General features: G+C 50.2%; 39 protein-coding genes and 14 pseudogenes (2 of these 53 running past the window's edge). 26 read left to right on the top strand and 27 right to left on the bottom strand.

From position 1 onward, the window contains the following. From argH to argC, 4 genes and pseudogenes are all read right to left on the bottom strand, one after another. A pseudogene (gene argH / locus ATN88_RS05965) lies at positions 1-1,135 on the bottom strand (argininosuccinate lyase); its annotated part reaches 285 nt to the left of the window's first position; the annotation flags it as partial. A gap of 41 nt (positions 1,136-1,176) precedes the next feature. Then, positions 1,177-2,388 carry an argininosuccinate synthase gene (locus ATN88_RS05960; protein ID WP_067412803.1) on the bottom strand — a complete coding sequence of 404 codons (1,212 nt, stop codon included), beginning with the start codon at positions 2,386-2,388 and terminating at the stop codon, positions 1,177-1,179. Positions 2,389-2,452: 64 nt separating this feature from the next. Beyond that, entirely contained in the window at positions 2,453-3,232 is a 780-nt protein-coding gene (gene argB, locus ATN88_RS05955; RefSeq protein WP_067412800.1) for an acetylglutamate kinase, read from the bottom strand. Between the two features lie 10 nt (positions 3,233-3,242). After that, positions 3,243-4,250 (bottom strand): N-acetyl-gamma-glutamyl-phosphate reductase, encoded by a 1,008-nt coding sequence (argC, locus tag ATN88_RS05950; RefSeq protein ID WP_067412795.1) that lies wholly within the window; start codon positions 4,248-4,250, stop codon positions 3,243-3,245. Between the two features lie 471 nt (positions 4,251-4,721). On the opposite strand from argC, the pseudogene ppc reads away from it, so the two are divergent. Continuing rightward, positions 4,722-7,350, top strand: a pseudogene (gene ppc / locus ATN88_RS05945) (phosphoenolpyruvate carboxylase). A 13-nt stretch (positions 7,351-7,363) separates the two neighbouring features. On the opposite strand, the gene ATN88_RS05940 reads toward ppc, so the two are convergent. After that, entirely contained in the window at positions 7,364-7,576 is a 213-nt protein-coding gene (locus ATN88_RS05940; protein ID WP_157490662.1) for a hypothetical protein, read from the bottom strand. A gap of 114 nt (positions 7,577-7,690) precedes the next feature. On the opposite strand from ATN88_RS05940, the pseudogene ATN88_RS05935 reads away from it, so the two are divergent. Continuing rightward, positions 7,691-8,265, top strand: a pseudogene (locus tag ATN88_RS05935) (PadR family transcriptional regulator). 61 nt (positions 8,266-8,326) lie between these two features. Here ATN88_RS05935 and metF read toward each other — a convergent pair. The 3 genes and pseudogenes from metF to ATN88_RS05920 form a co-directional block, all read right to left on the bottom strand. Continuing rightward, positions 8,327-9,217 carry a methylenetetrahydrofolate reductase gene (gene metF, locus ATN88_RS05930; RefSeq protein ID WP_067412789.1) on the bottom strand — a complete coding sequence of 297 codons (891 nt, stop codon included), beginning with the start codon at positions 9,215-9,217 and terminating at the stop codon, positions 8,327-8,329. A 213-nt stretch (positions 9,218-9,430) separates the two neighbouring features. Then, a pseudogene (locus tag ATN88_RS05925) lies at positions 9,431-11,877 on the bottom strand (bifunctional aspartate kinase/homoserine dehydrogenase II). Further along, positions 11,874-13,039: pseudogene (locus ATN88_RS05920) on the bottom strand (O-succinylhomoserine (thiol)-lyase). Before ATN88_RS05920 ends, ATN88_RS05925 begins: the two co-directional pseudogenes overlap by 4 nt. Before the next feature lie 209 nt (positions 13,040-13,248). Between ATN88_RS05920 and metJ the strand changes: the two are divergent. Beyond that, positions 13,249-13,566 carry a met regulon transcriptional regulator MetJ gene (gene metJ, locus ATN88_RS05915; protein ID WP_067412787.1) on the top strand — a complete coding sequence of 106 codons (318 nt, stop codon included), beginning with the start codon at positions 13,249-13,251 and terminating at the stop codon, positions 13,564-13,566. 80 nt (positions 13,567-13,646) lie between these two features. On the opposite strand, the gene ATN88_RS05910 is transcribed toward metJ, so the two are convergent. Both ATN88_RS05910 and rpmE read right to left on the bottom strand, forming a co-directional pair. Beyond that, on the bottom strand, positions 13,647-14,897 hold the full coding sequence (locus ATN88_RS05910; protein WP_067412783.1) for a malic enzyme-like NAD(P)-binding protein: 1,251 nt from the start codon (positions 14,895-14,897) through the stop codon (positions 13,647-13,649). Positions 14,898-15,411: 514 nt separating this feature from the next. Further along, complete coding sequence (gene rpmE / locus ATN88_RS05905; protein ID WP_067412779.1) at positions 15,412-15,624, bottom strand: 50S ribosomal protein L31; 213 nt, start codon at positions 15,622-15,624, stop codon at positions 15,412-15,414. Between the two features lie 279 nt (positions 15,625-15,903). On the opposite strand from rpmE, the gene priA reads away from it, so the two are divergent. From priA to rraA, 7 genes and pseudogenes are all read left to right on the top strand, one after another. Next, the gene (priA, locus tag ATN88_RS05900; RefSeq protein WP_067412776.1) at positions 15,904-18,099 is read left to right on the top strand and encodes a primosomal protein N'; all 2,196 of its coding nucleotides are present in this window, start codon (positions 15,904-15,906) and stop codon (positions 18,097-18,099) included. A 153-nt stretch (positions 18,100-18,252) separates the two neighbouring features. Then, the gene (gene cytR / locus ATN88_RS05895) at positions 18,253-19,284 is read left to right on the top strand and encodes a DNA-binding transcriptional regulator CytR (RefSeq protein ID WP_269748104.1); all 1,032 of its coding nucleotides are present in this window, start codon (positions 18,253-18,255) and stop codon (positions 19,282-19,284) included. Between the two features lie 139 nt (positions 19,285-19,423). Next, positions 19,424-19,984 (top strand): SPOR domain-containing protein, encoded by a 561-nt coding sequence (locus ATN88_RS05890; RefSeq protein ID WP_067412841.1) that lies wholly within the window; start codon positions 19,424-19,426, stop codon positions 19,982-19,984. A gap of 142 nt (positions 19,985-20,126) precedes the next feature. After that, a complete protein-coding gene (gene hslV / locus ATN88_RS05885) occupies positions 20,127-20,651 on the top strand; it encodes an ATP-dependent protease subunit HslV (protein WP_067412770.1) in 525 nt (174 codons plus the stop codon). Between the two features lie 15 nt (positions 20,652-20,666). Beyond that, positions 20,667-22,000 (top strand): annotated as a pseudogene (gene hslU / locus ATN88_RS05880) (HslU--HslV peptidase ATPase subunit). 175 nt (positions 22,001-22,175) lie between these two features. Continuing rightward, on the top strand, positions 22,176-23,081 hold the full coding sequence (locus ATN88_RS05875) for a 1,4-dihydroxy-2-naphthoate polyprenyltransferase (protein ID WP_067412839.1): 906 nt from the start codon (positions 22,176-22,178) through the stop codon (positions 23,079-23,081). 150 nt (positions 23,082-23,231) lie between these two features. Further along, positions 23,232-23,717: a ribonuclease E activity regulator RraA gene (gene rraA, locus ATN88_RS05870; protein ID WP_067412767.1), complete on the top strand. Its 486-nt coding sequence runs from the start codon at positions 23,232-23,234 to the stop codon at positions 23,715-23,717. A gap of 56 nt (positions 23,718-23,773) precedes the next feature. Here rraA and zapB read toward each other — a convergent pair whose 3' ends face one another. Beyond that, entirely contained in the window at positions 23,774-24,016 is a 243-nt protein-coding gene (zapB, locus tag ATN88_RS05865) for a cell division protein ZapB (RefSeq protein ID WP_067412831.1), read from the bottom strand. A 613-nt stretch (positions 24,017-24,629) separates the two neighbouring features. Between zapB and glpK the strand changes: the two genes are divergently transcribed. Together glpK and glpX are read left to right on the top strand one after the other, a co-directional pair. After that, positions 24,630-26,135, top strand: coding sequence for a glycerol kinase GlpK (gene glpK, locus ATN88_RS05860; RefSeq protein WP_067412764.1), 1,506 nt, complete (start codon positions 24,630-24,632; stop codon positions 26,133-26,135). Positions 26,136-26,318: 183 nt separating this feature from the next. Then, a complete protein-coding gene (gene glpX / locus ATN88_RS05855; RefSeq protein ID WP_067412760.1) occupies positions 26,319-27,326 on the top strand; it encodes a class II fructose-bisphosphatase in 1,008 nt (335 codons plus the stop codon). Positions 27,327-27,388: 62 nt separating this feature from the next. On the opposite strand, the gene ATN88_RS05850 is transcribed toward glpX, so the two are convergent. Beyond that, entirely contained in the window at positions 27,389-28,873 is a 1,485-nt protein-coding gene (locus ATN88_RS05850) for a DHA2 family efflux MFS transporter permease subunit (RefSeq protein ID WP_157490665.1), read from the bottom strand. A 46-nt stretch (positions 28,874-28,919) separates the two neighbouring features. Then, a pseudogene (locus ATN88_RS05845) lies at positions 28,920-29,943 on the bottom strand (HlyD family secretion protein). Between the two features lie 377 nt (positions 29,944-30,320). Between ATN88_RS05845 and ATN88_RS05840 the strand changes: the two are divergent. The 3 genes and pseudogenes from ATN88_RS05840 (at position 30,321) to ATN88_RS05825 (ending at position 32,322) form a co-directional block, all read left to right on the top strand. Then, positions 30,321-30,940 (top strand): annotated as a pseudogene (locus ATN88_RS05840) (helix-turn-helix transcriptional regulator). Between the two features lie 19 nt (positions 30,941-30,959). Next, a complete protein-coding gene (locus tag ATN88_RS05835) occupies positions 30,960-31,703 on the top strand; it encodes a ferredoxin--NADP reductase (RefSeq protein WP_067412753.1) in 744 nt (247 codons plus the stop codon). Between the two features lie 340 nt (positions 31,704-32,043). After that, positions 32,044-32,322 carry a DUF3135 domain-containing protein gene (locus tag ATN88_RS05825; RefSeq protein ID WP_067412746.1) on the top strand — a complete coding sequence of 93 codons (279 nt, stop codon included), beginning with the start codon at positions 32,044-32,046 and terminating at the stop codon, positions 32,320-32,322. A gap of 38 nt (positions 32,323-32,360) precedes the next feature. Here ATN88_RS05825 and ATN88_RS05820 read toward each other — a convergent pair whose 3' ends face one another. Continuing rightward, positions 32,361-32,714, bottom strand: coding sequence for a 5-carboxymethyl-2-hydroxymuconate Delta-isomerase (locus ATN88_RS05820; protein ID WP_067412743.1), 354 nt, complete (start codon positions 32,712-32,714; stop codon positions 32,361-32,363). Positions 32,715-32,993: 279 nt separating this feature from the next. Here ATN88_RS05820 and tpiA point away from each other — a divergent pair, with 279 nt between their 5' ends. Further along, entirely contained in the window at positions 32,994-33,764 is a 771-nt protein-coding gene (gene tpiA / locus ATN88_RS05815; protein WP_067412740.1) for a triose-phosphate isomerase, read from the top strand. Between the two features lie 130 nt (positions 33,765-33,894). Continuing rightward, positions 33,895-34,359 carry a tRNA (cytidine(34)-2'-O)-methyltransferase gene (locus ATN88_RS05810; RefSeq protein ID WP_067412736.1) on the top strand — a complete coding sequence of 155 codons (465 nt, stop codon included), beginning with the start codon at positions 33,895-33,897 and terminating at the stop codon, positions 34,357-34,359. A 54-nt stretch (positions 34,360-34,413) separates the two neighbouring features. On the opposite strand, the gene ATN88_RS05805 is transcribed toward ATN88_RS05810, so the two are convergent. The 3 genes and pseudogenes from ATN88_RS05805 to ATN88_RS05795 form a co-directional block, all read right to left on the bottom strand. Further along, entirely contained in the window at positions 34,414-36,084 is a 1,671-nt protein-coding gene (locus ATN88_RS05805; RefSeq protein WP_232312844.1) for a methyl-accepting chemotaxis protein, read from the bottom strand. Between the two features lie 151 nt (positions 36,085-36,235). After that, a pseudogene (gene cpxA, locus ATN88_RS05800) lies at positions 36,236-37,616 on the bottom strand (envelope stress sensor histidine kinase CpxA). After that, entirely contained in the window at positions 37,616-38,311 is a 696-nt protein-coding gene (locus tag ATN88_RS05795; RefSeq protein ID WP_067412733.1) for a response regulator, read from the bottom strand. Before ATN88_RS05795 ends, cpxA begins: the two are co-directional and overlap by 1 nt. Before the next feature lie 182 nt (positions 38,312-38,493). On the opposite strand from ATN88_RS05795, the gene ATN88_RS05790 reads away from it, so the two are divergent. The 3 genes from ATN88_RS05790 (at position 38,494) to pfkA (ending at position 41,227) form a co-directional block, all read left to right on the top strand. After that, a complete protein-coding gene (locus tag ATN88_RS05790; protein ID WP_067412728.1) occupies positions 38,494-38,961 on the top strand; it encodes a Spy/CpxP family protein refolding chaperone in 468 nt (155 codons plus the stop codon). 143 nt (positions 38,962-39,104) lie between these two features. Further along, positions 39,105-40,001, top strand: a complete 897-nt coding sequence (fieF, locus tag ATN88_RS05785; RefSeq protein ID WP_067412724.1) for a CDF family cation-efflux transporter FieF — start codon at positions 39,105-39,107, stop codon at positions 39,999-40,001. 263 nt (positions 40,002-40,264) lie between these two features. Further along, positions 40,265-41,227, top strand: coding sequence for a 6-phosphofructokinase (gene pfkA, locus ATN88_RS05780; protein WP_067412721.1), 963 nt, complete (start codon positions 40,265-40,267; stop codon positions 41,225-41,227). A gap of 65 nt (positions 41,228-41,292) precedes the next feature. Here pfkA and cysE read toward each other — a convergent pair. The 4 genes and pseudogenes from cysE to ATN88_RS05760 all read right to left on the bottom strand — a co-directional run bounded on the left by cysE (position 41,293) and on the right by ATN88_RS05760 (position 44,428). Beyond that, a pseudogene (cysE, locus tag ATN88_RS05775) lies at positions 41,293-42,137 on the bottom strand (serine O-acetyltransferase). 241 nt (positions 42,138-42,378) lie between these two features. Next, on the bottom strand, positions 42,379-43,395 hold the full coding sequence (gpsA, locus tag ATN88_RS05770; RefSeq protein ID WP_067412716.1) for an NAD(P)H-dependent glycerol-3-phosphate dehydrogenase: 1,017 nt from the start codon (positions 43,393-43,395) through the stop codon (positions 42,379-42,381). A 24-nt stretch (positions 43,396-43,419) separates the two neighbouring features. Next, positions 43,420-43,890: a protein-export chaperone SecB gene (secB, locus tag ATN88_RS05765; protein WP_067412712.1), complete on the bottom strand. Its 471-nt coding sequence runs from the start codon at positions 43,888-43,890 to the stop codon at positions 43,420-43,422. Between the two features lie 97 nt (positions 43,891-43,987). Next, positions 43,988-44,428 (bottom strand): rhodanese-like domain-containing protein, encoded by a 441-nt coding sequence (locus tag ATN88_RS05760; RefSeq protein ID WP_067412707.1) that lies wholly within the window; start codon positions 44,426-44,428, stop codon positions 43,988-43,990. Positions 44,429-44,860: 432 nt separating this feature from the next. On the opposite strand from ATN88_RS05760, the gene gpmM reads away from it, so the two are divergent. From gpmM to ATN88_RS05745, 3 genes and pseudogenes are all read left to right on the top strand, one after another. Further along, positions 44,861-46,399, top strand: coding sequence for a 2,3-bisphosphoglycerate-independent phosphoglycerate mutase (gpmM, locus tag ATN88_RS05755; protein WP_067412702.1), 1,539 nt, complete (start codon positions 44,861-44,863; stop codon positions 46,397-46,399). A gap of 202 nt (positions 46,400-46,601) precedes the next feature. Beyond that, positions 46,602-47,741, top strand: coding sequence for a peptidoglycan DD-metalloendopeptidase family protein (locus ATN88_RS05750; RefSeq protein WP_157490664.1), 1,140 nt, complete (start codon positions 46,602-46,604; stop codon positions 47,739-47,741). Between the two features lie 16 nt (positions 47,742-47,757). Further along, positions 47,758-48,473: pseudogene (locus tag ATN88_RS05745) on the top strand (divergent polysaccharide deacetylase family protein). 72 nt (positions 48,474-48,545) lie between these two features. Here ATN88_RS05745 and tdh read toward each other — a convergent pair. From tdh to ATN88_RS05730, 3 genes and pseudogenes are all read right to left on the bottom strand, one after another. Continuing rightward, positions 48,546-49,586 carry an L-threonine 3-dehydrogenase gene (gene tdh / locus ATN88_RS05740; RefSeq protein WP_067412693.1) on the bottom strand — a complete coding sequence of 347 codons (1,041 nt, stop codon included), beginning with the start codon at positions 49,584-49,586 and terminating at the stop codon, positions 48,546-48,548. A gap of 8 nt (positions 49,587-49,594) precedes the next feature. After that, complete coding sequence (locus ATN88_RS05735) at positions 49,595-50,791, bottom strand: glycine C-acetyltransferase (protein ID WP_067412689.1); 1,197 nt, start codon at positions 50,789-50,791, stop codon at positions 49,595-49,597. Positions 50,792-50,993: 202 nt separating this feature from the next. Beyond that, a pseudogene (locus tag ATN88_RS05730) lies at positions 50,994-51,640 on the bottom strand (TetR/AcrR family transcriptional regulator). Positions 51,641-51,792: 152 nt separating this feature from the next. Between ATN88_RS05730 and rfaD the strand changes: the two are divergent. The 3 genes and pseudogenes from rfaD (at position 51,793) to ATN88_RS05715 (ending at position 54,865) form a co-directional block, all read left to right on the top strand. Then, positions 51,793-52,734, top strand: a pseudogene (gene rfaD, locus ATN88_RS05725) (ADP-glyceromanno-heptose 6-epimerase). Between the two features lie 67 nt (positions 52,735-52,801). After that, entirely contained in the window at positions 52,802-53,746 is a 945-nt protein-coding gene (lpxM, locus tag ATN88_RS05720; protein ID WP_067412685.1) for a lauroyl-Kdo(2)-lipid IV(A) myristoyltransferase, read from the top strand. Between the two features lie 216 nt (positions 53,747-53,962). Then, on the top strand, positions 53,963-54,865 hold the full coding sequence (locus ATN88_RS05715) for a hypothetical protein (protein WP_157490661.1): 903 nt from the start codon (positions 53,963-53,965) through the stop codon (positions 54,863-54,865). 35 nt (positions 54,866-54,900) lie between these two features. Here the strand turns inward: ATN88_RS05715 and ATN88_RS05710 are convergent. The 3 genes and pseudogenes from ATN88_RS05710 to ATN88_RS05700 form a co-directional block, all read right to left on the bottom strand. Then, a pseudogene (locus tag ATN88_RS05710) lies at positions 54,901-55,928 on the bottom strand (glycosyltransferase family 9 protein). Further along, positions 55,909-57,213, bottom strand: a complete 1,305-nt coding sequence (locus ATN88_RS05705; protein ID WP_067412675.1) for an O-antigen ligase family protein — start codon at positions 57,211-57,213, stop codon at positions 55,909-55,911. The pseudogene ATN88_RS05710 and the gene ATN88_RS05705 overlap by 20 nt, the downstream one beginning before the upstream one ends. Beyond that, positions 57,206-57,671, bottom strand: the final stretch of a protein-coding gene (locus ATN88_RS05700; RefSeq protein ID WP_198158335.1) for a glycosyltransferase family 4 protein. It continues 536 nt past the right edge of the window; the window shows 466 of its 1,002 coding nt (coding positions 537-1,002); its start codon lies beyond the right edge, outside the window; its stop codon occupies positions 57,206-57,208. Before ATN88_RS05700 ends, ATN88_RS05705 begins: the two co-directional genes overlap by 8 nt.

Raw genomic sequence — 57,671 nt, 5'->3', positions numbered from 1 at the left:
TGCCTTTGGCAACCAGATAATCCGCCAGCTCAGTCGCGTTCGAGTAGCCTTGCATTGCCGCTTCCAGCGTACGCTCTTTGTTGATTTTGATGCCGTCGAAACAAAGCGCAGCCATCTCGATACAGTCAAACCAAGTATCCAGCGCGTCAAACAGACCTTCTTTGTCTTCCTGCATGTCCTTGTTGTAGGCAAGCGGAAGGGCTTTTACCGTCATCATCATCGCAGACATGGCACCGTAGACACGGCCAGTCTTACCACGAATTAGTTCTAGCGCATCGGGATTTTTCTTCTGCGGCATGAGAGAAGAACCCGAAGTCACGGTATCTGCCAGCTCAACAAAACCGGACTCACCGGAGTTGTAGAAAATCAGATCTTCGGCCATACGAGAAAGGTGAAGCATGGACACGGATGCAACAGACATCAGCTCCATCACATGGTCACGGTCAGACACCGAATCCAAGCTGTTACGGGTTGCGCGGCGGAAACCCAAGCTGTGCGCCAAGGCTTCACGGTCAATCGGGTACGCGGTTCCCGCCAAGGCACCTGAGCCCAACGGGCAGGTATCAAGGCGATTTAATGCATCGCTCAAGCGTGAGTAATCACGCTCAAACATTTCTACATAAGCCAGACACCAGTGCGCAAAGGTCACTGGCTGTGCGCGTTGCAGGTGGGTGTATCCTGGCAGCACCGTGGTTTGGTTTTCTGCCGCCACCTGCACCATCTGGTTTTGCAGCTTGTCGAGTGCAAGTAGAAGTTGTTGGCCTTGCTGACGACACCAGAGCTTGAGGTCCGTCGCGACCTGATCGTTACGCGAACGGCCTGTGTGCAGCTTTTTACCCAAATCGCCGACTTTGGCGATCAGTTGCTGCTCCACCCAGCTATGAATGTCTTCGGCATCGGAGCGCAGGATCTGCTCTGGATCTTCCATCACAGCCAGCTTGATTTCGTTGAGCGCAAGCTCCAAACGTTGTTGCTCTTGCTCACTCAGCACACCGACAGAACGCAGGGCCTTCGACCATGCAATTGAACCGACGATGTCCTGCTCCGCGAGGCGATAGTCAAAACGCAGCGAATCATTGAACTGCTTAAAACGTGTATCAGCTGCCTGACTAAACCTTCCGCCCCATAACGCCATATGTACTTCTCCTTAAAACTCTATTGCTTCCAAGCTGCTGTCTATTTTTGTTTTTTCTCGTTCAGCGCACGAATACGGCTCGACAGCGAGTAGAGGCGGATGAAGCCACCAGCATGGCTGTGGTCATACACGTCATCTTCACCGAAGGTAGCAAACTCTTCTGAGTACAGGCTGTTGAGCGAGCGCTTCTGCACTACTGTAGCGTGTCCTTTGTACAGTTTCACTACCACTTCACCGGTAACGGCTTCTGCGATTGTGTCCGCAGCCGCAAGAATCGATTTACACAGTGGTGTGAACCAACGGCCATCATAGATAAGGTGCGATGCTTTCAGGCCCAGTTCTTCACGGAACTCAAAGCAATCTTTGTCCAGCACCAACTGCTCAACGCCGCGCAGTGCTTCCATCATGATGGTGCCCCCTGGAGTTTCGTAACAGCCACGAGACTTCATACCCACCAGACGGTTTTCAACGATATCGATACGGCCAACACCGTGACGCGCGCCTTTTTCATTCAGCGTGGTCAATACTTGGTATGGCGTCATGCGCTCGCCGTCAACGGCAACCACTTCCCCTTTTTCTACAAGCAGAGAAACGGTTTCTGATTGATCCGGTGCTTGCTCTGGGTCAACAGTCCATACCCAGCAAAGTTCGTTCGGTGCATTCCACGTGTCTTCCAGTACGCCGCCTTCGGTTGAGATGTGCCATGCATTTGCATCACGGCTGTAGATTTTCTCAAGGCTTGCCGTACATGGGATGTTGCGCTCTGCCAGATAGTCCAGCAGGGCTTCACGTGAACGCAGGTCCCACTCACGCCAAGGTGCAATCACTTTCAGTTGTGGTGCCAGTGCTGCGAATGCGCTTTCGAAACGGATTTGGTCGTTACCTTTACCGGTACAGCCGTGACACAGTGCGTCTGCGCCGACTTCCAGTGCACACTCCACTTGTGCTTTTGCGATGATTGGACGCGCCATTGACGTACCCAACAGGTATTTGCCTTCGTACACGGCACCGGTTTTCAGGCTTGGGTAGATGTAATCAGCAACCAGCTCGTCTTTCAGATCAGCGATGTAACACGCTGATGCACCTGATGCGATCGCTTTTTCCTCGATGCCCACCAGCTCTTCTTCGCCCTGACCCACATCTGCCACAAACGCCACAACTTCACAGTCATAGTTTTCTTTCAGCCATGGAATGATCGCCGACGTATCCAGACCGCCAGAGTATGCAAGTACTACCTTTTTGATATCGCTCATGTCACTTCTCCTTGTTAAACCGCTCTGACGGTCAGTACAGGCGGTAAACGACTAAAAATTCGGTTTAAACGGTAAAACGTGTGCCAATGTTGCTGCCGCCGAAAAGCTCTGCCAGCTTTTCCGGGTAGCGCCACGTTGCCACTTCAATCGGTCTTCCTAGGGCTTTCGCCGCATCAAACGCCGCACGCACTTTGACAATCATGCCGTCAGTGATCACGCCGCTTTCAATCAATTCGTTGGCCAGTTTCTCATCCAGCGTTGGCATCAACTTGCCTTTGCCGTTTAGCACGCCGCTGACATCAGACAGCAGCACCAGCTCCGCATCCAGCGCGGCAGCCACTGCGACCGCGGCTTGGTCTGCATTCACGTTCATCAACTCACCGTCACCATCGATACCGATAGAGCTGATGATTGGCACTGCGCCTGTTGCCAAAATGGCTTGCAGTACCGAAGAGTTGCCCGGCGACGCTTTGCCCACATTGCCAAGCTCAGGGTCGAGTTGTTCAATCTGGCAAAGGCCGCCGTCAGCAAGGCTTAGGCCGATGGCATTGATACCGCTTTTAATGGCTTCACCTTGTAGCAGCTTGTTCGCTGTACCTGCCAGCGCACCCGCCACCACGTTGATTTGGTCTTTCGGCGTAACACGCAGACCCTGCTTTTTCTCTACTTTCAGGTTCAGCGCTTTCATCAGGTCGTCCACCAAGTAGCCGCCGCCGTGAACAATCACCAGATCGCGATGCGCAGACTCTTTGTATTGGCTGATGGTGCTGAAAAGCTTTTCCAGTGTTTCTGTGCAAGAAAGGGCTGCACCACCCAGCTTGACGACTAAAGGACGTAGACTCATGAACGCACTCCTACACAATCGCAGTTAATACAGGGAAACCGAAACGAATATTCACACACTGCATGGCTTGGCTCGCCGCGCCTTTCAGCAGGTTGTCGATAGCTGACGTCAGAATGATGTGCTGACCTTTCACGGCCCAGCCAATGTCGCAAAAGCCCGTGTTTTGCACAGATTGCAACTTGGCACTTTGGCCTGCGCCCAGTGGACGAACAAAAGGTTTGTCAGCATAGGCGGTGGTTAACGCCTCTGTGATTTGCTCAACGCTTACGCCATCTGCCAACTTGGCAGTGATGGTGGCGAGAATGCCGCGTTTGAAGTTGCCAAGGTGTGGGGTAAAAATCACATCACAGCCAAGGTGCGCAGCGATCTCTGGTTGGTGACGGTGGGTAAACACACCATAGGCATGAAGGCTGACTTCGCAAAAGCTATTGATCATAGACGCTTTGCGACCAGCACCTGATACACCGCTCACGGCGTTAATAACAGGCCACTGGTTTAAATCCAAAAGACCAGCATCGACAAGGGGTTTTAGTGCCAATTGAGAAGCCGTTGGATAGCATCCAGGAACGGCGACCAAGTCTGCTTGAGCAATAGCGGCATCATTCCATTCAGCAAGGCCGTAAACGGCTTTTTCTAACCACTCGCCGTATTGATGGGCAAAGCCGTAGTAGTGGGTGTAGAAGCTGTCAGACTGAACACGGAATGCACCCGACAAGTCGAAGACCTTACAGCCCTCTGCGAGAAACGTGGGTGCGATGTTGTGGCTGACTTCGTGGGCGGTTGCCAGCAGCACAATGTCTGCGCCTTTTGCCACAGCTGCGACGTCTTTGAGTGGTTGAAGCGGCAAATCCACCAACCCTTTCAATGTGCCGTGGAGATCGCTGATTGGCGTCAGAGCATCTGCACTGTTTTCAGACACATACAAGCCGCTCAGTTCAAGCTCTGGATGGAGGTGGACCATTTTGGTCAGCTCGGCACCGGTGTAGCCACTGGCCCCGACAATCACTGTCTTTAGCATGAAAAATCCGTTTTCTATTCGATGATGAATGGTAATGCATCCAGCTTGCTCAGCTGCGGGAGGGGCACGAAAGACCCAACGTTAGTCTTAACGTCGGCGTCGTCGCTGAAGAAGGGGTGTTGAAAACTTGTCCATCTTGATATCGTACCTGCTCTCTGCTTCCATGAGCTATTTTTAATTGTTTATTCATTTTTAATGAATTTATATGTGCTTTTTAACGTTATAAATGACTAATGTCAACATCAAAGGCAAAATAAACAGAGGTGACTCTGACACCTCGAAAAAAGTGCATGACTAACAGGTCTTATTGTAATTTTGTTACATCCCGCGCCACACTAGAGCTGCCAAGGGATGCGAGCGAAATTCAAAAACTATATCGTTAAGGATGATTGACCTAAGGGGCTGTAATTGGCTATGTTGAGCCGTTAAGATTGCAATTTGGATGTAACAAAGTTACGAAACGGACGCCATATGAATGACAAGTACGACGCTCTAAAGAGCAATGTCAGTATGCTGGGTCACCTGCTGGGCAACACGATTAAGGATGCTCATGGTGAAGAGTTACTGGCGAAAGTAGAAGAGATCCGTAAGCTCTCTAAATCTGCTTCTGCAGGCAACCAAGACGATCACGCCAAGCTGATCGATGTCCTGCAAAACCTGCCTAACGACCAGATGTTGCCTGTTGCGCGCGCATTCAGTCAGTTTTTGAACCTGACCAATATCGCCGAGCAATACCACTCTGTTTCTCGTCACTGCGAAGAATTCGTCTGCAACCCAGACTCTATCGATGATTTGTTCACCCGCCTGAAAGGCAACGATGTGTCCCCGGCTGACACTGACAAAGCGGTAGACGATCTGAAAATTGAGCTGGTGTTGACCGCGCACCCTACTGAGATTGCGCGTCGTACGACCATTCATAAACTTGTTCAAATCAACAAATGCTTGTCCAAGCTTGAGCTGAGCGACCTGTCTCACAGCGAGCGCGCGAAAGCAGAGCTGCGCCTAGAGCAGCTGATTGCACAGGCATGGCACTCTGACGTTATCCGTCAGCAACGCCCTAGCCCGCTTGATGAAGCGAAATGGGGTTATGCCGTTATCGAAAACAGCCTGTGGCAAGCCGTACCAGAATTCCTGCGCCAGTTTGACCAGAAGCTGAAAAACCACTTGGGTCGCGGCCTGGCGATCGAAGCGTCACCGATTCAGATCTCAAGCTGGATGGGCGGTGACCGCGACGGTAACCCATTCGTGACCTCAGAAGTCACCCGTGAAGTGCTGCTGCTGTCTCGCTGGAAAGCGGCTGACCTTTACTTGGGCGACCTGCAAGAGCTGATCAGCGAACTGTCAATGACACGCTGTAATGACATGGTCCGCGCCCTTGCTGGTGACGAGCACGAACCGTACCGTGCCATCTTGAAGTCACTGCGCAAAACCTTGAACAACACGCTGGATTACCTGGATGCGAAAATCAAAGGCCAGCGCGCTGACAACAAAGACATTCTGACCCATGCAGACCAACTGTGGACACCGCTGCACGCGTGTTACCAGTCTCTGCATGAGTGCGGTATGGGCATCATCGCTGATGGCCTGCTGCTTGATACGCTGCGCCGTATCCGCACCTTTGGTGTGAACCTGATTAAGCTGGATATCCGCCAAGAAAGCACCCGCCATGCGAACGTGCTATCTGAAGTGACCCGCACGCTGGGCATGGGCGATTACAGCCAATGGAGCGAACAAGACAAACAAGCGTTCCTGATCCGTGAGCTGAGCTCAAAACGCCCACTGTTGCCACGCGATTGGGAACCGTCGGATGAAGTTCAGGAAGTGCTGGATACCTGCCGCATCGTTGCTCAGCAGCCACGCGAAGCACTGGGTGCTTACGTTATTTCCATGGCACGCACCGCCTCTGACGTACTGGCGGTTCACCTGCTGCTGAAAGAAGCAGGCTGCCCATTCCGTATGGATGTGTGTCCGCTATTCGAAACCCTTGATGACCTCAACAACGCTGAGTCGGTTATCCGTCAGCTTCTGAACATCGACTGGTACCGTGGCTTCATTCAAAACTTCCAGATGGTCATGATTGGCTACTCTGACTCAGCAAAAGATGCCGGTGTGATGGCGGCGGGTTGGGCACAGTACCAAGCGATGGAATCTCTGGTCACGCTTTGTGAAGAACAAGGTGTGGATCTGGTGCTGTTCCATGGTCGTGGAGGTTCTATCGGTCGTGGTGGTGCGCCTGCGCACGCTGCGCTGCTGTCTCAGCCACCTCGTAGCCTGAAAGGCGGCCTGCGTGTGACCGAGCAAGGCGAAATGATCCGCTTTAAGCTGGGTCTGCCAGATGTGGCTATTCACAGCCTGAACTTGTACGCGAGCGCGATTTTGGAAGCGAACCTGCTACCACCGCCAGAGCCAAAACAAGAATGGCGCGACCTGATGGCGTCACTCAGCGAAGTGTCTTGTGAAGCCTACCGCGACATCGTGCGTGGCAATAAAGACTTCGTTCCCTACTTCCGCTCTGCCACGCCTGAGCTGGAATTGGGCAAACTGCCGCTAGGTCTCGTCCTTCTAAGCGTAACCCGAACGGCGGCGTAGAAAGCTTGCGTGCCATTCCATGGATTTTCGCATGGAGCCAGAACCGTCTGCTGCTGCCAGCTTGGTTGGGTGCAGGTCAGGCGATCCAGTTCTCTATCGACCACGGTCACCTCAAACAACTGGAAGAAATGTGTCGCGAGTGGCCTTTCTTCTCAACCCGTCTGGGTATGTTAGAGATGGTTTACACCAAGACCAACGCGTCAATCTCGAAATACTACGACGAGCAGTTGGTGGCAGAAGAGTTATGGCCACTAGGTGAGCAGCTACGCTCTCGTTTAGCACAGGATATCAAAGCCGTGCTGATGGTTGAGAACAGCGATCACCTGATGGAGCAAAACCCTTGGGGTGCCGAGCTATTCGCCTGCGTAACATCTATGTTGAGCCTCTCAACATGCTTCAAGCCGAGCTACTACAACGTACTCGCGCGACCGAAGAAGAGCACACACCGCTCGACGATGCACTCATGGTGACTATCGCAGGTATTGCAGCAGGCATGCGCAACACCGGGTAAGTGAGAAATCGGTTCAAAAATAAGAAAGGCTGCCATGTTGCAGCCTTTTTTGTTCGTTTAATGCTTTTTCGTTTGTTGTTGCATTGATAATGTTATTAATATGTTGTTCTGCAACAGCAAGCTGGCAACGCCATTTTACTGCGCAGACAGCATCAAACATAACTAACCGCTTTGTTTTCCCATCGCGTTGACCTTTTGCACCAGGGTATTCGGTGCGCGTTGGCATGGTCATCGTTGATAGGAAAGTGTGTCGATCCTCCCTAGCAATGGGAATAAAAAACTCGCCAAAGAGCGACATCCCCGGGCAACGGATCGCCTTTTACGATTTTGGATAGAAGAGATGTCACTACCACATGTAATTCTGACGGTGCTTAGTCACCGCGACGCGACGGGTTACGATATAACCAAAGAGTTTTCCAACGCTATCGGACACTTTTGGAAAGCCAGTCACCAGCAAGTCTATCGAGAACTGAATAAGCTCGCTGATCAGGGTGCTGTCAGTTGTCGACTCGAACCGCAAGATGGGAAGCCTGATCGTAAGGTTTACTCCATTACTGAAATCGGTAGGCAAAGCTCTATGAGTGGTTCTTGCTTCCGGCTAAACACCCCACCGAACGCGATGAGATTTCTGCAAAACTTCTCACCTGCAGCATTTTCGATGCCGCACCTATGATTGAGCACATGCATGCCCTGATGGACGAGGCACGCATTGAACTCAGCCAGTTCCGTGATTTGGAGCGAGGCCAGTACAGCGAAACCGCTATCCTGACCCGCGAAGGTCGTCTTGAGCGCCTGACACTGCGCCGCAATATTCTGAATAAAGAAGCCTGGTTAACCTGGGCAGAAGAAGTCTTGATGCAACTGAACATGATGGAAAGCGAAGACAGCATTCCTCGCGTCGCCGCATCACGCTAAGCACCACAATGCAAAAAGCCGTCATCATGACGGCTTTTTTTATCTTTGCTAACGGCTGGCTTTACAGCGTAGGGCGAATCCCCAAGGTATGACACAGCGCGTAGGTAAGTTCTGCGCGGTTCAGTGTGTAGAAGTGAAAGTCCTTCACGCCTTCGCGGCTAAGTACGCGCACCATATCGATCGCATTGCTCGCACCAACCATCTGGCGTGTCACTGGGTCATCTTCCAGGCCGTCGTATTGCTTGTTCATCCAGTGAGGGATGCGCACGTTGGTCATCTTGGCAAACTTAGAGGCTTGCTTAAAATTCGATACAGGCAAAATACCCGGAATGATTTCAACATCTATGCCTGCCGCCACGCAGCGGTCACGAAAACGCAGGTAGCTTTCCACATCAAAAAAGAACTGGGTAATGGCACGGTTTGCGCCCGCGTCCACCTTGCGTTTTAGGTTGATGAGATCCGCCTGCGCGCTTTTCGCTTCTGGGTGCACTTCAGGGTAAGCCGCAACGGAAATATCAAAGTCCGCCTCGCCCTTCAAAAGCTCGACCAAATCGGAGGCGTACATGTCGGGCTTTTGGCTTTTCTCCGGCAGATCGCCACGCAGCGCAACGATATGACGAATTCCACTTTCCCAGTAGTCACGGGCAATGGTTTTCAGCTCATCGCGGCTCGCATCGATACACGTTAGGTGCGGCGCGGCTTCAATGCCCGTTTCCTGCTTGATGCTTTTCACGATGGAGTGTGTACGGTCGCGCTCGCCTGAATTCGCACCGTAAGTCACGGACACAAACTTTGGCTGCAACGTTTTCAGGCGTTGAACCGAAGCCCACAGCGTTTGTTCCATCGACTCGGTGCTCGGCGGGAAGAATTCGAATGACACATTGATGTCGCCATTCAAATCAGAAAGGTTTTGATTGAGTGCGTCCAAGTGGCTCGCGTGTGAGTAACCCATAATGTCTCCCTACCCGGCATCCTCGCCGAAAAATCCTTTTCCTTGACGACACGTCTAGCCGTCTATATGTCCAAATAATGAATTGCGGACAATTTAAAGTCAACGCTGTTAACTTGAATTTTCTTCATGATCGGCATGTAACTTCTTCACATACCGCGCTTTGCATACAAAAAAACGGAGCATCAGGCTCCGCTTTTCTTCACTCGATTTGGCTTATTTCAGCAAAGACGCAATACGATTCAAATCTGACAGTAAGGCTCCTGCGGTGACATCACGGCCCGCACCCGGCCCACGAATCACCAACGGGTTCTCACGGTACCATTGGCTTTCAATCGCGAAGATGTTGTCACACGGCAACAGGTTCGCCAGTGGATGCTCTTCTTGCAGCACTTCAATACCGACACGCGCTTTGCCTTCACGGGTCAGACGCGCCACGTAGCGAAGCACACCGTGCTCTTTGTGCGCCCGTTCCAGCCACTCGGCCAGCACGTCATCCAGCTTGGCACTTTGGTCAAGGAAGGCGTCCAGCGACAGCGAGGCCAGCGCTTCCGGTACCAGTGATTGCACTTGCACTTGCTCAGGCTCCAGTGCCAGACCTGATTCACGCGCCAAGATCACCAGCTTTCGCATCACATCAGCACCGCTGAGGTCTTCGCGAGGATCCGGTTCGGTCAGGCCTTGTTGCCAGGCTTGCTCTAGTAGCTCGCTAAATGGCACATCGCCATTAAACTGCTGGAACAGCCAAGACAAAGTGCCAGAGAAAATGCCCGACAGCGCAATGATCTGATCGCCACTTTCGCGAAGGTCACGCACCGTGTGATTAATAGGTAGTCCTGCTCCTACCGTCGCGTTATACAGCCAAAAGCGCCCCGTCTTTGCAAACGCGTCCTGCACTTGATGGTAAAGCTCCGCGCTCGCGGACCCCGCGACCTTGTTGGCAGAGATGAGGTGGAAACCATGCTCGGCCAGTTCGGTGTATTGCTGCGCCAGCGGTGTACTTGCGGTGACGTCCAACACCACAATGTCATCAAATGGGTGGTTGAGTAGGTTGCTGATCCACTCTGACTCTTTGTATGGCGTGGCTTTCTCGGCAAACTTTTCCATCACAGACGCGGCGTCAATGCCGTTGAAATCTACCCACTGATCGTCACTGTCTTGGACAGAGATCAGCTCGAAATTCATGCCGTGACGTTTTTCCAGTGCCGCTTTTTGCTCGCTGAACAGAGACAACCAGCGGCTGCCGATGTTGCCTTTACCCAGCAGGACTAAGCCGATGCGTCGTTGAGCCTGAAACAGTTGGCGGTGAATATCAGCAACCAAAGAAGAGGTGTTGGCTTTACGAAGCAAGGCAGCGATGCTGAGCCCATTAGACGACTCACAGATAAACTCCATCGGCTGACCGCGAAGCTGCTGATAAAAGCCGTGGCAATGCACAGGGTTAGCCGTCACGCCTGCACCGACTGCGGCAACCATGCTAAACCCTTCACGAAGACGGATTTCCGCTGGGATACCGGCGTTTTGCAGTTGCTCCAGCACGCTGTTGACCACTTCTGCAGTGTAAGCCAGCTGAATGCGGTACTGATCGGCACTGGACGACGCAGCCAATGGCTGAATTTGTTTTTTGCTCAGCAAGCTTTCAACGTCGCGCTTAGCGGCAACAAAGTCGTGTGCACGCGGCACATCCAGTTGCAGCACGCACACATCATTCAAAGATGTAATGATTTTTGCCCCGCGGCCTGAGGCCAAGACGCGTTCGATGCGGGTTGAGCCCGATTCTGGGTCGTAGCTGCAACGCAGGTTCAAGTCGATATTGCTTTGCGCGACTGGTTGCAAGGTGCGGGTGTGCAGTACAGGTGCGGCAAGGCGTGCCAGCTCAGCAGCTTCATCGAGGCGCAGCAGAGGCAACAGGCAGCTATCTGTCACAACACGTGGGTCGGCACTGTATACGCCCGCGACATCACTCCAAATGTCACGCGTGACACGTCGGCCAATGCGCCAATGAGCGTTGCTGAGTAGTCAGAGCCGTTTCGGCCCAGCAGGACGGTCTCGCCTTCTTTGTTTTGTGCCATGAAGCCCGTGATCACCACACGACGCTGCGTGTGCTGGATCAATTGCTCTTTCAGCAACGGCCATGAGCTTGCGCGATCCACTTCAGGTTGCGCGCCACGCTCTGCACGAAGAAACGAACGGGAGTCCAGTTTCACCGCAGGCAAATTTTGTTGTGTCAGGAGAGAAGACAGCAAACGCGCCGACCAGACTTCACCGAAGCCTTGTACCCAAGCGCGCTGTGCATCAGAAAGCGGTAAGGACTCTGCGGCCTTCGCCATCTCACTGAAATCGTTGTACAGCAGGTCGACCAAATCTTGTTTCTGGTCGCCTTCAATCAGGTTCTCAATCAGATCCTGCTGGTATTTACGCAGGCTCTGCAGGCTTTCGTGGGCAAGACGCCCATCCTGACTAAGCAGAGACAGCCATTCGATCAGTCTGTTGGTGGTTTTACCTGCCGCAGACACCACAATGATGTCCGTTGCACCACTGTATTGTTCTAGGATTTTCGCGACACGGCGAAAACAATCTGGGTCGGCAAGGCTACTGCCACCGAACTTGTGTAACTGACGGGAATGCAACTGCTGAGGGGATACTACTTCAACCGCGCTCATTGCTGGCTCTCTCTTACTTTATCAAATGCATATTTTAGGTCTGCGACCAGATCAGTATGATCCTCCAGACCAATAGACAAACGCAATAGCGTTGCGGCAATACCCGCTTCCGCTTGTGCTTCGTCCGACATGGCGCGATGGGTCATCGAGCCTGGATGCGTCACGAGACTTTCCACGCCACCCAGCGATTCGGCCAAAGAGAATAGCTTAAGTGAGCCGAGGAAAAGTTTCAGCTCTTCTTCGTTGCCTTTAAGCTCAAAGCTCAACATTCCACCGAAACCTGATTGTTGTTTCTTCGCAATGTCATGGCCTGGGTGATCTGGCAGTGCCGGATGGTAAATAACCTTCACCAAAGCCTCAGTTTTCAGGTATTCAAGCACAGCCGCGCTGTTCTCTTCGTGCTGGCGCATTCTTGCACTCAAGGTACGCAAACCACGCAGCGTCATGTAGCTGTCAAACGCATTACCTGTTGCGCCGATGCAGTTGCCCCACCACTTTAGCTCATCTGCCAGCTCAGCGTCTTTTGCGACCACAACGCCACCAACGGTATCTGAGTGACCATTGATAAACTTAGTGGTCGAATGCACAACGAAATCTGCGCCAAGCGTCAGTGGCTGCTGTAGGACGGGAGACAAGAAGGTATTGTCTACGCCAACCTTTGCGCCAACGGCGTGTGCCTTCTTGCTGATTTCTGCAATATCTACCACGCGAAGCAGCGGGTTAGACGGGGTTTCAATCCATACCAGCTTTGGCTTTTTCTCAAGTGCCACATCCAGCGCATTGCTGTCCGTTTGGTCGACAAATTCAACCTTGAACGCCCCTTTCTTGGCACGTGAATCAAACAGACGGTATGTTCCGCCGTAGCAATCGTGCGGTGCGACGATAAGATCATCAGGAGAAAGCAAAGAAAGAAGAAGGTTGATGCTGACATGCCACAGTTGGTCACCACGGCACCCGCGCCGTGCTCTAGCTCAGAGAGTGCAGATTCCAACAAACTACGGGTTGGGTTACCGCCACGCGCATAGTCGTAAGTCGGCACTTCACCAAATTCTGGAAACTCGTAATTTGTTGATAGATAAATAGGTGGAACCACGGCATGATGTTGTGAGTCGGTGGTGATACCTGTACGTACTGCGATGGTTGCTGACTTCTTGTCACTCATTGCGTGCTTCCCTGTCTTAGATGTTCGTATTTCGAGCAGAATATACCCAACCTTAACCATTAAATAACGAGACGTCAATCCTTCTAGACGTCTATATGTCTTTACATATAGCGGTCGATATCGCTAGAATTTGTGGTTCATCCAACTTGGGCGCGTTGTTTCACGCCTTGACAGCAACTTGTATAGATAAACTGCTAAGAAGGTGACCAATGGCAGACTGGAATGGCGAATACATTAACCCGTACGCAGAGCACGGTAAAAAGAAAGAGCAGGTAAAGAAAATCACCGTTTCTATCCCGCTGAAAGTGCTTAAGATCCTGACCGATGAGCGTACACGCCGTCAGGTTAATAATCTACGCCACGCCACCAACAGTGAACTGCTGTGTGAAGCGTTTCTGCACGCATACACAGGTCAGCCACTGCCAACGGATGATGATATTCGCAAGGACAAAGCTGATAGCGTGCCTGTAGAAGCCAAGCGCATTATGAAAGAACTCGGCATTGAGTTTAACGAAGAAGAATATTGATTTCGTCAGCGCAAAGACAATAAACACAAAAAAACCAGCCAATTGGCTGGTTTTTTTCTTTCTACGCCTGACAAAAAGACTTATTTGTCTTCCATGTAGTTTTCAGGCATTTCAATGCGCGCAACGCCAGACTCAACCGCCGCAACCGCAACCGCTTTCGCCACGCGAGGCAGCAGACGTGGGTCCATTGGTTTTGGAATGATGTATTCTTTACCGAAAGTCAGTGCGTCAACGCGTGCCGCTTTCAACACTTCTGCGGGTACTGGCTCTTTTGCCAGAGAGCGAATCGCGTCTACTGCCGCCAGTTTCATCTCGTCATTGATGCGACTTGCACGTACGTCCAACGCACCGCGGAAGATGAATGGGAAACACAGCACGTTGTTTACTTGGTTCGGGTAATCTGAACGGCCGGTGCCCATGATCAGATCGTCACGCACTTCGTGTGCCAGTTCAGGTTTGATTTCTGGGTCTGGGTTTGAACATGCAAATACGATTGGGTTATCCGCCATCAGCTTCAGAGCTTCAGGTGGCAGCAGATCAGGGCCTGACACACCCAAGAAGATGTCCGCACCTTCAATCACGTCTTCCAGCGTGCGTTTGTCGGTATTGTTCGCAAACAGTTGCTTGTATTCGTTGATATCGTCACGGCGCGTGTGAATCACGCCTTTGCGGTCCAGCATGTAAATTTTCTCACGCTGTGCGCCACATTTGATCAGCAGTTCCATACATGCCACCGCCGCAGCACCTGCGCCCAGACATACAATCACCGCTTCGTTGATGTTCTTGCCTTGCAGCTCAAGTGCGTTCAGCATGCCCGCAGCGGTGACGATAGCCGTACCGTGTTGGTCATCGTGGAAAACAGGAACGTGGCAACGCTCAATCAGCTGCTTTTCAATCTCGAAACAATCTGGTGCCTTGATGTCTTCTAGGTTGATACCACCAAAGGTGTCAGAGATGTTCGCAACGGTATCAACAAACTCTTCAATGGTGCGGTGTTTCACTTCGATATCGATAGAGTCTAGACCCGCAAAGCGTTTGAACAGCAGTGCTTTACCTTCCATCACTGGCTTAGAGGCCAGCGGGCCAAGGTTACCCAGACCTAGGATTGCAGTGCCGTTTGAGATAACCGCGACCATGTTGCCTTTTGCTGTGTATTTGTAGACGTTATCAGCATCTTGAGCGATCTCACGGACGGGCTCAGCCACGCCTGGGCTGTAAGCCAGAGCAAGATCTTCAACGGTATCAGCGGGTTTAGTAAGTTCTACAGAGATTTTGCCTGGTACTGGGTAAGCATGATAGTCCAGTGCTTGTTGGCGTTTGTCTTCAGACATGTAGTTTTCCTGACTGTATTTGTTATTGGCGATGTAACCTTGCTGTAGGCCTGACGCGCAAGCAAAAAGGGCGAACAGCAGTAAAAAGAAATGCCAACACGAGCATTTCACAACCGCAAAACGCCTGACTGCATCTCAGTAATGCGCAGCTAATCCTTTAAGTTTAGCTGACTTAAATCACGGTAAGTGTACACACTGACTATGACGCTAAAAGGTCAAACATAGGCGGGAATAACGAGATGTTAACGCAGTGACGTTCGTTGAACCAGCCATTCACTTGGATAATACCAATTAGTATAAAAAATCGAGTGAATATGACGCTGAGTAATAAAAACGGCTCAAAGCGAAAGGAGACATTGGGGAATGTCAGAGAGTCAGTGTCGATAACTTCTTACGTCGATTGGTATAACTGCCATAATCTACCTATACTCAAAGACGTAAAAGGTCTTACAAGCTGTAACGGCATAAAAAAAGGGGTGCGTAAGCACCCCTTTTTTTCGGATTCTGGCAAGAATTACTTGCTAGACAGCATGCCGAAACGCTTGTTGAAGCGGTCAACACGGCCACCGGTGTCAACAACACGTTGAGTGCCAGTGTAGAATGGGTGACACTTGTCACATACGTCCAGGTTGATGTCTTTACCCAGAGTAGTACGGAATTCAAAAGTGTTGCCGCAAGAACATTTCGCAGTTACTGCAGCGTATTCTGGATGGATACCAGCTTTCATAGGGATAACCTCTAATAAAGGCCGTGTCGCTCTCCCGAGCCTATCGGGCACCACACGTCGTTAACAAACATTTGTAAGGCGCGAAATTCTAATCAAGGTGACCGACGATCGCAACTTTTTTGTTCAATTCATTTCCAGCATGACGTTTGCGCTAGTCTATCTACCGGTAAGCAAAGAAATTTCTCAATGCCTTAAGAGAATTTGGGTTGTGCGCTTTTCGCCTCTCTGTCTCCTAGGTACACTGTCGCCAACACACCTTAACCAGATTGTACGCACTGCATGACCCCGACCATTGCGCAGGTTGCCCTGCCCGTTCCATTACATAAAACCTTCGACTATCGCATCGCCAATGAGATGCCAGTCGTGGGCGGTCGCGTGCGTGTGCCATTTGGTAAGCAGTATAAAGTCGGCATTGTCACCGCATTGACTGATACCTCTGAGTTCCCGCTTGAGCAAATCAAACCCATCAATGCGGTCTTGGACACGGCCCCTCTTTGGCGTCCCTCCTTATATAAGGTATTAAACTGGGCGAGCCGCTATTACCAGTATCCGCTGGGCGATGCGCTTGCAACAGTCATGCCGGGACACCTTAGAAAAGGCAAACCTGCGATTCGCGAGCATGAAAAGCAGTGGTCCTTAACAGAAGCGGGTCGAGACCAACCTCTGACGGGTCTCACGCGCGCGCCCAAACAGGCACGCGTTCTTCAATTACTTCGCGCGGGCGCAATGAACCACAGCGATGTGTTAGAGCAAGAGGTCACGGCCCCCACACTGAAAACGCTGGAAGAAAAAGGCTGGATATCGGCAAGCACTGACAAGCCAACCGACCCTTGGCAGCGTCGCTATGAGGTGATTGAAGACAAACCCACTCTCAACCACGAGCAAGCCATGGCGGTGGCAACCATCAACGCCAACCCAGAATTTGGCTGCTACTTGATTGAGGGGGTAACGGGCTCGGGCAAAACCGAGGTGTATCTAAACCTGTTAGAGCCTGTGCTAAAGCGCGGGCAACAAGCCCTTATTCTGGTGCCCGAGATTGGCCTGACGCCTCAAACCATCAACCGTTTTAAACGCCGCTTTAATGTACCGGTAGAAGTACTGCACTCAGGGCTTAATGACACCGAGCGTCTTAACGCTTGGCTGGCTGCGCGAGACAATGACGCTGCGATCATCATCGGGACGCGTTCTGCCCTCTTCTCTCCGTGCAAATCGCTCGGCATTATCATCGTCGATGAAGAGCACGATGCGTCATATAAGCAGCAAGACTCGTTTCGCTATCACGCACGCGATCTGGCGGTCATGCGCGGGCACGAAGAAAACATTCCGGTGATTTTGGGCTCAGCCACACCGTCGTTGGAAAGTTTGCACAATGCCACAACCGGCAAATATCACCACCTCACGCTCACCAAGCGTGCGGGGAATGCGGTGAAAGCCAAACACGGCGTACTGGATATTCGCGGTCTCTACCTAGAAGCAGGTCTTTCCGCGCCGCTGATTGCCGAGATGCGAAAGCACCTCAATGATGGCAATCAGGTGATGCTGTTTTTGAACCGTCGCGGCTACGCGCCAGCCTTGATGTGTCACGAATGTGGATGGCTGGCCGAATGCAAACGCTGTGATGCGTATTACACCCTGCATCAGCAAAGTGGCGAGCTGCGCTGTCACCACTGCGGCTCACAGCGTCCTATCCCGCATCAATGCGGCAGCTGTGGTTCAACGCAGCTTATCAGTGTTGGCGTGGGTACAGAGCAGTTGGAATCCCAACTGACAACCTTGTTCCCAGAATACAAAACCATTCGGATCGACAGGGACAACACTCGCCGTAAAGGGGCGTTGGAAAACTACCTCAACGCCATTCACAACAAGGAATACCAAATTCTGATTGGTACCCAAATGTTGGCGAAAGGTCACCATTTTCCGGATGTTACCCTCGTGGCCTTGGTGGATGTCGACAGTGCCCTGTTCAGCAATGACTTCCGTGCACCGGAGCGATTAGCACAACTTTTTGTACAGGTTGCGGGACGGGCAGGACGCGCCAGCAAACCAGGTTACGTCTTGTTGCAAACGCACCACCCTGAGCATGCCCTGCTGCAATCTTTGACGCATCAAGGTTACGACAGCTTTGCCCGCGCCGCGCTTCAAGAGCGCAAACAGGCGCAACTGCCGCCTTACAGCTTCTTCGCACTGATCCGCGCCGAAGGGCACCAAAGTGAGATGGTCGAGCAGTTCCTTTATCAAGCGCGCACAGTGCTGGACGCAAGCCCGATTGAAAATGATGAGTGTGCGGTAATGGGGCCGGCACCGGCGCCTTTACACCGCCGTTCTGGGCGTTATCGTTGGCAACTTATTTTCCAAGCACCGAACCGTCGAATATTGCAACAGCGCTTGTCAATTGCCCTTCCGGCGATTCGACAATTGCCTTTGTCTAAGAAAGTGCGCTGGTCGCTCGATATCGAACCTCAGGACATGAGCTGAACAAATTTCATTCAACTAAACCGATCGACATCACGGTATTCTTGAAATAACTGTTAACATGACCATGTTTAATACAGCCCCATAAGATTAAGATAGAGGGTGTAGACAACAGTTGTCTCATTGCTGTAGGTCCCTCACGGGAAGCATTTGCCAATAAAAACAAGCAAGAGGAAAACTACTATGGCGACAATGAAGGATGTTGCCCATCTGGCCGGCGTCTCGACGGCGACGGTATCCCGTGCGCTGATGAACCCGGAAAAGGTGTCGGCGTCTACGCGGAAAAAAGTCGAACAAGCAGTAATGGAGGCCGGCTACAGCCCGAATTCATTGGCTCGCAACCTAAGACGCAATGAGTCTAAAACGATCGTTGCGATCGTTCCTGACATCTGTGACCCGTACTTCACCGAGATCATCCGCGGTATTGAAGAAGCGGCGATGGAGCATGGCTACTTGGTCCTGCTCGGTGACAGCGGTCAACAGGAAAGTCGCGAAAGCTCGTTCGTGAACCTCGTCTTTACCAAGCAAGCAGATGGGATGCTGCTGCTCGGCACCGATCTTCCGTTTGACGTCAGTAAACCAGAACAAAAAAACCTGCCACCGCTGGTGATGGCTTGTGAATATGCGCCAGAGTTGGAACTGCCAACCGTGCACATCGACAACCTGACAGCCGCGTTTGAAGCAGTGAACTACCTGACGCAAGTCGGACACAAACAAATTGCACAAATTACGGGTGACCCAGACGCTGCACTGACCCAGTTCCGTGTCCAAGGCTATCAACAAGCTTTGCGTCGCGGCGGCGTTATCATTAACCCTGCTTATACTGTCGCTGGTGACTTTACATTCTCAGCAGGCGCGCGTGCTATGACCACATTGCTGTCGCTGCCAACCCCTCCTACCGCAGTGTTCTGTCACTCGGATGTCATGGCTATTGGTGCAATGCAGCAAGCAAAACGCTTGGGCTTCCGTGTACCTCACGATATTTCTATCGTGGGCTTTGATGACATTCAATTCGCAGAGTACTGCGACCCAGCACTGACGACGGTTTCTCAGCCGCGCTACGACATCGGTCGCCAGGCCATGTTAATGCTGTTGAAGATCCTCAAGGGTAATGATGTTCAAGCAGGCTCAAGACTGCTCGATGCCCAACTCGTCATTCGCGAGAGCGTGGCGCCACCGTCTCGCTAATGCGCCCAGGGGCGATTGATCTGCCAGAAAATTGCATCAACGCAACACACTGGAAGATCAATCGCCCTTGAGCACTGGCTTAGATCCACTCAAGCCAGTAACATATAGCCAACGACTTGAAGAAAAGATACGCAAATCAGTGGCAACCAGAGATTATGTCAAGCGCGGAAAATCACCGCGAAAACCAACCCGAGCGACAAAAAAGCAACCTCCTAAGTCAGCATTTCCCCTCAAGTGGGCGTTGATCGCTTTAGTCTTGCTCGCAGGTTTTGGCTATGGCCTTTACTACTTGTCGACGTCTGAGCCACCAGAAACCCCTGCGGCTGAAAAAATCGTGCCTGCAAAACCGGCCAAACCGAAAAAAGAAGACACCATTCCACCTAAGCCTGTGGAAGAGTGGACGTACATTGAAGAGCTGGAAAACAAGAAAGTCACGGTCGAAGCCAACGAGCAGGAAGTCTCAAGCCGCCCTTACTTGATGCAATGCGGTGCGTACCGCAGTGCCAGCCAAGCAGATGAACGCAAAGCCATGATCGCTTTCCAAGGCCTCGAGAGTCACATCAAGACCAGCCAAGGCGAAAAAGGCATTTGGTATCGCGTAGTACTTGGTCCTTATCCGCTCAAGCGTGAAGCAGAAAGAGACCGCAACATGTTGATGCGTGCAGGCATCGAACCTTGCGCTATCTGGTATTGGAACTAATTTTCCTCCTTATCTCGCTTAAAAATAAGGCAAAGTAGTCATCTCGCACTACTTTGCCCTTGAATTGCCTTTCCTTCATCCCCACCTCCACTAGTAATGATTCATACTGGCTAAAACCAGAAAGAAAAGTAGAGGTTCTACCGTGACAACTATCGTTTCAGTTCGCCGCAACGGCAAAGTAGTGATCGCCGGTGATGGCCAAGTGTCACTGGGTAATACCGTAATGAAAGGCAATGCCCGCAAAGTACGTCGCTTGTACAACAACAAAGTACTGGCAGGTTTCGCTGGCGGCACGGCAGATGCTTTCACCCTATTCGAACGTTTTGAGCGTAAGCTTGAAATGCACCAAGGTCATTTGACCAAAGCCGCTGTTGAGCTGGCAAAAGACTGGCGTAGCGACCGCGCATTGCGCCGACTGGAAGCACTGTTGGCCGTGGCTGACGAGACCGCATCACTGGTTATCACAGGTAACGGTGACGTTGTTCAGCCTGAGCATGATCTGATTGCTATTGGTTCAGGCGGTAACTTCGCACAAGCGGCCGCAACAGCATTGCTGGAAAACACCGACCTGGATGCGCGCACTATCGCTGAGAAGTCGCTGACCATTGCAGGTGACATTTGTGTGTTCACCAACCAGTTCCACACCATCGAAGAATTAGATTACTAAGGCAGGAATCAGATCATGTCTGAAATGACCCCACGCGAAATTGTTTCCGAACTTGACCGCCACATCATTGGTCAGCACAAAGCTAAACGTGCTGTTGCTATCGCCCTGCGTAACCGCTGGCGTCGTATGCAGCTCAATGATGATCTGCGCGCCGAAGTAACACCGAAAAACATCCTGATGATTGGCCCAACGGGTGTGGGTAAAACCGAGATTGCACGTCGTCTGGCAAAACTGGCGAATGCGCCTTTCATCAAGGTAGAAGCAACCAAATTCACCGAAGTGGGTTATGTGGGTAAGGAAGTGGAGACTATCATCCGCGATCTGACCGACGTTGCTATCAAGATGACCCACCAGCAAGCGATGGAAAAAGTAAAATTCCGCGCTGAAGAACTGGCAGAAGAGCGCATTCTGGATGTGCTGCTTCCACCACCTCGCGACGCTTGGGGCCAGAATGAAGAGCCAAAGGCTGATTCTTCTGCTCGCCAAAGCTTCCGTAGAAAATCCGCGAAGGCCAGCTTGACGACAAAGAAATCGAAATCGACGTTGCTGCGCCGCAAATGAGCATGGAAATCATGGCTCCTCCTGGTATGGAAGAAATGACTAACCAGCTGCAGAGCATGTTCCAAAACCTTGGCGGCAACGGCGCATCGAAAAAGCGCAAGATGAAGCTAAAAGACGCACTAAAAGCGGTGACTGAAGAAGAAGCAGCGAAGCTGGTCAATCAGGAAGATCTGAAAGAGCAAGCAATCGCGTCGGTAGAAAACACCGGTATCGTGTTCATCGATGAGATCGACAAAATCTGTAAGCGTGGCGAAAGCTCAGGCCCAGACGTCTCTCGCGAAGGTGTTCAGCGTGACCTGCTACCACTGGTTGAAGGCAGCACAGTGTCAACCAAGCACGGTATGGTGAAAACTGACCACATCCTGTTCATTGCATCAGGTGCGTTCCAAGTAGCCGCACCATCGGATCTGATCCCAGAGCTGCAAGGTCGTCTGCCAATCCGTGTTGAACTGGAAGCACTGACGGCGTCTGACTTCCAGCGCATCCTGACTGAACCAAATGCGTCGCTGACTGCACAATATTCAGCACTGATGGGCACAGAAGACGTGAACCTGTCGTTCACTCAAGACGGTATTGAAGAGATCGCAAACGCCGCATGGCGTGTGAACGAGAAGACCGAGAACATCGGTGCACGTCGTCTGCACACTGTGATGGAACGTCTGGTTGATGAGATTTCTTACGACGCAAGTGAGCGTGGTGGTCAGTCTTTCGAAATCAATGCGGAATACGTTCGTGGTCACCTGGAAGAGCTGGTTGACGACGAAGATCTGAGCCGCTTTATCCTGTAAGGGATTCCAGAAAACGGGCAACCTTTGGGTTGCCCGTTTTTTTATCTGCCCTTTTTCTCAACGCTGCGAATATTCAGGTTTTGGGCTATTCGCATTGGGGTGATTCAGTATCGACATTGCTCAATGAGACAAAAACACCAATAATGTCGCCTGCTTTATTTTGATTTGCCAAGCTATGTCTGCATCCACTTTTAAAATTTGGCTTGAAGCCGCCCGTCCAAAAACGCTACCGCTTGCGATTGCCTGTATTTTGTCTGGCAGTGCCGTAGCGGCACAAACGTCGGCGTTCTCGCTGTCTATCACCCTGCTCGCGCTTGTGACTGCCTTGCTGCTGCAAATCCTATCGAACCTTGCGAACGATTATGGCGATGCGGTGAAAGGCACAGATAACGAAGACCGACTGGGTCCGAAACGCGCCATTCAGCAAGGGCTCGTCACACCCAAAGCGATGAAAAGCGCCATGGTGTTTAATGTCATCCTGACCATGCTTGCCGGTGCCGCACTTGTCTTTACCGCCTTTGACAAGCCGACAGACATCTTGAGTTTTATTGGTCTCGGGGCATTAGCCATCGTGGCCGCGATTTGCTACACCGTGGGTAACAAGCCGTATGGCTATCAAGGACTTGGTGATTTGTCCGTCCTGATTTTCTTCGGCTGGTTGGGTGTGGCAGGGACCTACTATCTGCAAACAGGTGGCTTAGCGACCACAGTGTTACTACCTGCGACCGCGTGCGGTTTGCTCGCCGTCGGTGTGTTGAACATCAACAACCTTCGCGATATCGATAACGATCGCGCCTGTGGCAAACACACGCTGGTTGTGCGCATGGGGCCGAAATGGGGTCGTGTCTACCATCAGGTGCTACTTGTTGGTGCTTACGCCTGCTTCACCGCGTTTGCTGTGATGCAGCAGCTCAGCCCAGTAGGCTGGATATTCCTGCTGTCTGCGCCGCTTGCAATAAAACACGGCTTGGCCGTGTGGCAATCAAACGATGGGGAAACCTTGCGCCCAATGATGGGTGACATGGTGAAAGTCGCATTACTGACTAACATCTTGTTTGCGGCGGGAATCCTACTTCAATAAGACCGCTAAGAAAGGCGGATGAATTGTGTTTTGAGTCATTGCAAAGCACTACCTTGTCGTTATACTTTTTTGCATAGGGTAGCTGCCACCTTTTAAAGGCAGCTACAATCTTGCCTCCCGGCATTTTACGTCCCAAGAAGAAGTCTGATTATGGAATACAATACCTCCGAACTGTGCGACATGTACCTGGATCAGGTTGATGTACTTGAACCAATGATGAACTCTTACGGCGGACGAAGCTCGTTTGGGGGGCAAATCACCACGGTGAAATGCTTCGAAGACAACGGTGTGATCCGTCAGGTAGCAGAGCAAGACGGCGAAGGCCGCGTGATGCTGGTCGATGGTGGTGGTTCACTGCGTCGTGCGCTGGTTGATGCTGAAATCACGGCACTGGCGACAGAAAACAACTGGGAAGGCATCGTGGTCTACGGCTGCGTGCGTGATGTGGATGCACTCGATGAGTTCGATATCGGCATTCAGGCATTGGCATCTATTCCTGTTGGCGCAGACAGCCAAGGCATTGGTGAAGTTGACGTACCGGTTAACTTTGGCGGCGTGACCTTCATTCCTGAAGATCACCTATACGCGGACACCACAGGTGTCATTCTGTCTCAAGAGCCGATTGATATCGAATAACCGCTCTTTCGACAACTGCACATAAAAAAACAGAGCCAATCGGCTCTGTTTTTTTGTTATTCAACTTCTTCGATTTTGCCCAGCAGGCTACGAATACGTTGTTGCCACGCTTCGTGGTCAGCTTTCAGACGCGCGTTCTCTTGTTCCAGCGCATCACGGTTCTCACGCACCGCGTCAGACTCACGACCCAGTGATTCGTTCTTTTCTTTTAATTCTTCGATTTCCATTTGCAGCAGAGAAATCGTGTCTACAGCCATTTGAACTTTGGCTTCAAGCTGCTCTAAAATTTCCAATGACATCAAGGCCACCTATATATTCCAACGTTGTAAGCGTAATACGCGAACCTTACCAAGGCTTGTGCCAACAGGCTTGATTGCCTCACGCGTCCCGAAGATCCTATTCTAACGGCGCTCGGCGACAGTCGCACCTTCCTAATACACTTTTAGATCACAAGCGAACAAAAAAGCAGCAAAGCTAACGTCTTCTTATCTCTCATCTTTTACGCATCTAAGCTTTCCAAACCAAGAAAGTGACTAGAAATGCGACTTTACTCAATTTCTATTCACTTTTGTCATGATAGGGTAAAGATGATCGTATCTCTCTTGGAGTATTCCAAGATTTGCCATACTTGGCGAAGGCTGACAGTTTCTGTCAGCCTTTTTTCTTTTTTGCTGCCTCAGGCTATCAGATTTCGCAAATTGTCATTTTTGGGAAAGACATTCATGCTCAAACGAGCAAAAAATAGTCAGAAAATGCGCGAACGCACATTTCGCTGTCCTACGTTTATATGAAGTTAGTTTCAACGCCGTTGAGGCTTTATATTCCGTGTGATAATCACGAAAGTGAAAGCGCAGTACACCGTTCTACACGTCCAGCACTACGCTTTAAGTAACAATATGAAGAGGATACCTTATGAGCACCGAGCAAAAATACGTCGTTGCTTTGGATCAGGGAACCACCAGCTCTCGGGCGGTGATCCTGGATCACGACGCCAACATCGTCACGGCAGCGCAACGGGAGTTTACCCAGATTTATCCTGAATCTGGCTGGGTAGAGCATGACCCGTTGGAGATTTTTGCCACTCAGAGTGCCACCTTGGTGGAAGCCTTGGGGAAAGCAGGTATCCGCTCAGATCAAGTGGCCGCCATTGGTATCACCAACCAACGCGAAACCACCGTGGTGTGGAACCGCCACACGGGCAAGCCTATCTACAATGCCATTGTTTGGCAGTGTCGTCGCACCGCCCCTATCTGTGAGCAGCTCAAATCTGACGGCTACGAGGACTACATTCTCGAAAACACTGGCCTTGTGGTTGACCCTTACTTCTCCGGCACCAAAATCAAGTGGATTCTTGACCACGTTGAGGGCGCACAGGCACTTGCCGAAAAAGGCGACCTGCTGTTTGGCACCATCGACACTTGGCTGATTTGGAAGATGACCCAAGGGCGCATTCACGTTACTGATTACACCAATGCCAGCCGTACCATGCTGTTTAACATCAACTCGCTGGAGTGGGACACGACGCTGCTTGATGCCTTAAACATTCCGGTCTCTATGATGCCGGAAGTGAAAGCCTCTTCAGCCGTGTATGGCGAAACCAACATCGGCGGCAAAGGCGGCACCCGTATTCCAATCGCAGGGATTGCAGGCGATCAACAAGCCGCTTTGTTTGGTCAAATGTGTGTAGACGCCGGACAAGCCAAGAACACCTATGGCACAGGCTGTTTCCTTTTAATGAACACAGGCAAAGAGAAAGTCACCTCACGGAACGGCCTGCTCACTACCCTCGCCTGCGGCCCGAAAGGTGAAGTTGCGTATGCGCTGGAAGGCGCGGTGTTTATGGGCGGCGCATCCATTCAATGGCTGCGAGATGAAATGAAGCTCATTCGTGATGCCAAAGACTCGGAATACTTCGCGACACAAGTTAGCACCAGCAACGGGGTGTATGTTGTGCCTGCCTTTACAGGCCTTGGTGCGCCGCACTGGGACCCGTATGCGCGTGGCACCATCGTCGGTATTACCCGTGGTGTGAATGCTAACCACATCATCCGCGCCACACTGGAGAGCATTGCGTATCAATCGCTCGATGTGTTGACGGCCATGGAAGCCGATTCAGGCATCAAGCTCGATTTCCTTAAAGTAGATGGCGGCGCGGTCGCGAATAACTTCCTGATGCAGTTCCAATCCGACGTGTTGAACACCGAAGTACAACGTCCAAAAGTCACCGAAGTCACCGCACTAGGTGCGGCCTATCTTGCCGGTCTGGCTGTCGGCTTTTGGGGCAGCATTGATGAGCTTCGTGGTAAATCTGAAATCGACCGCATCTTCAACCCGTGTGAGGATGACGGCAAGCGTGAAAGACGCCACCGTGGCTGGCAACGCGCAGTAGAATGCTCAAAAGGCTGGGAACAGCACTAATCTCGCATTCCGACATTTTCACCTTTTTCATAACGGCGTGCGATATCACGCCGTTATGCTTCTATCTCCAAAAACGCAAACGTTTACTTTCGGCTTATGGTAGAATCCGCGCCGAGTTTTTTGGTTGCCGAAAATGGTGTCGGCAACACCCCACTTTCACGTATTAAATTCTCTGGAGTTAGGATGAAACGCGATTTAGCGATGGCTTTTTCACGCGTCACAGAAGGCGCAGCACTGGCGGGTTACAAGTGGCTTGGCCGCGGTGACAAAAACGCAGCGGACGGTGCGGCTGTTGAGGTTATGCGTATTCTGCTCAACAAGACTGAGATTGAAGGTGAGATTGTTATCGGTGAAGGTGAAATCGACGAAGCACCTATGCTCTACATCGGTGAAAAAGTCGGTATGGGCGGCGACGCGGTAGACATCGCGGTTGACCCAATCGAAGGTACCCGCATGACCGCCATGGGTCAGTCAAACGCGCTGGCAGTATTGGCAGCGGGCGAAAAAGGCTCCTTCCTGAAAGCCCCAGACATGTACATGGAAAAACTGGTTGTTGGCCCTGAAGCAAAAGGCATCATCGATATCGAGCTGCCAATTCGCGACAACCTGATCAACATCGCTAAGGCACTCGGCAAGCCGTTGGACGAGCTGGTTGTTACCACGCTGGCAAAACCTCGCCATGATGAGACCATTCGTGAAATGCAGGAAATGGGCGTGAAAGTCTTCGCGATCCCAGACGGTGACGTGGCAGCGTCTATCCTGACCTGTATGCCAGACAGCGAAGTGGACGTGATGTACGGCATCGGCGGCGCACCGGAAGGTGTGGTATCGGCAGCCGTTATCCGCGCACTGGGCGGTGACATGAACGGTCGTCTGCTTCCTCGCCACGAAGTGAAGGAAGACAACGACGAAAACCGTCGCATGGGCGAGCTGGAAATTTCACGCTGTAAAGAGATGGGTATTGAAACCAATATCCGCCTGAAGATGGAAGACATGGCGAGCAGCGATAACGTAATTTTCGCTGCAACCGGCATCACCAAAGGCGATCTGCTGGAAGGCATCGCGCGCAAAGGCAACATCGCGACCACAGAAACCCTGTTGATCCGTGGTAAGTGCCGCACTATCCGTCGCATCAAATCGACCCACTACTTGGATCGTAAAGACGACGCAGTGAAAGAAATCATCCTGTAAGGATGAGGCCCATAAAAAAGCACGCCAAGGCGTGCTTTTTTCGTTTCTATGCTTTCGAGCGTTTAGGCACTTTTTGTTGCCGCTTTCTTTTTCTCCGGCCGTTTAAACAAGGCCAAAAGCGGGATCAGCACAAAGTAGGACACCATGATAAAGCCAAAGGTGTACACAAAGGCCAGCAGCGTTGATTGTTGATGCAGCATATCCGTCAAGGTCGCGATAAAGCTTGGGTCAGTCACGCCTTTGCCTTGTGACGCCGCAAACTGCTGCACCAACGGATTATCTGGTGTTAAGCCGCCGCCCAGAGCATGCCACTCTTTTTGCTGAATTTGGCTGAAGTAGGTATTCACAATCGAAATACCAAACGACCCACCAAGCGTACGACAAAGGTTAAACACCACGGCACCACCCACGGCTTGATTCGGTGCCAGTGTCGCATACGCCAGTTGGCTCAGCGGCGCAAAGACCAGCCCCATGCCTGCACCTTGGATGATGCTCGGCAACAATACCCAATAGATATCGATATCGAGCGAATACCGCATCATAAAGAAGCTACCGATGCCGTTAAGCAGCAAGCCAATCACAATGAGTTTTCTCGGATCCAGCCTGTCGATAAACCGAGAGATGGACAGCAGCACAATGGCCGACGCCAGCCCGCGCGGCGCCATCACAAAGCCCGTGGTGTCGACCGGGTAACCCAAAAGCTGCTCCAGCATCATTGGCTGCAACTGAGTAATACCAAACATGCCCATGGAGAAGCCGGTCATCACGATACACGACAGCAGAAGGTTTCTGTCTTTTAGCAGCCACATCGGCGCGATGTCGCCTTTGGTTCGAAATGAGCGGATAAGGAAAAACGCCCATGCAATCACCGCAATGATAAAGGCAAACAAAATGGTGTTGGAGGCAAACCAGTTATCCTGATTCCCTCGCTCAAGCACCATCTGCAGTAAGCCAATCCCGATTGCCATACCGAACACCAGCGGCCAATCCACCGAGTGTTTACCGCGTCCATCCAAACGCACAAAGACCGCAAGCAAGGTCAAACAGAGAATACCGACTGGCACATTCACATAGAAAATCCAGCGCCAGTCCATGTTCTCTGTGATAACGCCACCCACGGTCGGGCCCAAGATTGGCCCAAGCAGCACACCCACGGAAAACAGGGCCATGGCCTTACCGCGCTCTTCTGGCGGATAAATCTGCACCATGATGGATTGCGACAGCGGGATCACCGAGGCGCCAAACGCGCCCTGCATAATGCGGAACACAATCATCTCTGTCAGGGTATCCGCCTGACCACACAAAGCAGAGGTGGCGATAAAGCCTGCCACGGACACCAACAGAAGACGTCTGACACCGAATTTAAGGCTGAGGTAACTCGCAAGCGGAATACAAATCGCTTCCGCCATGGAGTAAGACGTCAACACCCAAGTGACTTGCTCTGAGGTCACACCCAATGCGCCCATCATGTGTGGCAAAGACACATTGGCGATGGTCATGTCGAGCAGCACCATGATCGCGGAAAGCATCACCGCGACCGTGATCATCAATCGGTTGCCACCCGCAGGCAGCGCGATGGCTCCGCCGTTATCGTTACTTGCTACCATCAGCTGCGACCTTGGTCAGCGTATCAATGGTGACGGTGGCACTGGCACCACGCGAAGCGTGGCTCACCAGACTCAGGCGTGATCGAGAGTTTCACTGGGAAACGCTGCGGCACTTTCACCCAGTTACCCGTTGCGTTTTCTGGTGGTAACAGAGAAAACGACGAGCCGCTTGCAGGTGAAATCGCTTGTACTGCGCCTTTAAACGCCGTGTCAGGATACATATCCAACACGACAGTCGCCGTCATACCGGGTTTGATGTAACCGATGTCCCCTTCTTTGTAGTTCGCTTGAACCCAAAACGAGTTGTCTTCCACCAGCGGCATCATTGATTGGCCGGTTGCGACGACACTGCCCGGACGCACATTCACGTCGCCCACCATGCCAGAAGACGGCGCAATGATTTCGGTGTAGGACAAGTTCAGCGATGCTTCAGACAACGCGGCAGCGGCTTGTTTCACTGCCGGTGCTTCGTTACCTGATGCGCCTTGCTCGCTGATAAGCTGCGACATGCGTGCACGTGCGACATCTAAGTTGTTCTTCGCAGCGGCTAACTCAGCTTTTAGATCATCACCTTGTTGACGAGACAATACGCCACGCTCAACCAGTGCCATATTGCGGCGGTATTTTTCCTGAATATCTAAAAGCTGCGCTGACGCGGACTTGATTTGCGCACTGGCACCCACAATCGCATCACTGGTGGCTTTGTTTGCCGACGTAGCGTTTTCATAAGCCGCTCTGGCTTGCTCAAATCGCGCTTGGTAAGGCGCAGGGTTAATGCGCGCAATCAACATGCCTTTGTCTACATGTTGGAAGTCCGCCACATTCACTTCAATCAGCTGGCCGCTGACTTGAGGAGCGAGGTAAAGAATGTTGCCATGAATGTATGCGTCGTCGGTGCTCGGGTACTGTTCTTGGTGGCGAACATAGAGATATCCCGCCGCTACTAGCACTGCTGCAATCGCAACTAAAATGATTAGGTTCTTAATCGGAAACGATTTTTTCTCTTCCATGCGACCTCCTGATGGCCGTCTGACGTCCTAAACCAGCAGCCTCGCTGTAGGCTTGAATAGCAACAAGTCTAGTAATCCATTTCGAATTTGTGGGGCAGCTGCTGAATTGGAGACGATTTTTTTGATGGGGCTTATCATTGTGACACCAGCAATCTTTTTGCAAACCTCTAAAACTGAAATGTATTTCTCCGTTAATGAAAAATGATGTGAGCGAACACCGGCAATAAATTAGTAAAGACATTGCTTTATTTAGCTCCCACCCTTCATAATGTGAGAAAGCCCATCTCCGTTTCTGGCACACGAACTTTTTGAATCAACACAATCTGCCGTCAGAGAATGAAAGAGAGGGAAGTATTAAAGGGAGTGACCACAGCGCGATGAAAACAGTCGATAAGATCCTGCATAAGATTAAACGTGAAGGAGCGATCAGCGCTCGCACGTTAGCGGATGAAATGGGAATGACCACCATGGGCATTCGCCAGCATTTGCAGGCTATGGAAGATGATGGACTGGTCGACTTCAGTGATATTCGCGTCAAAGTGGGTCTCCGACTCGCCACTGGTCTTTGACAGCCGAGGGCCACCGCCGCTTTGCGGACAGTCATGGCGATCTGGCCATTTCCGTCATCGACTCGGTAGAAAGCCTGTTTGGTGAGAGCGGTCTTGCCAAAGTCATTCAGCAACGGGAAGAAAGAACGTTGCACCAATACCGCGATGCGCTCAAAGATTGCCATAATTTAAAGGCTAAATTAGAAACCTTGGCGTATCTTAGAGAGAAAGAAGGTTATATGGCCGAGCTACAGGAAACAGAAGATGGGTTCCTGTTGATCGAAAACCACTGCCCCATCTGTCAGGCTGCAAAGCGTTGTCCTGCACTGTGTAAATCCGAAAAGAACATATTCAAGACCGTCCTCGGCAACGATTACAAAGTAACGAGAGACGAACACATCATTGAAGGGCAGCGCCGCTGCACATACAAGGTACAAGCTCGCGAATAAAAACGTTTAAGGAGGGTGTATGGCAACATGGATCAAAGCAGAAGTTATCGAAAACCGACGCTGGAATAAAGATCTGTTCAGCCTCGTCCTCGACGCGGATGTCGCGCCCTTTACCGCTGGGCAATTTGCCAAGCTTGGGCTCGAAATCGACGGCAAGCTGGTGCAACGCGCCTACTCCTACGTTAACGCCCCATCCAGTAAATACATTGAGATTTACGCTACCCGTGTCGCCGATGGCCTGCTCTCGCCACGCCTGCACGAATTAGAAGCTGGTGATACTGTGATGATCACCAAAGACGCCACGGGCTTTTTCACCCTTGAGGAAATCCCACAAGGCGAGCACCTTTGGATGCTATCAACTGGTACTGCATTGGGGCCGTTTCTTTCCATTCTTCAAGAAGAAGAGGTGTGGCAGCGTTTTCGCAAAGTGGTGTTAGTCCATGCGGTACGTTTTTCTGCCGACCTTAGCTACCAAGCGGAAATCAATGCGCTGAAAAAGACCTACAGCGACCAACTGATTGTCCAGCCATTTGTCAGCCGTGAGCCGAAAGCGGGTGCCCTTTCTGGCCGTATTACCCATGCCTTGGAAGACGGCATGTTAGAGCGAGTGGTTGGCTTCCCCTTCACCGCCGAACAAAGCCAAGTCATGCTGTGTGGTAATCCGCAAATGGTAAAAGACGTCAAAGCGTTACTGCTGCAAAAAGGTCTGGAAAAGAACCTTCGTAAGAAGCCAGGCAATATCACTGTTGAGCAATACTGGTAATCATCACCCAAAGAAAAAGCGAGCCTCGGGCTCGTTTTTTTGTGCCTTTTCCCCGCCATCAACAAAAATCACGAACTTTTTTACAGATTCTCTTATTTGAGACTTCGTTATACCGGACAGCATGTTTCCGTCAGCGATCAGACAATTATCTGTATCAAGGGCAAAACACACCGAATTGATTGACAGATACGGTCTCACATATGAGTCGCAAGTGTGATTGATTGCTCATTTTATAACCGTATATTCAAAGGCAAGTCATGCGCAGACAGAGGAGTAATGCCATGAAAACGTTGCTTCATTTGACGAATTAAAAGCGTTAGCGGAAAAGGATCCACAAGCACTGGAAGCACTGCGTATCGAGATGAGTGAAGAGATCATTCAGAGCGCGAGCGAAAGCATGCAGCCTAAACTGCGTGCCCAGATGAGCCACATCAACCGTGTGATTGAAACGGGTAAGAACCCAAATCATGTCAATGCGCTGTTGATGAAAGAGCTGATGCGCCAGTTTGACCGATTCTCAACCGCCATCAATAACCCATCAGCTTTAACTGAGCAAAGCGCAACCGTCACTACATTGCATCCGAAGCAAGGCAGAGACTCTCTGGCTGCTGAGGGCTAACTCAGTTTTTGAGCGGTGGTTCGCCACCGCCGCTTTTTTCAGTCCTCGCGTTTTACTTTAGCGTACCAACGCCTGTCCATATCACGCACGTCGACCGACAAGCTCGCCACTTCTGGTGCATGCTGTTGCATCACATCCAAAAAGGCATGGCTTAAGTTGTGCTTTTGCTTTTCATCCCGCCCAGACAACAACCACAAGGTGACATGAATAAAGTCTTCTTGGTTGTCCGCTTCCGCCACCAGCCACTCGTGGGATGCGTAGGCACGAGACTTCACATCACTCGGGTCAAACTCCCCACTGCCAATCGCCGTTTTATGTAAGTCTTCCAACAACTGGCCCACATTTACGCGCTCTGACACCGGGTCACTATATTCCATGACAATATGAGGCATAACTTACTCCTTGTTACGATAATGAGCCACTTTACTCCATCCATTAGAGCGAATGTTACTGGAGGGGTGATTATTTTCATCAGATCACATTGACGCATCATGGACTTAACCACGTTGTCCCGAAAATAAATAACGAAATTTTGTTACTCAAAGGTTCACATTTGACCCTAAAACGAGTACAAACGATCGCATTTATGATTTTGGACAGGGAACGCTGACAGCAGCACTGTTATCGTTGCCGAAACTGAATTTCGATAATTGGATTACGGAGGAATTCCTATGCGCCGTCCATTGGTAATGGGTAACTGGAAACTGAACGGCAGTAAAGCCATGGTAGCGGATCTGATCAAAGGTCTGGACGCAGAACTTGCTGGCGTTGAAGGTGTAGATGTTGCTATCGCGCCACCAGTAATGTACCTGGATCTGGCAGAGCAACTGCTGGGCAAAGCAGAGAGCAAAATCCTGCTGGGCTCTCAGAACGTAGACCTGAACGCGAGCGGCGCGTTCACTGGTGACATTTCTCCGGAAATGCTGAAAGATTTCGGTGCGACTCACATCATCATCGGTCACTCAGAGCGTCGTGAATACCACGCAGAGTCTGACGAGTTCGTTGCTAAGAAATTCGCATTCCTGAAAGAGCACGGTCTGGTACCTGTTCTGTGTATCGGTGAATCTGAAGCACAAAACGAAGCAGGCGAAACCGTTGCAGTATGTGCACGTCAGCTGGACGCAGTGATCGACACTCAAGGTGTTGAAGCGCTGAACGGCGCGGTAATCGCGTACGAACCAATCTGGGCTATCGGCACAGGTAAAGCAGCAACTGCAGATGACGCACAGCGCATCCACGCAGCAATCCGCGCACACATCGCAGCGAAGAGCGAAGAAGTGGCGAAGAACGTTGTTATCCAATACGGCGGTTCTGTTAAGCCAGAAAACGCAGAAGCGTACTTCGCACAGCCAGACATCGATGGTGCACTGGTTGGTGGCGCAGCACTGGTTGCTGACAGCTTCGCAGCTATCGCAAAAGCAGCAGCAAAAGCGAAAAACTAATTTCCATTAGCCTCGCTAGTGAGAACAAAGGAGAAGCCCCGGCTTCTCCTTTTTGTTTTCACTCGTCTTGATGGTGAAAACCTCTCACCGTTATACTTCCTTTTCTCTTTGTTCACGCCCACGGTAGACCATGTTTCATATCGCGTTACACGAGCCACAAATTGCGCCAAACACCGGCAACATTATTCGCCTAGCGGCAAACACCGGCTGCAAGCTGCACCTTATCGAGCCGTTAGGCTTCGATTTTGAAGAGAAAAAGCTGCGCCGCGCTGGCCTCGATTATCACGATCTGACCAATGTTACCCGCTACCCAAATTATCAAGCCTTCCTTGAAGCCATGGGTGATCGTCGCATCTTTGCGTGCACCACCAAAGGCAGCCGCCCGCATGCGGATGTCAGCTACCAAGAAGGTGATGTGTTCTTGTTTGGCTCGGAAACCTGTGGTCTACCCGATGATGTGCGAAACGCTTTCGACCCTGAGCACCGTATCCGTGTGCCTATGATGCCAAGTAGCCGCAGCCTGAACCTGTCGAACTCAGTGTCTATCATCTGTTACGAAGCATGGCGTCAACTGGGCTTCCAAGGCGGCATCTAAAAATATTCCAATAAAAAAGCAGGCCGAAGCCTGCTTTTTTAATTGTGTTGCCGGTTAGCCTGTTCGACCCACAGATTGTTGCAGGTCTCGTGCGATTTGATTCAGCTTGTTGGTCGCTTGCACTAAGCTGTCCACCTCTTGCGCACTTTGCGCCGACATCTCGCTGATCTTGTTAACGTTGATATTCACTTCTTCCACCACGCTGCTTTGCTGGTCGGCAGCACTCGCCACTTGAAGGTTCATGTCCGTCACCTGCGTGGTTGCCTCGCCTGCTTGTGACAAGTAATCGCCAGCCTGACGCGCCAACTCAATGGTTTTGTCGCCCATTTCACAGCTTTTTTGCATGGTATCGACCGCTTCTTTGGTCACCGAGCTTAGCTGGGCAATCATGGTTTCAATCTCAGAGGTCGAGTCATGAGTGCGCTGCGCAAGGCTTCGCACCTCATCTGCTACCACCGCAAAGCCACGGCCTTGCTCACCCGCACGAGCCGCCTCGATCGCCGCGTTCAATGCCAGCAAGTTAGTTTGCTCAGCGATACCTTTAATCACGTCCAGTACAGAGGTGATGTTACCACTGTTCTTCTCAAGCTCTGTCAGTGCCGCACTACTTTGTGTCAGGCTTTCAATCAGCTCTTGGGTTTGGTTCATGGCTTCGTTGTTCACGCGCATCGACTCAGACGATTGCGACGACGCGCTTTCAGTCGCGCTTTGGGTCAGGGATGCATTGTTCGCAATCTCCTGTGCCGTGGCCGACATTTCATTTACCGCTGTCGCCACTTGCATGATCTCGCCGCTTTGTGCATCACTGTTTTGTTTGACTGATTGCGAGGCCGCGTTCAGTGCGTTCACGGCTTCAGACACCTCGTTAGCCACCTTCGCAATCATGGCATTGGTACTTTTACGCGTACCTTCCATGTTCTTTTGCAGCTCACCGATAATACCCGGTTCATCAACAATACCGGCGCGACTAAAATCCCCCGCCGCTTGCACGGCAAGTGCAGCAGAGACTTTGTTAAGACCTGCATAAATACGGTTGAGAATAATCTTCGACATGATGATGGCGACAATGAGAGCCAGAACTATCGAGCCGACCACTGTGTACTCCAGAATGACGGCCCTTTTTTCGATATCAATCACAGCCGCCTCGGTGAATTTACCGACATCGGTTAGAAGGCTGTCCACCATCTTGGTGGTTGTTTCAGCTTCTTGACCCACCACCTCGTCGAGCACTTCTGCTTCATGGAAGTGTCCACCTTCGAGCTCTTTGAATACATCCTCTACATGCACCATCCATTTTTCGTGGAGTGTAACTATGTCAGTGAGTTTGGCGTCAGCCGCAGTGAAGGCTCGTTTTTCTTCTGGTGTGCCACTTGCTACACCGTCGGCAAGCAGTGTTTTGATCTGTTTTTTGTCTTTGTCGACTTTTTCACCAAGCTCGTAAAAATACGCTTTTTCCTTGGCATAGTTCGCTTCTGCATTGGGCTCTTTGCCAATTTCTAGCGCATAACGAAACGCTTTATTGTAATGCACCCGCTGCTCTACTTGATGCTCCGTTGCCTTGCTAATTGATTCAAGAACTGGAATGTCACGGTGCGCCACTCCTTGCACATGGCCTTCAATGTAGGCCAGTTTGTAGAAGATAAAAGCACCAACAACGATTTGTATACCGCACACCAATGCGACGAACATAGTGAGTCGTTGTTTGATGGTCATCTGAGAGGACATAAGCTAACCACTCCTTAAAAAACGCGGGTTTCGCGCGTCAAAGTCGAGAGTGCTGTGTCAACAAGACACAGCCGCTTCTCTAAGGTTAGCAATAACTCTCGAAAATGAGACATTACTCGAGAGTTTTTAGAGATTTATTTAATTGGGCTGGTTACTTAGCTGTATTGATGAGACCAAACACCAAGGTTACCGTTAGTCCGCCTTTGGCATTGATGCTGGCCTCGGCTTTGCCGTTGTGCTGTCGCATCGCACTGTCAGTGATGGCAAGACCAAGCCCTGTGCCGCCGCTGGCGCGGTCTCGCGCTGTCGACACGCGGTAAAACGGCCTGAAAATATCGGCCAACATTTCTTGCGGCACACCTTCGCCATCGTCACTGACCATCACTTTCAGCTCACGACCAGCAATCGAAAATGACACCTCTACCGAGTGATTGGCGTATTTGATCGCATTGCGCACCACATTCTCGAGTGCACTGCAAAGCAGTGGGCCATTACCGTCGATACTGGCAGACGGGATAGTTTGGTACGTCAACAGCTTACTGTGTTGCTCGGCTTCAAATTCCGCATCTTCCAGTAGGGTCAGCCAAAGCTCTTCAAGGGTATAGGTTTCGCGCTCCGCATGGCTATTGAGCTGCATACGAGAAAGTGACAGCAAGTCTGCAATCATCTGCTCCATGCGCTCGGCTTCAGTATCAATACGCGTCAATTCTTGGCTTTCACCTTGTTTGCGTATCGCCAGCGCATTGGCCATGCGAAGGCGCGTCAGCGGTGAGCGTAGCTCGTGAGAAATATCCGATAACAAACGTTGCTGCCCACTGATCATTTGATTCAGTGCCGTCACCATTTGGTTGAAGCTGGCTCCCGCCTGTTGGAATTCTCGCGGCCCTTTTTCAAGACTAGGGTCAATGTCCAAGCGCCCTTCCGCCACGCGCTCTGCCGCCGCTTGCATGCGTCTGGCCGGGCGACTTAATGCCCAGGCAAGCCACAAGAGCAGCGGCGTGCTGACCACCATAGTCACCAGCAAAGCTGGAACGGTTTATCCAAATCTGTGCGTAGAACGGCGGTGCCTCGCGCCACATCCTGCCGACATACATCAAGGCTTCGGAGTAGCCGTCATCGATTAAGAAAGGGCCGGCCAGCATCCAGCGTCCGTATAAACGCTGCTGCGGGTTTTCAGGATCATCAGAAATGGAGGTGAAGTTTTTCAGCGTGCGGCTGCCACCATGATGGTGCCTTTGGTTGAACACTTCGCCCTCAAGATTGGTGAAATACACCTTCATGCCACCGCGCTCTGAAAAGCTTTTCTGCACTTTTTCGAGGTTGTCCGACAACCCGCCCGGCATTTTGATTAACCTGTCGGAGATGTTGTCTGCGACCTTTTGCAGCTTCACTTTTGACGACAACGGCAGTTCATGCTGCTGGCGCGGGTCAGCTTGTTGAGCGGCCAAAACAGCAATCAGCACCAACAATAGCGTCAGCCAGAAGATGGCAAAGATACGGCCATAGAGGCTTTTGATTGTCGGCAATTTCATTACGCTTCCACCAGCAGGTAACCACGACCACGTAAGGTTTTGATACGTGGTTTGCCATCGTCACGCTCAGGCAATTTCTTACGAATGTTGGAAATGTGCATGTCGATGGCGCGATCAAAGGGTGCTAGACGCTTGCCGAGGACATTAAGGCTGATATCTGCCTTGGCAACAATGCTGCCCGGCTGTTTCACAAGGTACGTCAACAGCGCAGTTTCGGTGCCAGTCAAGTCAATCAGTTGGGATTGGCAGTAGACTTCCATTTTGCCCGGGAAGATGACGATATCTTGATACTCAAGCTTGTCCTGCGCCTCTTCTCCACGCTTTTCGTCACTGTTCTTTGCCGTTCGGCGCAAGATCGCACGCATGCGCGCCAAAAGCTCACGATCGCTAAACGGTTTAGGTAGGTAATCATCCGCACCCAGCTCTAACCCCATCACGCGGTCAATTTCTTCACCTTTGGCGGTTAGCATCAGCACTGGTGTTTCCCATTGGTCGCGCAGTCTGCGTAGGGTTTCCATCCCATTCAGGACAGGCATCATGACGTCCAGCAAAACCAAATCGACCTCGTCACTGATCTTTTCCAGCCCTTGTTGACCATTGTTGGCAATGTCTACGTTGTAGCCTTCCAGCTCAAGCAGGTCTTTTAATAAGCTCGTCAGTTCGGTGTCATCGTCGATAAGAAGAATGTGCGCCATGGGTTTTGCCTTATAGTTCGTCACTGATTCTAGTATCTGCCAATCGCCTGTGCGATTCCATGCGTAAATCACAGGTTTACCCGCCTTTACATTGCTTTACTTAGTCAGCACACCGGTTTACGTCCCAGTGGGTAAAGTTACTTCCAACAAGCGACACAACACATGAAACCGGAGAACACACCATGAAATTTTCTAAACGTATTGCTGCTACTGTTATCGCACTTCCATTGATGATGGGTTCTATGTCTGCCATGGCGTTTGGCGGCGGTCATCATGACGGCAAAGGCATGATGGGTGGTAAACACCTGCTGCGCGGTGTTGAACTGACTGAAACACAAAAAGATGAGCTGCGCACCCTGCGTGAGCAAAATCGCGAAGAAATGCGTGCAAACAAAGGCGAATTCCGCACACAAATGATGGAAGAGCGCCAACAAATGCAAGATCTGATGCTGGCTGACAACTTTGATGAAGCTGCAGTGCGAGCACTGGCAGAGAAGATGTCTCAGCAGCAGCTAGAGCGTCGCATCGAGATGGCGAAAAAACGCCACGAGATGATGAGCATTCTAACGCCTGAGCAAAAAGAGCAGGTGAAAGAAAACATGGCGAAAATGGCAGAGCGTCACCAAAAGCGCATGTCACACCACGGCTAATCGCCAATCACTGCTGAGAGCGTATCCCTTCATGCCGGCCTTTGCCGGCATGCTGCTTTTCTGTTTCAACTATTGATTCAACACAGACTCAACGAGGTAAAAAGCGTTATACTCTTTGCACTTATTTTGACCACGTTCCAAATATGACTCAGAAATACGCCCGCTTAGTGCAGATGGCGGCATGGGCAGCCACCATCACAGCCACCGTACTCCTTTTGATGAAAATTTTCACCTGGTGGTATACCGACTCCATCAGTTTGCTCGCCTCTCTCGTCGATTCTCTCATTGACCTTTTGGCATCCATCACCAACTTGGTCGTGGTGCGTTACGCGCTTCAGCCTGCCGATGACGAGCACCGATTTGGGCACGGAAAAGCCGAATCCCTTGCTGCGCTTGCGCAAGCTGCCTTTATTGTTGGCTCCGCTTTCTTCCTTATCCTGAGTGGCCTTGAGCGTTTATATAACCCCGCAGAGCTTCGTAACCCTGAAGCCGGTGTGGTGGTGAGTGCCATTGCGACGTTGCTGACGGGTGTGCTGGTTCTGTTCCAAAAATGGGTGGTGCGCAAGACAGGCAGTCAGGCCATTTCAGCCGACTCCTTGCATTACCAATCGGATTTGCTGATGAACCTTGCCATCATGGCGGCACTGGGCCTTGCGTGGTACGGCATCAAAATGGCCGATGCGGTATTTGCTATCGCTATCGGTGCGTTCATTCTCTACAGTGCGTTCAAGATGGCGCATGAAGCGGTGCAGTCTTTGCTCGACCGTCAATTGCCACCGGAAGAGCAAGAAAAAATCTTTACGCTGGCATCAAGCGTGGCGGGTGTACAGGGTGTGCATGATTTAAGAACCCGTCAGGCAGGACCGACCCGTTTTATGCAACTGCACCTTGAGCTAAATGATGAATTAAAGCTGGTAGACGCACACCGAATTGCGGAAGAGGTAGAGGATCTCCTTGAAGTCGCATTTCCGGGCGCGGATATCATCATCCATCAAGATCCCGTTTCAGTTGTGGGAAATTCACCGCGAGAACAAAATTAATCCTTGTTGTGTCGCGAAAATTTGTAACGCTTACTGATTTCTATCAACGAAAATACTTAGCAAAATTGTAATAGTCTTTCATAAGTAGGAAAGTTACAGTTTTAATGACGCTGCTTGCGATATAAACTTGCACGTCACGCATGACTGAGGCAAACCCGCGATACCCATTAAGACTTTCCTGAGGGAAGCAGGGTGTGAGGCTAGATGCCGAGACATGCGATCAATGGATTTGAAATTTCAATTCCCAAAGTCAGAGGGTAACCATGGTTAGTAAAATTGGTGTTTTGACCAGTGGCGGCGACGCCCCGGGTATGAATGCAGCGATTCGTGGCGTTGTTCGCGCTGCGTTGAGTGAAGGTCTGGAAGTGTTTGGTGTTTACGACGGCTATCAGGGTCTTCATCAGAACCGCATTGAGAAGCTGAACCGCACTAGCGTGTCAGACATTATCAACAAAGGCGGTACTTTCTTGGGCTCAGCACGTTTCCCTGAGTTCAAAGACGAGAAAGTACGTGAGCAAGCTATCCAGAACATGAAAATGCACGGCATCGAAGCACTGGTTGTGATCGGTGGTGACGGTTCATACATGGGTGCGAAGAAACTGACTGAAATGGGTTTCCCATGTATCGGTCTGCCAGGCACTATCGACAACGACATTCCAGGCACTGATTACACCATCGGTTATCTGACTGCGCTGAACACAGTCGTAGAAGCGATTGACCGCCTGCGTGATACGTCTTCTTCTCACCAGCGCATCTCTATCGTTGAAGTCATGGGTCGTCACTGTGGTGACCTGACGCTGGCTGCGTCTATCGCAGGCGGCTGTGAATACTTCATCACGCCTGAAATCGGCCTGAACAAAGAAAACCTGCTGGCGAAGATCAAAGAAGGTATCTACAAAGGCAAGAAACACGCAATCATCGCAATCACTGAGCTGATGACTGACACCAACGAGCTTGCTCGCTACATTGAAGCAGAAACTGGCCGTGAAACGCGTGCAACCATCCTAGGTCACATCCAGCGTGGTGGTCAGCCTCGCGCATTCGACCGTATTTTGGCATCTCGCATGGGTGCTTACGCGGTAGACCTTCTTATCGAAGGTCACGGTGGTCGTTGTGTGGGTATCCAGAATGAACAACTGGTACACCACGACATCATCGATGCTATCGACAACATGCGTCGTCCGTTCCGTCAGGATCTGTTCGACGTGGCAACCAAGCTGTTCTAATTCAGCGTTGTCGAAAAAAGAAAACGGAGCCTTTGGCTCCGTTTTTTGTTTGTGCGCGCATCCGTTTAGATGCCGTCACCTTCGCTAAAGCTCTGACCACATTTAAACTTTTGATCCATGTCGAGCGAAGGTTTGTCGCTGCTCGGCGCGCGACAATTTTGGCTGGCACACCTGCTGCTGTCATGTGCGGTGGGACATTAATTAGCACCACAGAACACGCGGCGACTTTCGCGCCCTCGCCCACTTCGATATTGCCGAGTATTTTTGCCCCAGCACCAATCATGACACCGGTGCGAATTTTCGGGTGACGGTCGCCTTGCTCTTTACCGGTACCGCCCAGCGTCACGTCCTGAAGGATAGAAACATCATCTTCAATCACTGCCGTTTCACCCACAACGATACCCGTAGCATGGTCAAACATGATGCCACAGCCAATGCGCGCAGCAGGGTGAACGTCCACCTGACACGCCACGGAGATTTGGTTTTGCAGGTACACCGCAAGTTCTCGGCGACCTTGTCGCCAGAGCCAATTCGCCACGCGAAACCCTTGCAGGGCATGGAAGCCTTTCAGGTACAACAGCGGCGTGGAATAAAGCTCAACAGCAGGGTCTCGTTCCACCGTCGCACAGATATCGCACGCCCCGGCATTTACAATCCCGCTGTCTCCGGCATACGCCTCTTCAATCACTTCACGCACCGCCATGGCTGGCATACTTGGCGTCGCCAGCTTGTTGGCAAGAATATAGCTCAGTGCACCCGCCAGTGAATCGTGCTTGATGATCGTCGCATGGAAGAAGCTCGCCAGCATCGGCTCGCGCTCGCTGTGCTCTTTCGCTTCACGCTTTATCGCTTTCCACACTTTCTCTTGTTGGCACTTTTTGGCGTTGCCTTCTCCGCACACCCTATACATGTTCGTACCTATTTCATTCCGTTATGACATTGCTTACTTGTCTCATCGGCAACCTCTCTGTCCTTGAGGTTTTATTGCATTTTGATGAGGCAACTTTCTAAGTGTGACATAGATAGCTAAACAACCCAATATTCTGACGATATTGCTTTAGCTGCTTGGCGATTTCAGTCGTCATGTGTCGCAAAAATAAAAAACGCGGGAGTCATTCCCGCGTTTTTTTAGACCCGATTTCTAACGAAAACTATTCAGAGGTTCGTTGACGTGCCAACAAATCTTGGGCTGCCAAACGTGCATCTTTGCCTTCGTAAAGCACTTGGTAAATCTGCTCAACGATTGGCATTTCAACGCCAGTGCGTTTCGCCAGCGCGCGAACTTCTTTGGTGTTGCGGTAGCCTTCGACCACCTGACCAATTTCATCCTGCGCTTCGTCTACGCCTTTACCTTGACCGAGAGCCAAGCCAAAGCGACGGTTGCGAGATTGGTTGTCTGTACACGTCAGTACGAGATCGCCCAGTCCTGCCATTCCCATAAAGGTCTCACGCTCTGCGCCAAGGGCAACACCCAAGCGCGTTAGCTCTGCAAGACCGCGGGTAATAAGCGCAGTACGTGCGTTCGCACCAAAGCCAATACCGTCAGACATGCCTGCGCCAATCGCAATCACGTTCTTCACTGCGCCGCCAAGCTGCATACCAATAAAATCACTGTTGCCGTAAACGCGGAACGTACGGCTGCAGTGGATTTTCTCTTGCAGGTCCGTAAGGAACTGCGCATCCGGAGACGCGACGGAAATCGCTGTTGGCATACCCGCCGCCAGCTCTTTCGCAAACGTAGGGCCAGAGAGCACCGCCAGCGGTACACCTTCCCCCAACTGCTCTTTTGCCACGTCTTGCAGCAAACGGCCCGTTTCAGGCTCAAGGCCTTTCGTCGCCCAGCAGATACGTTGATCATCACGCAGGAACGGCTTCACCTGTGACAGCACCAGACCAAATACATGGCTCGGTACGACCACAAGAATGTCACGACTGACTTGAATGGCTTCTTCAAGATCAGCACTCAGAATCAATGAGTCTGGAAAAGCGACACCCGGCAGAAACGCTTCATTTGAGCGATCAATTTCGAGTTGTGCCATATGTTCCGGCTCATGTCCCCACAGCACCACGTTCGCACCGTTGCGAGCGAGTGAGATTGCGAGAGACGTGCCGTATGAGCCTGCGCCCAATACGGTCATGGCAACATTGGCCTTGGCGTTATCTGTCATTAGTGTCGACCTTTTGTACTTCTATTACGCGTCAGCGTTTGCTTGCTCTTGAGTCTGGCTTTGCAGGTAGTTCATGAACAGCGCGTCAAAGTTAACTGGCGCCAGGTTCAGTTGTGGGAACGTACCTTTTACTACCAGGCTAGAGATAGTTTCACGTGCGTATGGGAACAGGATGTTCGGGCAGAATGCACCCAGGCAGTGTGCCAGTTGTGGTGCTTCCATACCTGCTACTGCAAAGATACCGCCCTGTTGTACTTCACACAGGAACGCATTCTCTTCACCGTTTTTCACGGTCACAGTCAGACGCAGAACAACTTCGTATACGCCTTCGCCCAGTTCACGGCTTTGGGTATCCAGGTCCAGGTTTACATCTGGCTGCCACTCTTGCTGAAACACTGCTGGAGAGTTTGGTGCTTCAAAAGACACGTCTTTCAGGAAGATGCGTTGGATAGCAAAGTTTTGCTGTGCTGGTTGGTTAGTTGCTGCTTCAGCCATGGTATTAAATCCTTGTTATGTAAAACAAATGCTTTCACGCATTTTAAAATAAGTGAGGCAGCCCACGAGGCTGCCCTTGTTGCTAATCCGTCGGCAATTACTTTTTCTTTTTGCTGCGGATCAGTGGCAAATTCGCTTCGTTCCAAGAAATCAGGCCGTCTTTCAGAACGTTCACGTTCTCAAAGCCCGCTTGCGCCAGCGCGTTTGCGCTTTCAACTGCGGTTTGACCTGTCTTGCATACCACGATGATTGGGTCAGACTTGTGTTTTTCAATCTCACCGAAGGTGTTTGCTTTGATGTCTTTAGCCAAAACGTGAAGTGCGCCAGCAATGTGGCCTGCACGGTAGTCGTCACGGCTACGAATATCAACAATGACACCGTTCTCACGGTTAACCAGTACGGTTGCGTCGTTTGGAGTCACAATTTTGTATGCGGCCGTTTTCTGTTTGATGACTGACACAATCAGCGCTACAACCAGACCCACCCAAACCAGTGACAAAATCAAGTTACTTTGAACAAATTCAATAAACTGCTGCATAGTTCGCTTCTACAAGTATGTCGGCACAAAAAATCGACCCCGAGTATAACCTTCCGCGCTATCAAATACAGCATAGCCTGAGATTTACATGCCCTCGCTCACTGTTGCAACGTCAGCAAACCTTGAAATTGATCACATTCGCCTCCATTTTAACCACATCAGAGACAGGTGTTGTCCGCGGTGATGACGCATCACCCTTGTCAACATCTCAGAGGCTGTTGACTTACTACAGGTTTTTACAGCGCATCTTCCGGTAAAGTGCGTTTCCAAGGGAAACAGGCACTCGGAGAATGCAGGCCATGACTGCGCTAACCGCTTGCCTTTGCAAGATTTGTTGAAACTTTAGCGAAAAAGTTTGCCTACTGCTTAACCAGCAAAATGTAGTAAAGTTACGCTAATCATTTTTAAGATATCGACATAAGAGGACACCGTATGTCTGCTAAGAAGCCTTTGGCACTCGTTATTCTGGACGGATGGGGTTACCGCGAAGACAACAACGACAACGCTGTTGCAAACGCGAAAACGCCTGTTCTTGATGGCTTGATGGCGGGCACCAGCACCCTGATCTCTGCATCAGGTATGGATGTTGGTCTGCCAGATGGTCAAATGGGTAACTCAGAAGTTGGCCACACCAACATCGGTGCAGGCCGCATCGTGTATCAAGACCTGACTAAAATCACCAAAGCTATCCAAGATGGTGAGTTTTTCGATAACGCAGTACTGACCAACGCTATCGACAAAGCAGCGAAAGCAGGCAAAGCGGTTCACATCATGGGTCTGATGTCTCCGGGCGGTGTTCACAGCCACGAAGACCACATTGCAGCAGCAGTAGAAATGGCTGTTCAACGTGGTGCTGAAGAGGTGTACCTGCACTGCTTCCTGGATGGTCGTGATACACCACCACGCAGCGCGAAAAACTCTCTGGCGCATTTCGATGAGCTTTTTGCGAAGCTGGGTAAAGGCCGCACAGCATCTATCGTTGGTCGTTACTACGCAATGGACCGTGACAACAACTGGGACCGCGTAGAACAAGCTTACGACCTGCTGACTGAAGCAAAAGGTGAGTTCACTTACGGCTCTGCTGTTGAAGCATTGGAAGCCGCTTACGCACGTGACGAAAACGATGAGTTCGTTAAAGCGACTGAAATCCGCGCTGAAGGCCAACCAGTTGCGTCTATCAATGACGGCGACACGCTGATTTTCATGAACTTCCGTGCAGACCGCGCGCGTCAAATCGCACGTACTTTCCTGCCAGAATTTGACGGCTTCGCACGTAAGAAAGTGGCTGCCCTGGCTGATTTCGTGATGCTGACTGAATACGCGGCAGACATCGATACGTCGTGTGCTTTCCCTTCAGACAACCTGACTAACACCCTGGGTGAGTGGCTGTCTAAGCAAGGTAAAACGCAGCTGCGTATCTCTGAAACCGAGAAATACGCACACGTAACCTTCTTCTTCAACGGTGGTGTTGAATCTGTATTTGAAGGTGAAGAGCGTGCACTGGTTGCTTCTCCAAAAGTAGCGACTTACGACCTGCAGCCAGAAATGAGCTCTGAAGAGCTGACTGACAAGCTGGTTGAAGCGATCAAGAGCGGCAAGTTCGACCAAATCATCTGTAACTACCCTAACTGTGACATGGTTGGCCACACTGGCGTATACGATGCTGCAGTTAAGGCTGTTGAAGCTATCGACCACTGCATTGGCCGTGTTGTTGAAGCAATCAAAGAAGTTGACGGCCAACTGCTGATCACTGCAGACCACGGTAACGCAGAGATGATGGTTGACCCAGAAACTGGCGGTATCCACACTGCGCACACCAACCTGCCAGTACCACTGGTTTACGTGGGCAGCAAAGACATCGACCTGGTTGAGGGCGGTAAACTGTCTGACTTGGCACCGACTATGCTGGCTCTGACGGGTGTTGAAGCACCTGCAGACATGACAGGCAAGCCTCTGTTCGTGGCGAAGTAATTTCGCAAGCGAACGAAAAAACGCGCCTTATGGCGCGTTTTTTATTGCCTTCAATCCGCTCAATACCCTTTCCTTGGTGTGAATTTCCATCAAATTGGGATCACACCTGCCACTTTCTGCCTGCTTTGCTCTACATCGGCGGGTGCAGCACACTATCCTCCTTGATATACTGCTCGCCATGTGGGAGAAAGTGTTGCGCGTTATGAATCGTTGTCAGTTCAGTGCCTTGTGCGCTGCCCTTTTGGTATGCCTGTCAATTAGCGCGCCAGTATCCGCAAGCGATGAGCAGCTTTCGGGCATGAAAAATGAAATCTCCCGCCAAGAGCAGCAGCTATCCTCTCACACCAAAAAGCTCAATGCGCTGCAAGCTGACTTGAAATCTCAAGAGCAATCTATTGCCAAGATTGCCCGTCAGATGCGTGAAACCAGAGCCGATCTCGCTACCACAGAGAAAGACATCGCAGCACTGAATGCAGAAAGTAAACGCCTGGAGCAGCTTCGTTTCGGTCAAGTTGAGCTTCTAAAAGAGCTGCTAAACAGTCAGTACCGCCAAGGGCAGCATAGCCAGCTTAACGCCATGTTAAGCGGCAAAGATACCCAAGACATCGACCGTATGACGGTGTACGCAGAAAAGCTATCCAAAGCGCGTACTGATGCCATCAATGAACTCTCCGCGACAGACACCGAGCTACAACTCAAACGTCATGCACTGAATACCCAAGTGGATAAGCAGCGGGATTTGCTATCCAAACTGAGTGCGGACAAAGCCAAACTGGAGTCTGAGCAGCGCAATCAGAAAAAGACAGCCTCTTCGATTCAGCGTCAAATCCGCAGCGACAAAGGCTATCTGGCCGAGCTTCGCGACAATGAAAAACGCCTCAAGGTTGAGCTTGAAAAAGCCGCGGAGCAGGCGCGCATTGCCGCAGAAAATGCCCGCGTGAAAATGGATGGCCTTGGCAAATACAAAGGCCGTCTGACGTGGCCAGTGAAAGGGAAAATCCTCCATCGCTTTGGTAGCACTCAATCCGGCCAGCTTAAGTGGAACGGCATTGTTATCTCCGCCAATGAAGGCAAAGAGGTCAAAGCGGCACACGACGGTACAGTGGTTCTGTCCAACTGGCTTCGCGGCTACGGTCTGATGGTGGTGGTCGACCACGGTCAAGGCGACATGAGCTTCTATGGGTATAACCAAGCACTGCTGAAAAATGTCGGCGATACGGTGAAATCCGGCGAGCCTATTGCCCTAGTCGGCAACAGTGGCGGACAGTCTGAGTCAGGCCTTTATTTCGAAATACGGCGTAAAGGCAATGCCACCAACCCCACACCTTGGTTAACGCGGTAAGCGTAGTGGGTTTCAGATGCAAAGGATTGTCGCTGTAACCGCCCTACTGTTTCTCTCTCTGGCTGAGCCTGCGCTGGCGAAGCCAAAGCTTGCGCTTATCATTGATGATCTTGGTTACGACATGATGCCAAGGGAAATCGCGGCATTACCCAGCGAAATCAGCGTCTCCGTGATTCCCTTTACCGAGTTTGATACCGCCGTCACCTTGTCGGCGTTAAGCCAACAGCGCGAAGTACTGCTTCACCTTCCCATGCAAAGCCCGGATGGCACCCCGCAAGAACCTAACTCACTCACCCTCAACATGAGTAAAGAAGAAATGCAGGCAAGGGTGAAAGAAGCCCTGTATCGCGTGCCCCAAGTTGTCGCGGTCAACAACCACATGGGCAGCCTGCTCACCCAACACCAAGAGCCCATGCATTGGCTGATGGAGCTGCTAGAATCACGAGAGATAGGCTTTATCGATAGCCGCACGACCCAAGTACCGTGGCGCAACGCGTGGCGAAAGAACACGGCCTTGCCAACAATCGTCGTCATGTGTTTCTCGATCATTTCCCCAATGAAGCGTTTATCCTCAGCCAACTCGAGCTTGCGATTCAACAAGCGAAGAAACGTGGCACAGCCGTGGTGATTGCACACCCTCTCCCCGTCACGTTAGACACCCTGAAAGCTGTGCTGCCAAAAATCCAAGAACAGGTTGAACTGGTCCCCATTTCCGCCGCACTGCGCCAATAATTGGAAATACCACGCAATAAAAAACCCGCCGAAGCGGGTTTCAAATAACTATCTCAACGGCAAAGCGAGAGATTACTTAGTCCAATCAAGGATAACCTTACCAGACTGACCAGAGCGCATCACATCGAAGCCCTCTTGGAACTCATCCACACTGTAGTGGTGCGTGATGATTGGGCTCAGATCCAGACCTGATTGAATAAGGCTCGCCATCTTGTACCAGGTTTCGAACATCTCGCGACCGTAGATACCTTTGATAACCAGACCTTTAAAGATCACTTGGTTCCAGTCGATACCCATGTCTGACGGTGGAATACCCAGCAGCGCAATGCGACCGCCATGGTTCATGGTTTTCAGCATAGAGTTGAACGCAGACGGGTTGCCTGACATTTCCAGACCCACGTCGAAACCTTCACGCATGCCAAGCTCAGCCATGACATCTTCCAGCTTCTCTTCGGCTACGTTCACCGCACGGGTTACGCCCATCTTGCGCGCAAGCTCCAAACGGTACTCGTTCACATCGGTGATCACTACATGACGCGCACCAACGTGCTTTGCCACTGCCGCAGCCATGATGCCGATTGGGCCCGCACCTGTGATAAGCACGTCTTCACCCACCAGATCGAAAGACAGTGCGGTGTGCACTGCATTACCGAACGGGTCAAAGATTGACGCAAGATCGTCAGAGATATCTTCTGGGATCTTGAATGCGTTGAATGCAGGAATTACCAGATATTCTGCAAACGCGCCTTCGCGGTTTACGCCTACACCGATGGTATTGCGGCAAAGGTGCGTACGGCCAGCGCGACAGTTACGGCAGTGACCACATGTGATGTGACCTTCACCAGAAACGCGGTCACCAATGTTAAAGCCACGTACTTCCTGGCCAATGCCAACGACTTCACCCACGTACTCGTGACCCACTACCATTGGTACTGGAATGGTTTTTTGTGACCATTCGTCCCAGTTGTAGATGTGAACGTCAGTACCACAAATCGCGGTTTTGCGGATTTTGATCAGCAGATCGTTGTGACCTAGCTCCGGCTGCTCAACTTCGGTCATCCAAATGCCCGGTTCAGCTTTTAGTTTCGCCAGTGCTTTCATTTTGTTCGTCATCGTCTTACTTACCCAATAAGGCTCATTTCTTTGCCCACTTTAATGAAGGCATCAATTGCTTTGTCCAGTTGCTCACGGCTGTGTGCTGCTGACATTTGTGTACGGATGCGTGCTTGGCCTTTAGGCACAACAGGGAAAGAGAAACCTACGACGTAGATGCCTTCTTTCATCATGCGTTCAGCGAACTCGCCTGCCACTTTTGCATCACCCAACATCACAGGGATGATCGCGTGATCAGCACCTGCCAGAGTGAAGCCTGCTTCACTCATGCGTGCGCGGAAGTGGTTTGCGTTGTCCCACAGATGGTCGCGCAGGTCGCCACTTTCAGCCAGCAGGTCGATAACACGGATTGACGCTGCAACGATCGCGGGTGCCAGAGAGTTAGAGAACAGGTATGGACGTGAACGCTGACGTAGCCAGTCGATCACTTCTTTCTTACCTGAGGTGTAGCCGCCTGACGCGCCGCCCATGGCTTTACCCAAGGTACCTGTGATGATGTCGATGCGCTCAATCACGTCATGGTATTCGTGGGTACCGCGACCGTTCGCGCCCATAAAGCCCACTGCGTGAGAGTCATCCACCATCACCAATGCGCCGTATTTATCCGCCAGATCACAGATAGCTGGCAGGTTCGCAACCACGCCGTCCATTGAGAACACACCGTCGGTCACGATAAGCGTGTTACGTGCCCCCGCTTCTTTCGCTGCGATCAGTTGTTGTTCCAGCTCTTCCATGTTGTTGTTCGAGTAGCGGAAACGCATCGCCTTACACAGGCGAACACCATCGATAATCGAGGCGTGGTTCAGGGCATCAGAAATGATCGCATCTTCTGCACCCAAAATGGTTTCGAACAGGCCTGCGTTTGCATCAAAACATGATGAGTACAGGATGGTGTCTTCCATACCCAAAAACGCTGACAGTTTTTCTTCCAGCGCTTTGTGCGCATCTTGCGTACCACAGATAAAGCGAACAGACGCCATACCAAAGCCATGTTCATCCATGCCTTTTTGCGCCGCTTCAATCAGTGCTGGGTGGTTTGCCAGACCCAAGTAGTTATTAGCACAGAAGTTCAGTACTTCAGCACCGGATGTTACGGAGATATTTGCCTGCTGAGCAGACGTGATCACGCGTTCATCTTTGTACAGGCCTTCAGCTTTTACTTCTTCAAGCTGCTGGCGAATTTGCTGGTAAAAAGCGGCAGTCATCGCTTACTCCATAAACGGAAACAGGAACAGGATTTCAGCACGATCTCTTAGGACTTTGATTTCGTGCTGCTTGTTAATCATTTGTAAGGCTGATATGTCTAGCGGACAATCTTCTTACAGTATGACATATTAGTTTGGAGGCTGATGATAGAGTTCTGAGGAAGGTTGCGTCTACCTAATTAGCACATCTTATTGCAGTGGATCACGCTACCGTACTTGCCATCTGAGCGCGGTAGTGTGCGATCAATTCAGCAACAACGCCACGGCCTTTCGGTGTGGCCATTGGCGATACCATATTCAGGATTTGCAGTACGCTTGGTAAATCACCGCAGGCGTAATTTTGGTCTCTGGTGCTTGCGCGCTTTGGTAGAAAATCCAGCTAGACGCGACCAGCTTTAGCGTCCCGCAAAGCGATTCCAGCTCATCATCATGCATTTCTACCCAACCGGTGTCGCGGAACTGGCTCAACATGGTGAACATATTGGATTTTAATTCCTGCTGCGCATTGAGGTACTTCACCTGCAGTTCAGCATCGCGGCTTAAAATGTCAGGCAGGTTGGCGTAGAAAAAGCGGTAGCGCCACATCAATTGGAACGTGGCATCTAAGTAGGACAGCAAACGCTGTTGGTCTGAATCCGCCTCAACTTCCGGCTGAAAACCGACGGAAAGATCGAGCGCGTATTGATCGAAAATACTGTGTATAATCTCTTCTTTATTACGGAAGTGATAATACAAGTTTCCCGGGCTGATACCGAGATCAGCAGCAATATGATTGGTAGTGACGTTAGGTTCACCCTGCTCATTAAATAACGCCAATGCAGAATGAATAATGCGATCACGGGTTTTCATGGTTAAACTGCTATCCTCAAGCCCAAACGGGGAAACAATACTTGTCGGATTTGCTCATTTTTTAGAGAGTTAATCCGTCAGGTATCCATATTACCATAGCCTCCGCGACTTTGATGGCGGGGTCTTCTCAATGTCTGATATTAGGTAAAAATATGATTATAGTGACTGGCGGCGCCGGCATGATCGGCAGTAATCTGGTTAAAGCACTTAACGAGCAAGGTATTAACGATATTCTGGTTGTTGATAACCTGAAAGACGGTACCAAGTTCGTTAATCTGGTTGACCTGGATATCGCAGACTACATGGACAAAGAAGACTTCATCGCGCAAATCATGGCGGGTGACGATTTCGGTCCTATCGAAGCAGTCTTCCACGAAGGCGCATGTTCTGCGACCACAGAGTGGGACGGCAAGTACATGATGCTCAACAACTACGAGTACTCAAAAGAGCTGCTGCACTACTGTCTTGAGCGCGAATTCCATTCCTGTACGCCTCGTCTGCTGCCACTTACGGCGGTCGTGACCACGACTTCATCGAAGAGCACAATACGAAGGCGCTCTGAACGTTTACGGTTACTCTAAGCAACTGTTCGACAACTATGTTCGTCGTCTATGGGCAGATGCAGAAGCACACGGTGAGACACTGTCTCAAATCACTGGTTTCCGTTACTTCAACGTTTACGGCCCACGTGAAGGCCACAAAGGCAGCATGGCGTCAGTGGCTTTCCACCTGAACAACCAAATCAAAGACGGCCAAAACCCGAAACTGTTCGAAGGCAGCGATACCTTCAAGCGTGACTTCGTGTACGTTGGCGATGTGTGCAAGATGAACATCTGGTTCTGGCAAAACAACCAATCCGGCATCTTCAACTGTGGTACAGGCCGTGCGGAACCTTTCCGTGCAGTAGCACAAGCGGTTATCGCACACCACGGTAAAGGCGAAGTGGAAGAGATTCCATTCCCAGATCACCTGAAAGGTCGCTACCAAGCATACACCCAAGCTGATCTCACCAAGTACGCGCTGCAGGCTACCCAGAAGAGTTCAAAACTGTTGCAGAAGGCGTTGCCGAATACATGGCACTTCTGAACAAATAATTGGCAGAGAAACGGGCCTCGGCCCGTTTTTTCTTGTTATGTCTGATTGATTTACAGTTTCTACTCTATGAGCCAAGATTCAAACACCAACTCTTCTTACCTACCCACCTTTGAGTGGGCCTTTGTGCACCCGCGCTACTGGGGCACTTGGCTTGGTATCTTCTTCGCAGCCATCTTGGCGTTCGTTCCTTTTCGTCTGCGTGACAAACTGGCTACGTTCCTTGCCAAAAAATTGGTGAAACTGAACAACCGTGCCAAAAAACGTGCGGTGATTAATATTCAGGAATGCTTCCCAGATAAAACCGAAGAAGAACGTTACGCGATTCTGGAGCAAAGCTACATCAACGCCGGATGTGTCATGTTGGGTTTTGCGACCATCATGATGCGCAGCAAGAAGTATTTGGAATCTCGAACGCTGTTTCGCAACGAAGAAATCCTGACAGATCTTGTCAATAACGGTGAGAAAGTGATTTTGCTGGTGCCACACAGCTGGCCGATTGATTACCCAGCCGTTCAACTCGCCTCTCGTGGCTTGCCTGTGGCGGCCATGGTGAAAAAGCAGAAAAACCGCGTCGTTGACTGGTTGATGAACGTGCAACGTCTAAAATACGGTGGCCGCATTCACGAGCGCTCTGACGGTGTGAAACCTTTCATCAAATCTGTGCGTGAAGGTTACCTAGGCTATTACTTGCCAGATGAAGACCATGGTCCAAACTACAGCGTTTTCGTGCCGTTCTTTGCGGCGCAGAAGGCCACACTGTATGGACTGGGTAAGCTGTCTAAACTCAGCCGGGCGAAAATCGTTCCGTTGATGCCGGTATACAACCGCGAAACTGGTGATTTTGAAGTCATCGTGCAGCCACCACTTGCTCCGTTCCCAACGGCAAGTGAAGAAGAAGATGCCCGCATGATGAATGAGCGTATCGAGCAATTCTTAGAGAGTGACCCAGGGCAATACATGTGGATCATGAACCTGTTACGCTCAAGGCCAGATGGTAGTCAACGGTACTGAGCTACTTGCGCCTCGGTAGATGCACCTTTCAGATGAATCGTGCATCTCTCACTTTATTGTCACATGTCACATTAATTTGAGCTCTCTAAACCCCCACCACCCACTTCATGCTAATTTTTACGTAACTTTGTTACTAAATCAACTAGGTATCGAATGCAACGAATTCTTCTGTTAGCGGACAACAGAACCAATTTAATAACGCCTCTACTGGAACAAATGGCTAAAATGGACTTGGACACTACTTATGTAGATGCTAGCGATTTGTGCGTGTTAAAAAAGTACCCAACAGTTTTCCATCAAGCCAAAGCAAAGCTTGTTGATGAACTGTTTTTTCGCAGAAAACGCAATTGGGGCAGAGAGAACTACATCCACGATTTGTGCAAAAACAAATTCGACCACATTATCGTTCTCATACCCGCAATGCTAACTGAGCCGGCTTACCTAACACTGAAATCTGCATTTAAAGAGAAGTTTACGTGTGTATTCTGGGACTCCCTCAACAAAGCACCGTCAGGAAAAACTGCCTTAAAATTCTGTAACAACTTTTTTAGTTTCGACAAAGACGATTGCGGTTACCCAGGCATCAAATATCTACCCACCTATATTCAGGAAGATATACCAACGGAGAAATCTGAGGTAGTGATACCAAATAGGCACTATTTCGGTGTATTTGGAATTGAAAATGAGCAAGATAAGCGCTATCAGACAATCAAAGAGTTTGCAGGCTCAAATCCAAACCTCATTGGACTCATCTACCTGGTTTCAGAAAAACTGGAACCAAAGCAATATTCCATCAATAAAACACAGATAGTGCACACTAATAAGCGTTTGATTGGAGATGAATTGCAGCAAAAAATATTCGAAGCACAATGTATACTTGACATTGTTGACGAAAGACAAACGGGCCTTTCTCCCAGAATGGGCAACGCCTACCAAAGTAAGCGAAAACTTATTACCAATAATATTACTGCATTGGAGTCGGATTGGTTTTCGGAAAACACGCATGTTATTACAAAAGAGTGTCTGAACACTCCACTTGAATTCGTTGAAAAAGAGTACACGCATTCAAAGAACCCAAGCTGCATACCTAGCTGGATTGATAAAGTTCTTAACTATTAGAAAACGCCGGCGTGGCGTGCCAGCGTTTTTTCGCATCAAGCGAGAGACTCTAAATTCTCTTTAATAGCATCAATGATCTGGTTATTGGTCGGAATTGAACTGTCAGCATTCATCACAATTTTATGTCCAGATTCATACTTAGGTGTATACCTGAATGGTACTGTAGAGTAAAAAACACCGACTGTTGGCGTATGTGTAGAAACAGCAAGTTACGAATTCCAGTATCTGGCGCAATAACCATTGTCGAGCGAGCAATGTATTCAGTAAGCCCTTCCAGTGGCTTAGTTGCGATGATCTCGATGTTATCTTTCTCTTCTACCAATGAGGCCAAAAAGTCGCCTTTCTCGCGATCATGCACACCTTCGAGATAGCAATGTTTGATATTTGGAAATGCTTCTGCAGCCTCTTTCATTAGCTGATACATCTGCTCTTTTGGCAGGATTTTGGACTCCGTCGATGCACCATTGAAGTAAACAAAATTCTTCTCAGCTTGCGGCTTGACAGTTCGATTGTCTGTATAACCAAAATCTGGAACTCGACTCGGCACGTGTCCGAGGAAACGAAGCATATCCATCATACAATCGAGCTCATGCTGAAAGTCTGAGCGGAGCACTGAAACATTATAAATAATGCCGTTAAGCATTTGTTTGTAGGGAAAACCAAACTTTAATTTGGCCTTGTTTAGTGCTGTTAGCCAATGAGAACGATTAGTACAAGACAGGTCAAAAATGATGTCCTGTTCTCCTAATCCTTTTATATTCTTTATCTTCTCAGAAAAAGAATGATTTTTTTTCACATCTTTCCCAAAGGTGATGTATGTTGAGTCAGCTAAATCACTTGGCAAACCATATTGGTAATTCGTCACACCAACAAGAATAATTTCTGCATTAGGGAAAAACTTTTTCGCCTCAATAAGGAAAGGACGGACGATGACAAGATCGCCTAAAGCTGCGTGTCGAATAACCGCAATTTTCTTGACTTTGTTAGGATCAAATTCAGACGCTAGATATTTTCTAGCATCTGCACTTGCGTAAGCTCCCTTTTCAAACCAACGATATTTCATCATCTCTCTCACTTTTAATTTTCTTTGCCTTCACGTACTCAGCCAAAACTATTGCGATTGCAAATGTAAATATATATGCAGAGTAACTCTGCATAATGCTGTAAAACGGAAGCCATACAAACACGCCAATCAAGTATGCGCCCATGTATTTAATCACATCATTGTTTTCACAACTAAAAATTGCATAGCAGGCAACAATAGAGAATAAACCAAGTATCGTGACAGTAAATAACACACCAGATTTAACGCTCATATCGATAAACGTCATATGGAAATCTGTACCACCGAGCCTAAATCCATCCTTACCATAAGAATCACGCTCTTCTTCCGTCAAAGAGTCAAGATACTTAAAATAGTTAGTTGCTGAACTATCCATACCACCACCAAAAACAACTGTTTCTGGTTGTGTCTCAGAGAGATGCGTTAGGTAACTTAATCCACCTTTCCACATATTAATTCTAGACGTATTTGAGACATCGCTAGTCACATTCCCTATAGAGGTAAAACGATTGGCTAGCTCTTTATACATATTCCCACCAATTGCACTAAACAGCAAAGTGCATGCGACCAATGCAACTGCAATATAAGGAATCAATCGTCGATGGTATCTCACAATTAGGAAAGATAAGGACACTGCTGCCGCCAGCCATCCTCCTCGAGTACTTGAAACTACAAGACTGGTTAAAAACAAAACAAGAGTGAATAAGATTAAAACTTTTACCTTTGTTTCAAGTTTATTACTGAGCAAGTAATGGAGACATATGCACGAAGACAAAATAACACAATTAAGATGTCTATCAGATGACAAGAACCCACTTGTTCTAATCATGATATTAAAGTCCGCTATTGTCACAAAATTGTATATGCTGTAAATTGACGCAATCAGACTTGCTACAACCAGTAAAAGAGTGGCTTTCCGCCTTGTATCATCGTCCATCAATAAGAGTGTAGCAATCGGGATAACCAATAAATACAAGCTTTTATAAAGAAACTCTTCAAAATCAACAATGCTAGGGTGGAAAAAGCTAACGACTGCAAAGAGAAAATAAACACCGAATGAAATACAAAATGTAGCATTGAGATATTTGGAATTTGCAATCTTGCTATAATTAAGTATAAACATCGACAGTGACGCTATAGCAAGTACAGCCGCAGATATATTCATTCCTGGTTTTGATGTTACCAGTGAAACAACAAAAACAAAGAAAAAGAAAAGAACCATGTTATAAATAGATTTCTTTCCAAAAAAAACGCCAACATTTTGCGAAACAACAGCATTAGCCATTAATTAAATCCAACCAATTTCTCACATTACAATCTGTAGAAAACATATCGTTAAACAGGACCATATTGTCTTCCAACTTCAATTTCTGTCTTTCTTCATAAGCCTTTTCTATCATCCTAGCTAACGCATCTATATCTCTATCCGCAGCAGAATAAACACCATTAAAACCAAGATGCGAGAACTCAGGGAATACGGTATTATCATAAGTGATGCAGCTTAATCCTTTTGAAATCGCTTCTAGTATCACGTTACCTAGTCCCTCACCATGGCTAGGAAAAAGAAAGAAGCTATTTTCCTTATAAAAAGGCGTAACATCACCGCAAAAGCCTTCGAATTTTACGGTCACATCACCTTTTTTGGCTATATTCTCAACTTCCTCCTTGATTTCAACTTTATCAATAGCACCAACATAAGTGATAACTTTACTCTCAGAAGGAATATTAGCTCTACATAGTGCT

Origin of the sequence: Enterovibrio coralii, assembly GCF_001559595.1 — a bacterium.
In the GTDB taxonomy this organism is placed as follows: Bacteria; Pseudomonadota; Gammaproteobacteria; order Enterobacterales; family Vibrionaceae; genus Enterovibrio; species Enterovibrio coralii.
The sequence above is the reverse complement of the archived record's forward strand: the minus strand, read 5'-3'. Positions and strand labels throughout refer to the sequence as shown.

Bases quoted from the DNA above. Each gene is read 5' to 3' on its own strand.
- ATN88_RS05750 (WP_157490664.1), top strand. From the start codon at position 46,602: ATGAATCGTTGTCAGTTCAGTGCCTTGTGCGCTGCCCTTTTGGTATGC.
- ATN88_RS05820 (WP_067412743.1), bottom strand. From the start codon at position 32,714: ATGCCTCATATTGTCATGGAATATAGTGACCCGGTGTCAGAGCGCGTA.
- ATN88_RS05735 (WP_067412689.1), bottom strand. From the start codon at position 50,791: ATGACTGCCGCTTTTTACCAGCAAATTCGCCAGCAGCTTGAAGAAGTA.
- ATN88_RS05960 (WP_067412803.1), bottom strand. From the start codon at position 2,388: ATGAGCGATATCAAAAAGGTAGTACTTGCATACTCTGGCGGTCTGGAT.
- rraA (WP_067412767.1), top strand. From the start codon at position 23,232: ATGGAATACAATACCTCCGAACTGTGCGACATGTACCTGGATCAGGTT.
- ATN88_RS05940 (WP_157490662.1), bottom strand. From the start codon at position 7,576: ATGCCAACGCGCACCGAATACCCTGGTGCAAAAGGTCAACGCGATGGG.
- ATN88_RS05835 (WP_067412753.1), top strand. From the start codon at position 30,960: ATGGCAACATGGATCAAAGCAGAAGTTATCGAAAACCGACGCTGGAAT.
- argC (WP_067412795.1), bottom strand. From the start codon at position 4,250: ATGCTAAAGACAGTGATTGTCGGGGCCAGTGGCTACACCGGTGCCGAG.
- ATN88_RS05715 (WP_157490661.1), top strand. From the start codon at position 53,963: ATGGCTAAAATGGACTTGGACACTACTTATGTAGATGCTAGCGATTTG.
- ATN88_RS05910 (WP_067412783.1), bottom strand. From the start codon at position 14,897: ATGTCTGAAGACAAACGCCAACAAGCACTGGACTATCATGCTTACCCA.
- tdh (WP_067412693.1), bottom strand. From the start codon at position 49,586: ATGACGAACAAAATGAAAGCACTGGCGAAACTAAAAGCTGAACCGGGC.
- ATN88_RS05760 (WP_067412707.1), bottom strand. From the start codon at position 44,428: ATGCAGCAGTTTATTGAATTTGTTCAAAGTAACTTGATTTTGTCACTG.
- tpiA (WP_067412740.1), top strand. From the start codon at position 32,994: ATGCGCCGTCCATTGGTAATGGGTAACTGGAAACTGAACGGCAGTAAA.
- ATN88_RS05810 (WP_067412736.1), top strand. From the start codon at position 33,895: ATGTTTCATATCGCGTTACACGAGCCACAAATTGCGCCAAACACCGGC.
- lpxM (WP_067412685.1), top strand. From the start codon at position 52,802: ATGAGCCAAGATTCAAACACCAACTCTTCTTACCTACCCACCTTTGAG.
- ATN88_RS05805 (WP_232312844.1), bottom strand. From the start codon at position 36,084: ATGTCCTCTCAGATGACCATCAAACAACGACTCACTATGTTCGTCGCA.
- metJ (WP_067412787.1), top strand. From the start codon at position 13,249: ATGGCAGACTGGAATGGCGAATACATTAACCCGTACGCAGAGCACGGT.
- metF (WP_067412789.1), bottom strand. From the start codon at position 9,217: ATGGGTTACTCACACGCGAGCCACTTGGACGCACTCAATCAAAACCTT.
- ATN88_RS05790 (WP_067412728.1), top strand. From the start codon at position 38,494: ATGAAATTTTCTAAACGTATTGCTGCTACTGTTATCGCACTTCCATTG.
- priA (WP_067412776.1), top strand. From the start codon at position 15,904: ATGACCCCGACCATTGCGCAGGTTGCCCTGCCCGTTCCATTACATAAA.
- ATN88_RS05795 (WP_067412733.1), bottom strand. From the start codon at position 38,311: ATGGCGCACATTCTTCTTATCGACGATGACACCGAACTGACGAGCTTA.
- gpsA (WP_067412716.1), bottom strand. From the start codon at position 43,395: ATGACAGATAACGCCAAGGCCAATGTTGCCATGACCGTATTGGGCGCA.
- ATN88_RS05875 (WP_067412839.1), top strand. From the start codon at position 22,176: ATGTCTGCATCCACTTTTAAAATTTGGCTTGAAGCCGCCCGTCCAAAA.
- zapB (WP_067412831.1), bottom strand. From the start codon at position 24,016: ATGTCATTGGAAATTTTAGAGCAGCTTGAAGCCAAAGTTCAAATGGCT.
- ATN88_RS05705 (WP_067412675.1), bottom strand. From the start codon at position 57,213: ATGGCTAATGCTGTTGTTTCGCAAAATGTTGGCGTTTTTTTTGGAAAG.
- ATN88_RS05850 (WP_157490665.1), bottom strand. From the start codon at position 28,873: ATGATCACGGTCGCGGTGATGCTTTCCGCGATCATGGTGCTGCTCGAC.
- secB (WP_067412712.1), bottom strand. From the start codon at position 43,890: ATGGCTGAAGCAGCAACTAACCAACCAGCACAGCAAAACTTTGCTATC.
- argB (WP_067412800.1), bottom strand. From the start codon at position 3,232: ATGAGTCTACGTCCTTTAGTCGTCAAGCTGGGTGGTGCAGCCCTTTCT.
- rpmE (WP_067412779.1), bottom strand. From the start codon at position 15,624: ATGAAAGCTGGTATCCATCCAGAATACGCTGCAGTAACTGCGAAATGT.
- glpX (WP_067412760.1), top strand. From the start codon at position 26,319: ATGAAACGCGATTTAGCGATGGCTTTTTCACGCGTCACAGAAGGCGCA.
- pfkA (WP_067412721.1), top strand. From the start codon at position 40,265: ATGGTTAGTAAAATTGGTGTTTTGACCAGTGGCGGCGACGCCCCGGGT.
- glpK (WP_067412764.1), top strand. From the start codon at position 24,630: ATGAGCACCGAGCAAAAATACGTCGTTGCTTTGGATCAGGGAACCACC.
- fieF (WP_067412724.1), top strand. From the start codon at position 39,105: ATGACTCAGAAATACGCCCGCTTAGTGCAGATGGCGGCATGGGCAGCC.
- gpmM (WP_067412702.1), top strand. From the start codon at position 44,861: ATGTCTGCTAAGAAGCCTTTGGCACTCGTTATTCTGGACGGATGGGGT.